Here is a 57,671-nt window from a genome sequence, read left to right as displayed (position 1 = left end):
GGCGTCGACCTGTACGTGGGCGGTGCCGAGCACGCGGTGCTGCACCTGCTGTACGCCCGCTTCTGGTCGAAGATGCTGTTCGACCTGGGGCACATCTCGTCCTCCGAGCCGTTCCACAAGCTGTTCAACCAGGGCATGATCCAGGCCTACGTGTACCGCGACAGCCGCGGCTTCCCGGTCCAGGCGACCGAGGTCGAGGAGCGCGACGGCCAGTACTTCTTCGAGGGCGAGCCGGTCAAGCGCGAGCTGGGCAAGATGGGCAAGTCCCTGAAGAACGCCGTCACTCCGGACGAGATCTGCGAGGAGTACGGCGCGGACACCCTGCGCCTGTACGAGATGGCGATGGGCCCGCTGGACGTCTCGCGCCCGTGGGACACGCGCGCGGTGGTCGGCCAGTACCGCCTGCTGCAGCGCATGTGGCGTCTGATCGTCGACGAGTCGACCGGTGAGGTCACGGTCGCGGACGTCGCGGAGTCCGACATCGCCGAGGGCACGCTGCGCGCCCTGCACAAGGCGATCGACGGCGTGCGCCAGGACCTGGACGGCATGCGGTTCAACACCGCCATCGCCAAGATCACCGAGCTGAACAACTACCTGACCAAGGAGGGCGGCACGCTGCCGCGCTCGGTCGCCGAGCGCCTGGTGCTGCTGATCGCTCCGCTGGCCCCCCACGTCGGCGAGGAGCTGTGGCGCAAGCTGGGCCACACCGACTCGGTCGTCCACCAGGACTTCCCCGTCGCCGACCCGGCGTACGTCGTCGACGAGACCGTGACCTGCGTCGTGCAGATCAAGGGCAAGGTCAGGGCGCGCCTGGAGGTCTCCCCGTCGATCTCGGACGAGGAGCTGGAGAAGGTGGCCCTGGGGGACGAGAGGGTGCTGGCCGCGATGGACGGCGCCGGGATCCGCAAGGTCATCGTGCGGGCGCCGAAGCTGGTGAACATCGTTCCGGCGTAGCGCCCGGCGCGAGGCACGCGAGGCACGCGAGGGGGCATGAGGGTAGTCCCCTACGGGCAGGTTGGGGGTTCCGTTGGAACCCTCGGCCTGCCCTTTGCGTTTACCGTTGAAGAGTCGGTGCGGAACTCGCCGCAGGACCTGGGAGGAGCGTCATGGAAGCCGTGGGCGTGATCGTGGCGCTGCTCGTATTGCTGTTCGTGGTCTTTGGTGCGTACATGACGGTGAAGGCGGTCGGCGCCGCCAAGCGTGGCGTGGACCGCACGATCTCGCAGGCGCGCCGTTCGGTGGAGGACACGACGCTGCGCGCCAGGAGCTTCGCCCAGGTGGGCGCGGCCGGCGAACTGGCCCAGTTGCGGCTCAAGTTGCGCACGTCGATGCGGGCCACACAGGAGGCCCTGCAGGCGGGCGTGGTCGAAGACGCCTCGCTGAAGGAGTCCCTGGGGCTCTTCGAGCGGCTCAGCACGCATGGGCACGAGCTGGACGACGACCTCCGGCGCCTTGAGCGCGACCCCGACAAGACGTCCCTGGCCGCGCGGCTCCCCGCGCTGCGGGAGCGTACGGAGCAGATCACCAAGTCGGCGGACTCGCTGCGGTGGGCGGTGCGCGACCGGTCCCACCGGTTCGCCGACGACGACCTGGACTCGCTGAGCTCGCAGATCGACCTGGAGACGGGCGCGCTGCGGCACTGGACGAAGGAGCCCTCGCCCACGCAGACGCCCGCCGCGTGGCCCGAGCCGGAGCAGGCGGCGGACGCGGGCAAGGGTGCCGAGCAGACGTGGACGGAGCCGTCGGAGCAGGCGGAACAGGCGAAGCGGTCCTCATCGCCGGCGGAGGAGTCGGCGCGGCCGGCCATCACGCCGCCGACGCCGCGGCCCGTCTACTCCTGGGAGAAGCAGACCAGGCCCGAGAGCACGACGTGACCGCGGGGGCGACTGCGCGGGCGACTGCGCGGGCGACCTGGCACGGCCGGGAGCGCGGCTGGCAGACTGACCCGCGAGGGGTCGGGCTGCCGCCGTCGGGCCCAGGCAGGTAATCTCCACCGCATGTCCCGTCATGTCGCGATCGTCACGGATTCAACGGCCTATCTGCCGCAGCGGACGATGGAGCGGCACGGCATCACGTCGGTACCTCTGACCGTGGTCATCGGCGACCAGGCGCTCGAAGAGGGCACCGAGATCTCCGCCCGCTCCCTGGCCCTGGCGCTGCAGAAACGGCGTTCCGTGACCACATCGCGGCCGAGCCCGGAAGTCTTCGCGGAGACCTATCGCAAGGTCGCCGAGTCGGGCGCGACGGCCATCGTCTCGCTGCATCTGTCCGCCGAGTTCTCGGGCACGTACGACGCGGCGGTCCTCGCCGCGAAGGACGCGCCGGTGCCTGTGCGGGTGGTGGACACCGGGATGGTCGCGATGGCCCTCGGCTTCTGCGCGCTCGCGGCGGCGGAGGCCGCGGAGTCGGGCGGCTCGGTGGACGAGGCGGTGACGGCGGCGGAGAAACGGGCCGCGAACACGTCCGCGTACTTCTACGTCGACACACTGGACTATCTGCGCCGTGGCGGCCGGATCGGCGCCGCACAGGCCCTGTTGGGCTCGGCGCTGGCCGTGAAGCCCCTGCTTCAGCTGGACGGCGGGCGCATCGAGATGCTGGAGAAGGTGCGGACGGCGTCCAAGGCGATCGCCCGGCTCGAGGAGATCGTGGTCGAGCGGGCCGGGTCGAACCGCGTCGACATCGCGGTGCATCACCTGGCGGCCCCGGAACGGGCATCCACCCTCGCGGACCGCCTCAGGGACCGGGTACCAGGCCTCGCGGAGCTGCATGTGAGCGAGGTCGGCGCGGTGATCGGGGCGCATACGGGGCCGGGGTTGTTGGGGGCTGTGGTTTCGCCCTGGTGAGGGGCGTTGAGTGGGTGTGGGTGACGGAGTTATCCACAACTCCCGGGTAATCCACGGGAATTGACCAAGATCAACTTAATTGTGCCGCGGTGCCTAGCGTCGTTGGCATGACACTTCGATCACTTTCACGGAAACCTGCCGCGACGAGCGGACCAGGGCGAGCCCCCGCGTCCGACGGCCGCGCGCGATACCGCCACGCCCGCAGGAGGGCGGCCCGGCGCAGACATGCCTCGGCGGAAGCGCAGGCGTTGCGGCGGCGCGCGGAGTCACTCTTCACTGCCGGGCCTGAAGGGGCCGGTGATGGAGGGGGATTGAGGTCGGGCGCGCCGCCGGATGTACCGCTGGGGGCGGGGTCCGGGCTAGGGCTTGAGCTTGGGCCGGTCCGGGAGCAGGGGCCGCAGGAGCGGGAGCGGGAGCGATCTGAGGCTGTGCGGCGGTCGCAGGCTGGGCCCGAGCCCGAGCCGGAGCCGGAGCCGGAGCCGGAGCCGGAGCCGGAGCCGGAGCCGGAGCCCGAGTCGAGGCGGGGTCCGGGGGACCCGGCTCTGCCTCAGCCGCAGGCCGCCCCGCAGTCGCAGAGGCAGGCCCTGCGGTGGCGCCAGCCGGTGCTGGAGGCCGCGGGGCAGCAGCCGGAGCCGGAACCGCTGCCTCAGCCGCGTGTTACGCGAAGCTCGCGGCCGGCACCGCAGGCAGGGAGGAAGCCTGGTTCGGGGGCGTGGCCGGAGCCGGAGGCCGTGACGGTGCCGCAGGTCGTACGGCAGCCGCAGGCGGAGGGTGTGACGGTGCCGCAGTTGGAGCGGCAGGCGCGGTCGGTGTCGCTGGCGGAGGGCGTCGCCGTGCCGCAGGTCCGGGTGCAGGGGGTGCGGCAGCGGGAGTCAGTGGCGGGGTCTCAGGCTCCTCCGCAGCCGCAGCCGCAGCCGCAGCCGCAGCCGCAGCCTGTGGATGGTGGTGGGGTGGGGGCGCCCTTGCGGGGGCGGGTGGGGCTTGTTGTGCGGGAGCGGTTGCCGTTGTGGCTGCAGCTGCGCTGCGGCCTTGAGCGGCGGAGTCTGGTCGCGCTCCTGGTGGTCCTCGTCCTCGCGGCGGTCTTCGCCACCCAGCACTTCTGGGCAGGGCGGACACAGCCGGTGCGGGCACCGGACGTGGTCGGCGCGGCGCCCGATCGGAACGCGGAGCCGTCTCCGTCGCCGGGAGCCGCGCCTGCTCCAGAGGGCAGGGGCCGGTCGGCGGCCGGCGGGATCGTCGTGGACGTCAGCGGCAAGGTCCGCAGCCCCGGAATCCTGCGGATGCCCGCGGGTTCCAGAGTCGCCGACGCACTGAAGGCCGCGGGTGGAGTCCGCCCCGGCACGGACACGGACGGCCTGAACCGTGCCCGTCTGCTCATCGACGGCGAACAGGTGGTGGTGGGCGCTCCGGTGACGGCAGCACCGGCAGCACCGGCAGCACCGGCAGCACCGGCAGCTCCCGCCGGACCTGGCGCGGGGGCGGCCGCGGGGTCGACGGGCGCGAGCCCAGCCGCCCCGGTCGGCCTCAACACAGCCACCGCCGAGCAGCTCGACGAACTGCCGGGCGTCGGCCCCGTGCTGGCCCAGCACATCATCGACTACCGCACGGAACACGGCGGCTTCCGCTCGGTGGACGAACTGCGCGAGGTCAATGGAATCGGCGACAAACGCTATGCCGACCTGCAGAATCTCGTGCGGCCATGAGGGCGGTGAGCCGGGCGGCCGTCGCGCCGGGGACCCCAGCGGCCCCGGGCCACCCCACCGTTCACGCCCCGCCCGGGCATCGGCCGGGGGACTCCCACCCTCGCCTTGAGGGCCCGCTGGACCTGCGCCTCGTGCCGCCCGCCCTCGCGGCGTGGGGGACCGCGGCCGTGGCGCTGGATGCTCCGCCTCGGTGGGTGATCGCAGCCGTGGTGGCCTGCGTGGCGGTGGCGAGCGCCCTGTTGGTGGCCTGGACGGTGCGGGGGCGACCGGAGGGTGAAGGACGGCGGAGTGCGACAGAGCCGGCCGACGGCTCAAGGCGACGGCAGCCCTGGCGGCGGGTCTCGGTGGCGGCTGTCCTCCTCTGTGCCGCGGCGGGCGCTACCTCCGCGGCACTGCATGGGACAGACCTGCACCGGGGCCCAGTCCCTGGCCTGGCGAGGCAATATGCAGAAGCGGAGGTCGAGTTGGAGGTCACCTCCGACCCCCGGCTGACCCGGCCCCGTGTGACGGGGGCCCACGCCCTGCCGCCCTCCGTCATGTTGGATGCGGAGATCGTCCGGGTCACGTCGACGGATGGGAGTACCTCCGTGACCCGCACCCCGGCCCTGGTCTTCGCCGGGAGCGCCAGCGGGGATGAGGACGAGGGGGATTCCGCCGGTCCCTGGCCCAGGGCCCGTTGGCTCTCGCTCCTGCCCTCCACCAGGCTTCGTGTCCAGGCGCGCCTCGCGCCACCCTTGCCGCGGGGCGACCGCGTCGCTGCGGTGCTTCGGGTGTCCGGAGAGCCGGCGCCGCGGGTGATCGAGGCGCCGTCAGGACCGCAGCGTCTGGCGGGACGGTTGCGGGGCGGGTTGCGGGAGGCCACGGACGGATTGCCGCCCGACGCCCGGGCACTGTTGCCGGGGCTGGTGGTCGGGGACACCTCGCGCGTGCCGCCCGAGCTGGAAGAGGCCTTCAAGGTGACCGACCTGACGCACCTCCTGGCGGTGAGCGGAGCCAACCTCACGATCGTCCTCGCCCTGCTCATCGGCCCGCCCAGCCTCGCCCAGCGCGCTGAACGACGTGGAATCGCCCCACGGTTGGGGATCTCGCTGCGGGCGACGGCGTTGATCGGTGGCGCCCTCACCCTCGGCTTCGTCATCGTCTGCCGGCCGGACCCGAGCGTGCTGCGGGCCGCGGCCTGCGGGCTGATCGCACTGCTGGCCATCGGCACCGGGCGGCGCCGGTCGCTGATCCCGGCCCTGGCCGCCGCCGTACTGCTGCTGGTCCTGTACGACCCGTGGCTTGCCCGGAGCCCCGGCTTTCTGCTCTCCGTCCTCGCCACCGGAGCCCTGCTCACCCTCGCCCCGAGGTGGAGCGCGGCCCTGCAAGGACGCCGGGTTCCTCCGCGCCTGGCCGAGGCGTTGGCCGCCGCGGCTGCCGCGCAGGCGGTGTGCGCTCCGGTCGTCGCCGTCATCGCGGCACGGGTGAGCCTGGTGGCGGTGCCCTGCAACCTCCTCGCGGAGGTGGCCGTCGCGCCTGCCACGGTCCTCGGCTTCGCCACGCTGGCGACGGCGCCGTTGGCGATGCCGGTCGCCAAGGCCTTGGCTTGGGGCGCGAGTTGGCCGGCCGGGTGGATCGCGGACATCGCCCGCACGGGCGCGGCTCTGCCCGGCAGTGGGGTCGACTGGCCCGGCGGTTGGCACGGCGGTCTGCTGCTCGCCCTCGCCACGGTCGGCGTGGTGCTGGTCGGCCGCAGGCTCGTCAGGCACCCCTGGCTCAGCGTGGCCTGCGCCCTGCTGCTCCTCCTGGCGATCGTCCAACCTCCGCCCCTCACCCGGGTGATCGCGGGCTGGCCGCCGCCGGGCTGGCGGTTCGCGATGTGTGACGTGGGCCAGGGGGACGCCACTGTGCTCGCCGCCGGTGACGGGGCGGGGGTGGTCGTCGACGCGGGGCCCGACCCGGTGCTCGTGGACCGCTGTCTGCGTTCGCTCGGCGTGACCCGTGTGCCTCTGGTGCTGTTGACGCATTTCCATGCCGATCATGTGGCGGGCCTGCCGGGCGTACTGCGGGGGCGTTCGGTCGGGGCGATCCAGACGACGGGGTATCAAGAGCCTTCCGAGCAGGCGCGGTTCGTACGGGAGCAGGCGGCCGCCCACGGGATCCAGGTGAGCCACGCCGTGGCGGGGGAGCGGCGGCGTGCGGGTGGCGGCGCCCTCGACTGGCGGGTGCTCTGGCCCACGGCGGACGGTTCGGGCCCGGCGCCGACTCCCGATGGCCCGAACGACGCCAGCGTCACCCTGCTCGTCCGGGCCAAGGGGGTGACCCTGCTCCTGCTCGGTGATCTCGAACCGCCCGCCCAGCGAGCCCTGGCGCGCACCCCGGCGGTGGCGGCGCTGCCACCCGTGGACGTGCTCAAGGTCGCCCACCACGGCTCGGCCTATCAGGACCCCGGGCTCCTGCGGCGGGCCTCGCCTCGCCTCGCTCTCATCTCTTGCGGACGGGACAACTCATACGGACACCCGGCACCCCGCACGGTCGCGGCGTTGAGGGCTGGGGGAGCGGAGGTGCTGCGGACGGATACGAACGGCGCGATCGCGGTCATCGGGCCGACCGGCGGTTCAGTGACCGAGCCGTCAGACGGAGCGGCGCCGACTTTGGAGGTGGCCACCGCCAAAACGCCACTCGGGGTGACCAATTCGGCTACTCGCGACAGTTCAAGTGCTAACGCAGGATTCCAGTGAAGTGGGTTCGTGTTGCATCGAATGCCGCAACGGTGATCGAATGCCTCTTCGTGACAGGAGTTGTCAAGGTGCGCGGGGGTGTGTCGCATATGTTCGGCCGTTGGCTGGGAAACCGTACGAACCGAGCCGGCCGGACGAACCGAGCCGGGCAAGCAGAACAAGTTAGGCAGGCAGGACAAGTCGGGCAGGCAGGGCGAGCCGGGCAGGCAGGACAGGCAGGACGGACAGGATCGGCAGGACGGACAGGACGGACAGGACGAGTGGGTCGGGCAGTACGAGCCGGGCGGGTCGGGGGACCCCTTTCCGCGGTGGCGGTTCCGCCCAGTGCGGGAGTGCTCAGCTGCCGGGTGCTCGACCCCGTCAACGAGCCCGTGCGGCACGCGGAGTTCGCGGTCAGTGACGCCATGGGGCGCAAGGTCGTCGGTGGGGGACTTGATCCGTTCGGTTCGTTCGTCGCGACCGTTCCGGCCGGTGACTACCGCTTGGCGGTCTCGGCGGAAGGGTTCACTCCGTACCGGGCGAACGCCACGGTAGGGGAGAGCGCGCACGCCTCGCTCGGTGACGTCATGCTCCAGATAGCCACGCCCCCGGCGCTGCCCGAGCCCGGTGACTGGGAGATCGATCCCCTGCACTCCTCGGTCGCCTTCACCGCGCGGCACATCGGACTTGCCCGTATTCACGGGCGGTTCAACAGCTTCGCGGGAGCCATACGGCTGGGGGAGCGCATGGAGGACTCCGCGATGCACGTCGTGATCGACGCCGCCTCCATCGACACCGCGGTGAAGATGCGCGACGACCACCTGCGGTCCGGGGACTTCCTCGACGTGGAGCGTTTCCCGACGATGGAGTTCTACAGCGACCGCTTCGTGCACAAGGGCGGTAGCCGCTGGGCGATCACGGGCGGTCTGACGCTGCACGGGGTGACGCGCACGGTGACGCTGGAGACGGAGTACCTCGGGGTGGGGCGCGGCCTTGAGGGGGAGACCCGTGTGGCCTGCCGCGCCTCGACCGAGCTGCATCGCGACGACTTCACGATCAACTGGCAGACGATGCTCGCCCGTGGCATCGCGGCGATCGGACCCAGCATCTCGATCGACCTCGACATCCAGGTCCTGCCCAAGAGCTGACGCCGGGCCCTCGCGGGGGGCCTAGGGAGCTTCGAGCCAGCCCTCGTGCTCAGCCGCCAGTTCGTCCAGCGCCGTGCGGTCCAGGCGCCGCTCGGGGTCTTCGACCACGACCAGCCACTGCGCGTCCTCGGCGTCGTCCTCGCCGGCCAGGGCGTCACGGACGAGTTGGGGCTGCTCGCGCACGCCGAAACGGTCGGGGAGTTCTTCGGCCACTTCCTCCGCGGCATCGCGGTCGGGCAGCACCAGGACATGTCGTACGTCGGTCACCTGGCCATTCTCCGGTACGGGGGGAGCCGCCCGGAAACCGGCCGTACGGGGTGGGCTGTCAGTGCCGCGTGGGATGCTTGACCGCGATGGCCAGGAAGACAGATACCGCCGACCCGCTCGCTCCCCTCACGCTCGCCGTGGGCCAGGAGGACCTCCTCCTCGACCGCGCCGTGCGGCAGGTGGTCGCGGCCGCCCGTGCGTCCGACGCCGACACGGACGTGCGCGACCTCACCTCCGACCAGGTGCAGCCCGGCACGCTCGCCGAGCTGACCAGTCCCTCGCTCTTCGCCGAGCGCAAGGTCGTGGTCGTACGCAACGCGCAGGATCTGTCGGCCGACACCATCAAGGACGTGAAGGCGTATCTCGCGTCGCCGGCCGAGGAGATCACCCTCGTCCTGCTGCACGCGGGCGGCGCCAAGGGCAAGGGACTGCTCGACGCGGCCCGCAAGGCGGGGGCTCGTGAGGTCGCCTGCCCCAAGATGACCAAGGCCTCGGACCGGCTCTCGTTCGTACGGAGCGAGTTCCGCGGCCTGGGCCGTTCGGCCACGCCCGAGGCGTGCCAGGCCCTGGTCGACTCGATCGGCAGCGATCTGCGGGAGCTCGCTTCGGCGGTGTCCCAGCTGGTGGCGGACGTCGAGGGCACGATCGACGAGGCCGTCGTCGGCCGCTATTACACGGGCCGGGCCGAGGCCTCCAGTTTCACCGTGGCCGACCGTGCGGTGGAGGGGCGGGCCGCCGAGGCGCTCGAAGCGTTGCGGTGGTCTTTGTCGACCGGGGTCGCCCCCGTCCTGATCACCAGTGCGTTGGCACAGGCCGTGCGGGCCATCGGGAAGCTGTCCTCTGCGAGGGGCGGGCGGCCGGCGGATCTTGCCCGGGAGCTGGGTATGCCGCCCTGGAAGGTGGACCGGGTCCGCCAGCAGATGCGGGGGTGGACTCCCGACGGGGTGGCGGCGGCTCTGACCGCTGTCGCGGCGGCCGATGCCGGGGTCAAGGGCGGAGGCGACGACCCCGAGTACGCCCTGGAGAAGGCCGTCGTCGCCGTCGCCCGTGCGGCGAGGTCGCGGCGCTGAGCTTGAGCCGTTCACACCCGCCGGTTCGTAATCCGCGGATAGCCCGTGGTTGCTCGCGCAGTTCCCCGCGCCCCTGAGGAAGCGTCCGCCGGTGTTCGTGTGCGGGTAGTCCGTGGTTGCTCGCGCCGTTCCCCGCGCCCCTAGAGGTACGTCCGCTGGTGTTCGTGTGCGGGTAGTCCGTGGTTGCTCGCGCCGTTCCCCGCGCCCCTTACGCCCCCGCCCCTTACGCCCCCGCCCCGGACACAGCAATGCCCCCGGAGTGGGCCGGGGGCATTGTCGCAGCGTGGCGTACTGCGTGGTCTGTCCGCGATTCGAGGTAGAGGGCTCGAATTACCCTCGCGGTGAGGATTGATCAGCGCCCCGGCGAGCCGGGGCAAGGGTTTCAGCCCTGGAGGGTCGCGACCTTCGAAGCAAGCGCCGACTTCTTGTTGGCGGCCTGGTTCTTGTGGATGACGCCCTTGGAGACGGCCTTGTCGAGCTGGCGCGAAGCCTCGCGCGTCGCCTCGACGGCCTTCTGGGTGTCACCAGCGGCAACGGCCTCGCGAGCCCTGCGGATCGCGGTCTTCAGGGAAGACTTGACCGCCTTGTTGCGCTGACGCGCCTTCTCGTTGGTCTTGATCCGCTTGATCTGGGACTTGATGTTCGCCACGAAAGAGCCTTTTCAGGTTCAGGTTCTGCAGAGGTACTGCAGATGAGTTTCTTTGACACGTGCCTCAGTACCGAGAGGGCAAGGAGACACAGCTGCCCAGATTACCAGCCGCCCTCCGAGCGGCCCAATCCGGGCCCGCCCCCCACCCGGACCGGCCCACACCAGGCCCAGTGCCTCACCCATGGGACCATGGAACCTACGTATAGATCCGACCCGAGGCGACAGGCGCCTCAAGAGACAGGACCCTGCGTGCCCGCGACCCCTAAAAATGTGCCCGAGCCGAGCCGTACCGACCCGGCTCTGATCCGTAATTTCTGCATCATCGCGCACATCGACCACGGCAAGTCCACGCTCGCCGACCGGATGCTCCAGCTGACCGGTGTGGTCGAGCAGCGCCAGATGCGCGCCCAGTACCTCGACCGCATGGACATCGAGCGTGAGCGCGGCATCACGATCAAGTCCCAGGCGGTGCGTCTGCCCTGGGCCCCCACGGAGGGCCCGGGCGCCGCGCAGACCAAGACCCACATCCTCAACATGATCGACACCCCGGGTCACGTGGACTTCACGTACGAGGTGTCCCGCTCGCTCGCGGCCTGTGAGGGCACGGTCCTCCTCGTGGACGCGGCGCAGGGCATCGAGGCGCAGACTCTCGCCAACCTCTACCTGGCGATGGAGAACGACCTCAAGATCGTCCCGGTGCTCAACAAGATCGACCTGCCGGCCGCCCAGCCGGAGAAGTTCTCCGAGGAGCTCGCGAACCTCATCGGCTGCGAGCCCGACGACGTGCTGAAGGTCTCCGCGAAGACCGGCATGGGCGTCGAGGCGCTGCTCGACAAGGTCGTCGCCGAGGTTCCGCCGCCGGTCGGCGTCGCCGACGCGCCCGCGCGAGCGATGATCTTCGACTCGGTGTACGACTCGTACCGAGGCGTCGTGACGTACGTACGAGTCGTCGACGGCCAGCTCAACAAGCGTGAGCGGATCCGGATGATGTCCACCGGTGCCACGCACGAGCTGCTCGAGATCGGTGTGTCGTCCCCCGAGATGACCTCGGCCGACGGCATCGGCGTCGGCGAGGTGGGCTACATCATCACCGGCGTGAAGGATGTCCGTCAGTCCAAGGTCGGTGACACGATCACCTCCCTGCACAAGGGCGCGACCGAGGCCCTCGGCGGCTACAAGGACCCGAAGCCGATGGTCTTCTCGGGTCTCTATCCGCTGGACGGCTCGGAGTACCCGGACCTGCGCGAGGCCCTCGACAAGCTGCAGCTCAACGACGCCGCGCTCGTCTACGAGCCCGAGACGTCCGCCGCGCTCGGCTTCGGCTTCCGTGTCGGCTTCCTGGGGCTCCTTCACCTCGACGTGATCCGTGAGCGGCTCGAGCGCGAGTTCGGACTCGACCTCATCGCCACCGCTCCGAACGTGGTCTACCGCGTGGTGATGGAGGACGGCACCGAGCACACGGTCACCAACCCGAGTGAGTTCCCCGAGGGCAAGATCGACGAGGTCTTCGAGCCCGTCGTGCGCGCCACGCTCCTCGCGCCCAGCGAGTTCATCGGCTCGATCATGGAGCTGTGCCAGAACCGGCGCGGCACCCTGCTCGGCATGGACTACCTCTCCGAGGACCGTGTGGAGATCCGCTACACGCTCCCCCTCGCCGAGATCGTCTTCGACTTCTTCGACCAGCTGAAGTCCAAGACGCGCGGTTATGCCTCGCTGGACTACGAGCCCACCGGCGAGCAGTCCGCCCAGCTCGTCAAGGTCGACATCCTGCTGCACGGCGACAAGGTCGACGCCTTCTCGGCCGTCACGCACAAGGACGCGGCGTACGCGTACGGGGTGCGCCTGGTCGCCAAGCTGCGCGAGCTCATCCCGCGCCAGGCCTTCGAGATTCCCGTCCAGGCCGCGATCGGCTCCCGGGTCATCGCCCGCGAGACCATCCGCGCCATCCGCAAGGACGTCCTCGCCAAGTGCTACGGCGGTGACATCTCGCGTAAGCGCAAGCTGCTCGAGAAGCAGAAGGAGGGCAAGAAGCGCATGAAGATGGTCGGCTCCGTCGAGGTGCCGCAGGAAGCCTTCATCGCGGTGCTCTCCAGTGACGACAGCGGTCCTGGCAAGGCGAAGAAGTAGTCACGGCCTCAGCTGCCGCCCCGTCCGGCGCGGGCGTCACACAGGCATCTCAGCGGGTCCGTCGCGCTTTGCGCGGCGGACCCGTTCTTGTATGAAGTGACAGGCAGAAGCCCCTTACGCGCCAGGCTTCCGCGCTCTACTCTGATCACTGCTCGTAGGTTACTCGCAAGTTAAACAAGACCCTCGCACGTTGAACAAGCCCAGCAGCCGCCAGCCAGTCGCCGCATTGTCGCGGGTCCGGAGGATGTCGTGAGCGACACACAGACCTTGATCGAGAACCGTCCGCCGTCCGTGGCCCATCTCTTCCTGGAGCGCGTGGCGGCCACGCCCGACGCCGAGGCCTACCGCTATCCGGTGTCAGCAGCTTCGGGCGAGGGCCCCGACGAGTGGAAGTCGCTGAGCTGGGCACAGGCCGCCGAGCGCGTCTACGCCATCGCGGCGGGCCTGATCGAGCTCGGCCTCGCGCCCGAGGACCGGGTGGCGCTCGCCTCGTCCACGCGGGTCGAGTGGATCATCGCCGACCTCGGCATCCTCTGCGCGGGCGCGGCCACCACCACGGTGTATCCGCAGACCAACGCCGAGGAGGCCACTTACATCCTGGCCGACTCCGACAGCCGGGTCCTGATCGCCGAGAACGCCGAGCAGCTCGCCAAGGCGCGCGAGAAGCGCGCCGAGCTGCCGAAGCTCCGGCACGTCGTGGTGATCGACGCCGAGGGCGCGGGCCCCGCCGACGGCGACCCCGACGGCTGGGTGCTCACCCTCGCCGACCTGGAGGCGCGCGGCGCCGCCCATCTGGAGAAGAACCCGGAGGCGGTCAAGGAGCGCATCGCGGCGATCACCAAGGACCAGCTCGCTACGATCATCTACACCTCCGGCACCACCGGCCGCCCCAAGGGCGTGCGCCTGCCGCAGGACAACTGGTCCTACATGGCGAAGGCGATCGCGGCGACCGGCCTGCTCGGCCCGGACGACGTGCAGTACCTGTGGCTGCCGCTCGCGCACGTCTTCGGCAAGGTCCTGACCTCGGGCCAGATCGAGCTCGGGCACGTCACAGCGGTCGACGGCCGCGTCGACAAGATCATCGAGAACCTTCCGGTGGTGCAGCCGACGTACATGGCCGCCGTGCCGCGCATCTTCGAGAAGGTCTACAACGGGGTCGCGGCCAAGGCCAGGGCCGGCGGCGGCGCCAAGTACAAGATCTTCCTGTGGGCCGCCGAGGTCGCCCGCGAGTACGCGAAGGTCAGCCAGGACAACTTCCGCAGGACCGGCAACGCGTCGGTGCCCTTCGGGCTGCGCGCCAAGCACAAGGCCGCCGACGCGCTCGTCTACTCCAAGCTGCGCGAGGCCTTCGGTGGCCGTCTGCGCGCCGCCGTCTCCGGGTCGGCCGCCCTCGCGCCCGACATCGGCTACTTCTTCGCAGGCGCGGGCATCCACATCCTGGAGGGTTACGGTCTGACGGAGTCCTCCGCGGCCTCCTTCGTCAACCCCGGCGAGGCCTACCGCACCGGCACCGTCGGCAAGCCGCTGCCCGGCACCGAGGTCCGGATCGCGGACGACGGCGAGATCCTGCTGCGCGGCCCCGGCATCATGGAGGGCTACCACGGCCTCCCCGACAAGACGGCCGAGGTCCTGGAGTCCGACGGGTGGTTCCACACCGGGGACATCGGCGAGCTGTCCGCTGACGGCTATCTGCGGATCACCGACCGCAAGAAGGACCTGATCAAGACCTCCGGCGGCAAGTACATCGCGCCCGCCGAGGTCGAGGGCCAGTTCAAGGCCGTCTGCCCCTACGTCTCCAACATCCTGGTGCACGGCGCCGACAAGAACTTCTGCACCGCTCTGATCGCGCTCGACGAGCCGTCCATCCTGGCCTGGGCCAAGGACAACGGCCTCGACGGCAAGAGCTACGCCGACGTGGTCGCCGCCCCGGCGACGGTCGAGCTCGTCGAGGGCTATGTGAAGGAGCTCAACGAAGGCCTCCAGCGCTGGCAGACCGTCAAGAAGTTCAAGCTGCTGCCCCGCGATCTGGACATCGAGCACGGCGAGCTGACGCCCAGTCTGAAGCTGAAGCGACCGGTCGTCGAGCGCGAGTACCAGCACCTGATCGACGAGATGTACGCGGGTTCGCGCGAGGCCTGAGCCTCGACTGCCGTGCGCGGGCGGGGTGATGCCTGACCCATGGGTCAGGCATCACCCCGCCCGCGCCGCATCTCCTTCACCAGCTCCTCCATGTGCGTCACGTGGTGGCGCAGTTCCAGGACGTCCTTGAGGCTGCTGGCGGCCATGTGCGTCTCGATCGCCGAGAGGCGGGCCGCCAGCTCGTCGAACTGCTGCTGCTCGCGCGCCAGGATCTTCTCCAACTGCCGGTTCTTGCGGTGCAGTTCGAGGAATACGGTGACCTTGGCGCGCAGCACCCAGGGGTCGAACGGCTTGGTGAGATAGTCCGCGGCGCCCGTCGCATAGCCCCGGAAGGCGTAGCCCGCGTCGTTGTCGGTGCCCGTCAGGAAGATGATGGGCACGTCCTTGGTCTGGTCGAGTCGTTTGATGTTCGACGCGGTCTCGAAGCCGTCCATCCCCGGCATGCGTACGTCCAGGAGGATCACGGCGAAACGTTGGCGCAGAAGCGCCTTCATCGCCTCCTCGCCCGAACGGGCGCGCACCAGTGGTTCGTTGAGTGACCCCAGGACGGCTTCGAGCGCCATCAGGTTGTCCTCCATGTCATCGACAAGAAGGATGCTCGATCGGTTGTCGGTCATGACCTCTGTGCTCATGGACAGTGCCTCACTCGGTCGTCGGCGGAACGGCGGCCTCCCCGTGAGCGCCTGCCGGTTCCGGAGCAACGGTTGTATCTGTGGTGGCGGGAGCGTCCGGCTCTGTCCTGTCGGCGGCCTCGGGTGCCAGAAGCGCGCAGGCGACGGTGAGCAGCTGGTCCACATCCACGGGTTTGGGAACGTAGTCGTTGGCACCCTGCTCGATGGCCTTCTCGCGGTCTCCGGGCATCGCCTTGGCGGTCAGCGCGATGATGGGCAGGCCGGTCCAGCGCGGGGTGCGGCGGATCGCGGCGATGGTTTCGTAGCCGTCCATCTCCGGCATCATGATGTCCATCAGGATGAGGTCGGTGTCGGGGTTGCGCTCCAGGGTCTCGATGCCTTCGCGGCCGTTCTCCGCGTAGAGGACGGGCATGCCGACACGGCTCAGTACGTGGGTGAGCGCGAAGACGTTGCGGATGTCGTCGTCCACGATCAGGACGCGGCGCCCACGCAGTATGCGGCCGGCCGGGCCCTCCCGGTACTCCTCCAGCTTGGTCGGCGTCGGCCAGCTGTCGTTCTGTTCATGGAAGGTGTGCGGGGACATGGTGACCCGCTCGTCGTGCGGCTCGGGGGTGGTGAGCGACCTGGTCGCCGCGTACGCCGCGGCGGCGGGCCCGTGGCCGGGGTGCACCACGGGGACGTAGAGCGTGAAGGTGGAACCCTTGCCCGGACTGCTCTCCGCGGTGATACGGCCGCCGAGGAGCCCGGCGATCTCGCGGCTGATGGAGAGGCCGAGGCCGGTGCCGCCGTACTTGCGGTTGGTGGTGCCGTCGGCCTGCTGGAACGCCTCGAAGATGGCCGGGAGCTGGTCGGCGGGGATGCCGATGCCGGTGTCCGTGACGGCGAAGCAGAGCCGGTCGCCGCCGTCGTGGAGCCGCCGGTCGCCGGTGTTCTTGACGCGGCTCACGCGCAGCTCGACCCGGCCGCTCGCGGTGAACTTGACCGCGTTCGACAGGAGGTTGCGCAGGATCTGCTGGAGCCGCTGCTCGTCCGAGAACATCTCCCGCGGCACGTCCTCGCCGACCGACACCTCGAACGCGAGCCCGCGGTCCAGGGTGAGCGGGCGGAACGTCGCGTGGACGTAGTCGAGGACCTTGACGAGGGGGAGCTTCTTGGGGCGTACGTCCATCCTGCCCGCCTCGATCTTCGACAAGTCGAGGATGTCGTTGATGAGTTGGAGGAGGTCGGAGCCCGAGCGGTGGATCGTGGTCGCGAACTGCACTTCCTGGTCGGAGAGATGACTGTCGGGGTTGTCGGAGAGCAGCCGGGCCAGGATGAGCAGGGAGTTCAGCGGCGTGCGCAGCTCGTGCGACATGTTCGCGAGGAACTCCGACTTGTACTGGGACGACGTGGCCAGGAGTGCCGCCTTCTCCTCCAGCTCGGCGTTCGAGCGCTGCAACTCCGCCTGCTGGAGCTGGAGTTCGTCCGACCGGTCCTGGAGCTGCGTGGCGAGCCGCTGGGACTCGCTGAGCAGTGATTCCGTACGGGAGTTGGCGATGATCGTGTTGATCGCGACGCCGATGGTGCTCACGAACTGATCGAAGAACGCCAGGTGCACGTCCGAGAAGCGGGAGAACGTGGCCAGTTCGATGACGCCGAGCAGCTTGTCCTCGAAGAGGATGGGGATGATCACCAGGCTGGCCGGGGCGGAGTCCCCAAGGCCCGAGGTGATCTTGATGTAGTCGGGCGGCACCTCGTCGACGAGGATCCGCTTCTTCTCCAGGGCGGCCTGGCGCACCAGGCCGTGCGCGGGCATCGCGCCCGTGTCGACGACCGAGCCCTGCGCGGAGCCGTACCCGGCGATGAAGGCGAGCCCCTTGACCGGCGGAGTCTGCAGCGTCGTGGCGTCCCCGGCCTCCGGGTCGGCCAGGAAGAACGCGCCGTACTGCGCGTTCACGAGCGGGGTCAGTTCGCGCAGGATCAGGTCCGCGACCTCCATCAGGTCACGGTGGCCCTGCATCAGCCCCGCGAGACGGGCCAGGTTCGACTCCAGCCAGTCCTTGGCGCGGGTGGTCTCGCGGAGGTTGGAGACCATGACGTTGATGTTGTTCTTGAGCTCGGAGACCTCGCCGCGGGTCTCGACGGTGATGGAACGGGTCATGTCGCCCTGGGCCACGGCGGATGCGACCTCGGCGATCGCGCGGACCTGGGTGGTGAGGTTCAGGGCGAGTTCGTTCACGTTCGTCGTCAGGCGTTTCCACGTGCCGTAGACGCCCTCGACCCTTGCCTGGCCGCCCAGTTGGCCCTCGGAGCCGACCTCGCGGGCCACGCGGGTGACCTCGGAGGAGAAGGATGACAGCGTGTCCACCATGGTGTTGATGGTGGTCTTCAGCTCCAGGATCTCGCCGCGCGCGTCCACGTCGATCTTCTTGGAGAGATCACCCTGCGCCACCGCCGTCGCGACCTGCGCGATGTTGCGGACCTGGCCGGTGAGGTTGTCGGCCATGTAGTTGACGTTGTCGGTGAGGTCCTTCCATACGCCCGATACGCCGAGCACCTGGGCCCGCCCGCCGAGCCGGCCGTCCGTGCCGACCTCGCGGGCCACGCGGGTCACCTCGTCCGCGAAGGCGCGCAGCTGCTCCACCATCGTGTTGACGGTGTCCTTCAGCTCCAGGATCTCGCCGCGCGCCGTCACCGTGATCATCTTGGACAGGTCGCCGTTGGCGACGGCCGTGGTGACCTGGGCGATGTTCCGCACCTGGGAGGTGAGGTTCAGCGCCATGAAGTTGACGTTGTCGGTGAGGTCCTTCCATACGCCGGAGACGCCGCGCACCTGGGCCTGTCCGCCGAGGTTGCCCTCGGTGCCGACCTCGCGGGCGACGCGGGTGACCTCGTCGGCGAACGCGGAGAGCTGGTCGACCATCGTGTTGATGGTCGACTTCAGCTCCAGGATCTCGCCCTTCGCCTCCACCGTGATCTTCTTGCCGAGATCGCCCTGGGCGACCGCCGTCGACACGAGGGCGATGTTGCGCACCTGAGAGGTGAGGTTGTCCGCCATGAAGTTGACGTTGTCGGTGAGGTCCTTCCAGACCCCGGACACGCCGCGCACCTGAGCGCGACCGCCCAGATTGCCCTCCGTGCCGACCTCGCGGGCCACGCGGGTGACCTCGTCGGCGAACGCGGAGAGCTGGTCCACCATCGTGTTCACCGTCGACTTCAGCTCCAGGATCTCGCCCCGGGCGTCCACGGTGATCTTCTGGCTCAGGTCGCCGTTGGCGACGGCCGTGGTCACCTGGGCGATGTTGCGCACCTGGGAGGTGAGGTTCGACGCCATGAAGTTGACGTTGTCCGTGAGGTCCTTCCAGACCCCCGACACACCACGGGCCTGCGCCCGGCCGCCCAACTGCCCCTCGGTGCCGACCTCGCGGGCGACACGCGTCACCTCCGCCGCGAACGCGGAGAGCTGTTCGACCATCGTATTGACGGTCAGCTTCAGTTCGAGCAGCTCGCCCGTCGCCTCGACCGTGACCGTCCGCGTCAGGTCGCCCTGCGCCACCGCCGTCGTCACCAGGGCGATGTCACGCACCTGAGCGGTGAGCCGGGCGGCCATCGTGTTGACGGCCTCCGTCACGTCACGCCAACTCCCGGACAGACCACGCACCTTGGCGCGACCGCCGAGCCGCCCCTCCGTGCCGACCTCACGGGCGACACGGGTGACCTCGCCCGTGAAGAGCGACAGCTGGTCGACCATCGTGTTCACCGCACGGCCCAGGCGCCGCAGGTCTCCCCGCAGCTCGCGGGAGCCGTCGTGCAGGTCCACGCGCTGGGTGAGGTCACCGCCCGCGACGGCGTTCAGTACGCGCGTCGCGTTGGCCGCCGGGGCGACCAGGGAGTCGAGCAGGGAGTTCACGTCTGCCACGCGCGTGGCCCAGCTGCCCTGTCCCGGGCTCGCGGTGAACCGCTCGTCGAGATGGCCGTGCCGGATGATCTCCCGCCGTACGCGCGCGAGTTCACCGTCGAAGTGGAGAGAGCGGTCGAGCATTTCGTTGAACACCGTGTGCAGGTCGGCGACCAGGCCGTGGCCACTCACCGTGACCTTGGTGAAGTCACCGTCGCGCGCCGCCCGCATGGCGGACAGGAGGACGCGCAGATCGGATGCCGCTTCCGGGGCGGTCTCCGGAATGATTTCTGGTGCCGTGTCCGGATCGTTCCCGGCGTGCGGCGGAGGTATCGGAGCTGGTTCCGGTGCCGGAATCCGGCCGTAACCGAGCGCGGGCATAGCACTGTTCTCACTCATAGCGGCCCACTTCAGTAACTCGGTGCTTATGGGCGTGGCCAGTCTGTCACTCTGTCCGTGTCGCCTGAGGCGTATTCGACCGAACTGCTCAGGAGCCGAAACGTGGGGGCCATTCCGATGCAACGGGAGACCACTTTCCGTGCGTCCGCCCAGCCGGGGCACCAGCCCGGCCCGCCGGCGGTGGTGTGCACGTCCCTGCCCGGAAACCCGCTGGCGCCCGCCGCCGCACGCAAGTTCGTACGCGCGGCGCTCGCCGACTGGATCGAGCTCTCGGTGCCCGCGGCCGCGGGTGTCACCGACCGCCTCGCGGACGACGCGGTGCTGCTGGTCAGCGAACTCGTCACGAACGCCGTCGTGCACGCGGGCACGACGGTCGAGCTCCTGTGCCGGCTCGACGAGGCCGGCCTGGGGGAGAGCTCCGACAGCCTGGTCATCGAGGTCTCCGACCACCACCCCGCCCGCGCCGTCCGCAGCGAACCCACGCCCCAGCCGCCCGGCACACCCGAGTACGGCCGAGGACTCCAGCTCGTCGCAACTCTGTCCGACTCCTGGGGCATCACCTACCGCACCGGCACCAAGGCAGTCTGGGCCCGCCTCCCGGTCGGCGGCGTCCAGGCCGTCCACGAGATCGAGTCGTACGCGAGTGAGCAGGCCGTGCAGCGAGGGCTGCGCACCGCCGAGATCCTCGCGCCGCTGCCGAAGCGGATCACGCACGACACGGAGTGGGTCAACCGCGGCGCGCTCACCTTCCTCGCCGAGGCGTCCGACCTGCTCGCCGGACAGTTCGACGAGGACCTCGTGGCCGCCCTCGCCGGGCAGCTGCTCGTGCCGCGGCTCGCCGACTGGTGCGCGGTATGGCTCGACGACGAACCGGAGGTCGCGCCGCGCGGCACCGTGAGCGGGAGCGCGGGCTCCCGGCTCGCCCGCGTCTGGCACACCAGCGAACAGCGGATAGAAGAACTGCGCCGCAGCCTGGAGAAGGACCCGCCCCGGCTCCCCGAATCGGTGGGCTCCGGCCCCGTCCCCGTGCCGTGGCCCGCCGAGGCACCGGCGGAAGAGGCGAGCGGCACGGCCCTGGCGTACCGCCTGACGGCGGGCGGCCGCGTGCTTGGCACGCTCATCATCGGGCGGGCCGGGATGGTGCGCTTCGCCGACGAAGTCACGGGCCTCATCGAGGACTTCAGCCGCCGCGTCGCGCTGGCCATCAGCGCGGCGCGCCGCTATCAGCGCCAGGCCACCATCAGCCAGGTCCTGCAGCGCGGCCTCCTTCCGAGCTCCGTCGCGGACATCCCCGGAGTGCACAGCGGAGTCGTGTACGAGCCGCGGGACAAGGGCGGTCCCGGCGGAGACTTCTACGACGTGTTCCAGGCGGGCAAGGGCCGCTGGTGCTTCGCGCTCGGCGACGTACAGGGCAAGGGCGTCGAGGCGGCCGTCGTGATCGGCCTCGCCCGGCCGTGGCTGCGGCTGCTCGCCCGCGAGGGGTACGAGGTCGCGGAAGTGCTCGACCGCCTCAACCAGCTCCTCCTCGACGATGCGACGGAGGCGGCGGACGCGGCCGCGGCGGTGGTCGCGGTGGCGGGCGGCCAAGGCGTGCCGACCGACGGGGCCACCTCCCGCTTCCTCTCCCTCCTCTACGGCGAGCTGGTGCCCTTGGACGACGGCGGCGTCCGCTGCACGGTGGCGAGCGCGGGCCACCCGCTGCCCCTCCTCCTCTCCCCGGACGGGACGGTCCGGGCGGCGGCCACGCCCCAGCTGCTGCTCGGGGTCGTCGACGACGCGACGTATGCGAGCGAGACCTTCGAGCTGCGCACGGGAGACACGCTGCTCTGCGTCACGGACGGGGTGACGGAGCGCCGCACGGGACAACTGATGTTCGACGACGGCGACGGCCTCGCAACGGCGCTCGCGAGCTGCGCGGGGATGGACGCGGCTCTGGTGGCCGAACGGATCAAGAGGCTGGTGCACGAATTTTCCGAGCGGCCGCCGGATGACGATCTGGCGGTGCTGGTGTTGCAGGCGCAGTAGCGGCGTCGGCTCGGTCTTCGGGTTCCTCCGCGGTGCGGGACAATCGAAGGTATGCCTTCCGCACTGCCCGATGGTGAGCCCATGCCCGAGGACGGGGCCCTGCCCGCGTCCGCCCTCACGGGTGCGGGGACGCGTCCGCTCGGCTTCTACCTCCACGTCCCGTACTGCGCCACGCGCTGCGGCTACTGCGACTTCAACACCTACACCGCCACCGAGCTGCGCGGCTCCGGCGGAGTGCTCGCCTCACGCGACAACTACGCGGACACCTTGATCGACGAGGTACGGATGGCGCGGAAGGTCCTCGGGGACGACCCGCGCCCGGTACAGACCGTCTTCGTCGGGGGCGGTACGCCGACGCTGCTCGCCGCGGCCGACCTGGTCCGCATGCTGGGGGCCGTACGGGAGGAGTTCGGGCTCGCGGACGACGCGGAGATCACCACCGAGGCGAACCCCGAGTCCGTCGACCCGGCCTACCTGAGCGAGCTGCGGGCCGGAGGCTTCAACCGCGTCTCCTTCGGGATGCAGAGCGCCAAGCAGCACGTACTGAAGGTGCTCGACCGCACGCACACCCCCGGGCGGCCCGAGGCCTGCGTGGCGGAGGCGCGCGCCGCGGGCTTCGAGCACGTCAACCTCGACCTCATCTACGGGACGCCGGGCGAGACGGACCACGACTGGCGGGCCACGCTCGACGCGGCGATCGGGGCCGGACCCGACCACGTCAGCGCCTACGCCCTGATCGTCGAGGAGGGCACGCAGCTGGCGCGGCGGATCCGGCGTGGCGAGGTGCCGATGACGGACGACGACGTGCACGCGGACCGGTATCTGATCGCCGACGAGGTGCTGGGGGGTGCCGGGTTCTCCTGGTACGAGGTGTCGAACTGGGCCACGTCCGACGCGGGGCGGTGCCTGCACAACGAGCTGTACTGGCGTGGGGCCGACTGGTGGGGGGCCGGGCCGGGGGCCCACAGCCACGTGGGGGGTGTGCGGTGGTGGAACGTCAAGCATCCCGGGGCGTACGCGGGAGCTCTTGCCGCGGGGCGCTCGCCTGGGGCTGGGCGGGAGATTCTTGCCGCTGAGGATCGGCGGGTGGAGCGGATTCTGCTGGAGCTGCGGCTGCTTGAGGGGTGTCCGTTGTCGTTGCTGCGGCCTGCGGGGCTTGCGGCTGCGGGGCGGGCCCTCTCGGACGGCCTCCTTCAGGCGGGGCCCTACGAGGAGGGGCGGGCCGTGCTTACCCTGCGGGGGCGGTTGCTGGCGGATGCGGTGGTGCGGGACCTGGTGGACTGAGGTTCGGGCGGTCCCTGCGGGGCCTTCCCCAATCCCGCCCCTTCCCGAAACTGGGGCTCCGCCCCAGACCCCGGTCCTCAAACGCCGGACGGGCTGAAACAGGCAACTGCGGGGCAATCGGGCGGGTGGGCGGGAAAGATCCGCCGCGCAGCGGCGGGCTAGGAATCAGCCGCCGTGACGAAGTCGATCAGTTCCTCCACGCGGCCCAGCAGCGCCGGTTCAAGATCCCGGTAGCTGCGTACCGAGCCCAGGATCCGTTGCCAGGCCGCGCCAGTGTGGGGCGGCCAGCCCAAGGCCTCGCAGACGCCCGTCTTCCAGTCGAGCCCCCTCGGCACGCGGGGCCACGCAGCGATCCCCACCGAGGACGGCTTCACCGCCTCCCACACGTCGATGTAGGGGTGCCCCACCACCAGCGCCGACGGAGAACTCACCGCCGCCGCGATCCTTGACTCCTTGGAGCCGGGCACCAAGTGGTCCACCAGGACGCCCAGACGCGCGTCAGGGCCGGGGGCGAACTCCTCGACGATCGCGGGGAGGTCGTCGATGCCCTCCAGGTACTCGACGACCACACCCTCGATCCGCAGGTCGTCGCCCCACACCCGCTCGACCAGCTCCGCGTCGTGCCGCCCCTCGACGTAGATCCGCCCGGCACGGGCGACCCGGGCCCGCGCCCCCGGCACGGCCACCGAGCCCGAGGCGGTACGTGTGGGACGTACAGGCGAGGTGGAGGAAGCGGCAGTCGACGGGCGGACCAGCGTCACCGTCCGGCCCTCCAGGGCGAAGCCGCCCGGCGTCATCGGGAAGACGCGGTGCTTGCCGAAGCGGTCCTCCAGGGTCACCGTCGGACCCTCCGCCGTCTTCTCGCAGCGGATCACCGCCCCGCAGAAGCCGGTGCTCAGCTCCTCCACCACGAGGTCCGCATCCGCTGCGACCTCCGGCACGGGCTTCGGCTTCTTCCACGGCGGCGTGAGGTCTGCGGAGTACTGGCGCATTCGCACGACGATAAGAGAAGTGGCGTACGACCGGCTACGACACGCCGAAGCGGGCCGCCAGTGTGGCGCGTTGCGCACGGACAAAAGCCGCATCGACCACCGCACCGTGCCCCGGCACGTACAGCGCGTCCTCCCCGCCCAGGGAGAGGAGCCGGTCGAGCGCCGCCGGCCATCGCTTCGGGACCGCGTCCGTCCCCGCCTGCGGTTCGCCCGACTCCTCGACCAGGTCTCCGCAGAAGACGATCTCCGGAGAGCTGTCCGTGCCGGGGACCAGGACCGCCAGGTCGTGGCCCGAGTGCCCCGGGCCGACGTTCGCGAGCAGCACCTGCACCCCGCCGCCCAGGTCGAGCGTCCACTCCCCGCACACCAGGTGGTGCGGGTGGACGAGCAGATCGGCGGCCTCCGCGGCCGCGTCCGGGTCGACGCCCTGCCGCACGGCATCGTGGCGCAGTTCGTCGCGGCCCCTCGCGAGGAGAGCGTCGAGGCCGACCGCGCCGTACACCTCCACGCCCGCGAACGCCGCGGCGCCAAGGACATGGTCGAAGTGCGGGTGCGTCAGAGCGAGGTGCGTGACCCGGCGGCCCCCGCCGAGGATGTCGCGCGCCTGGGTGCGCAACTGTGCCCCCTCGCGCAGGGTCGCCCCCGCCTCGATCATCAGCGCCGATTCGCCGCCGACGACAAGGCCCGCCGTGCAGTCCCACACCGGGAGGCGCCGCCGTCCCACATGCGGCGCGAGCCGCTCCCAGCCCGCCTCGTCCCAAGCCAGTGCCACGTCCATGAGTCGACGCTAGCCCCGCACGGGCGCCTTGGCAGCCGCCGCCTCGCCTGCCGGACCGACACAGGAGGTCCGGCCCTTGCCGGGGTCGTACCTCGCGGCCGTACACTGGGCGCGGTACAGGCTGGCACTCGCCCGCGGGGAGTGCCAGGCACAGCCGCAGGGCAGACAGGTTTCAGGGCAAAACGGTGGAGGTGTGCGCGGATGCTGAATGAACGCAGGCTCGAGGTGCTGCGCGCCATCGTCCACGACTACGTCGGCACCGAGGAGCCCGTCGGCTCCAAGGCGCTCACCGAGCGGCACAGCCTCGGGGTCTCCCCGGCCACGGTCCGCAACGACATGGCGGCGCTGGAGGAGGAAGGGTTCATCGCCCAGCCCCACACGAGCGCGGGCCGCATCCCGACCGACAAGGGGTACCGCCTCTTCGTCGACAAGCTCGCGGGCGTCAAGCCGATGGCGGCGCCGGAGCGCAGGGCCATCCAGAACTTCCTCGACGGCGCCGTCGACCTCGACGACGTCGTGGCGCGCACGGTGCGGCTGCTCGCGCAGCTGACCCGGCAGGTCGCGGTCGTGCAGTATCCGTCCCTCACCCGCTCGACGGTGCGGCACGTGGAGCTGCTCTCGCTGGCTCCCGCCCGCCTGATGCTCGTACTGATCACGGACACGGGCCGGGTCGAGCAGCGCATGATCGACTGTCCCGCACCGTTCGGCGAGACCTCGCTCGCGGATCTGCGGGCGCGGCTCAACAGCCGGGTCGCGGGCCGCCGCTTCGCGGATGTGCCGCAGCTGGTGCAGGACATGACGGAGTCCTTCGACGCGGAGGACCGGGGCACGGTGGCGACGGTGCTCTCCACCCTCCTCGAAACCCTCGTCGAGGAGACCGAGGAGCGGCTGATGATCGGCGGAACGGCCAATCTCACCCGCTTCGGACATGACTTTCCCCTCACCATCAGGCCCGTCCTGGAGGCTCTTGAGGAGCAGGTCGTCCTGCTCAAGTTGCTTGGCGAGGCCACGGATTCGGGCATGACCGTACGGATCGGTCACGAGAACGCCCATGAGGGACTCAGCTCCACTTCCGTGGTCTCCGTCGGCTACGGTTCGGGCAGCGAGGCAGTAGCCAAACTCGGCGTGGTCGGCCCGACCCGCATGGACTATCCGGGAACGATGGGAGCAGTACGCGCAGTGGCACGTTACGTCGGACAGATCCTGGCGGAGTCGTAAGTGGCCACGGACTACTACGCCGTACTAGGCGTGCGCCGCGACGCTTCCCAGGACGAGATCAAGAAGGCCTTCCGGAGGCTTGCGCGAGAGCTTCACCCGGACGTGAATCCGGATCCGAAGACTCAGGAGCGCTTCAAGGAGATCAACGCCGCGTACGAGGTGTTGTCGGACCCGCAGAAGAAGCAGGTCTACGACCTCGGCGGCGACCCGCTGTCCCAGCAGGGCGCAGGCGGGGGCGCGGGCGGTTTCGGGGCCGGTGGCTTCGGCAACTTCTCGGACATCATGGACGCGTTCTTCGGGACGGCGTCGCAGCGCGGCCCCCGGTCGCGCACGCGCCGTGGCCAGGACGCCATGATCCGGCTCGAGATCGACCTGGACGAGGCGGCCTTCGGGACCACCAAGGACATACAGGTCGACACGGCGGTCGTCTGTACGAGCTGCAGCGGTGAAGGTGCCGCGCCGGGGACATCCGCTCAAACGTGTGACATGTGCCGCGGTCGCGGCGAGGTGTCGCAGGTCACGCGGTCCTTCCTCGGTCAGGTCATGACGTCGCGGCCGTGCCCGCAGTGCCAGGGCTTCGGCACGGTCGTGCCCACTCCGTGCCCCGAGTGCGCCGGCGACGGCCGCATCCGGTCGCGGCGGACGCTCACCGTGAAGATCCCCGCCGGTGTCGACAACGGCACGCGGATCCAGCTCGCGGGCGAGGGCGAGGTCGGCCCCGGCGGCGGCCCCGCCGGCGACCTGTACGTGGAGATCCACGAGCTGCCGCACGCCGTGTTCCAGCGGCGCGGGGACGATCTGCACTGCACGGTCACCATCCCGATGACGGCCGCGGCTCTGGGCACCAAGGTGCCCCTGGAGACGCTGGACGGCCTGGAAGAGGTCGACATCCGGCCGGGCACGCAGTCCGGTCAGTCGGTGCCGCTGCACGGCAGGGGCATCACGCACCTGCGGGGCGGCGGTCGCGGAGACCTCATCGTGCACGTCGAGGTCCTCACGCCGAGCAAGCTGGACGCGGAGCAGGAGCGGGTCCTTCGGGAGCTGGCGGTGCTGCGGGGCGAGGAGCGGCCCACGGGGCAGTTCCAGCCGGGGCAGCAGGGCTTGTTCTCACGCCTCAAGGACGCGTTCAACGGTCGCTGAGATTTCGGTGCTCCGGTGCCGGAGGGTTTGCCCTCCGGCGCCGGAGCATTGCCGATTTCTGCGGGGTGCCGGGTGGGTGGGCGGGAAAGTCTGTAGCCCGCCGCAGGCGCCCGCGGGCAAGGCGCAAGGGGCGATTCGGCCGCCCGCCCAGGGCATGGCACGATGCGTTCATGTCCTCCGCACTGACCGATCTCTGCCGCCTTCCGATCGTGCAGGCCCCCATGGCGGGCGGCGCTTCGTGCCCCCAGCTCGCCGCGGCCGTGTCCGAGGCCGGGGGGCTCGGATATCTCGCCGCCGGGTACAAAACCGCCGACGGGATGTACCAGGAGATCAAACAGCTGCGGGGGCTCACGAGCCGCCCGTTCGGCGTGAATCTGTTCATGCCGCAGCCCGAGTACGCCGACGCCGCCGCCGTCGACGTCTACCGCAACCAGCTCGCCGGTGAGGCCGCCTGGTACGAGACGCAGCTCGGCGATCCGGACAGCGGACGCGACGACGGCTACGACGCCAAGCTCGCGATCCTCGTCGAGGACCCGGTGCCGCTGGTGTCGTTCACCTTCGGCTGCCCCACCCGCGACGTCTTCGACGCCTTCGCGCGGGTCGGCACCATCACCGTCGCCACCGTCACCTCGCCCGAAGAGGCGCAGACCGCCCAGTGGTCGGGCGCCGACGCCGTGTGTGTGCAGGGCATCGAGGCCGGTGGCCACCAGGGCACGCACCGCGACAACCCCGAGACGGACGGCGCCGGAATCGGCCTTCTCTCGCTCATCGCGCAGGTGCGCGACACCGTGCAGATCCCCGTCGTCGCGGCCGGCGGTCTGATGCGCGGCTCGCAGATCGCCGCGGTGCTCGCGGCAGGCGCGGACGCCGCGCAGCTCGGCACGGCCTTCCTGGTCTGCCCCGAGTCGGGCGCGAACGTCCTGCACAAGCAGGCCATGACCAACCCGCTGTTCACCCGGACCGAACTGACCCGCGCCTTCTCAGGACGCCCCGCGCGGGGCCTGGTCAACCGCTTCATGCGCGAGCACGGCCCTTACGCCCCCGCCGCCTACCCCCAGATCCACCACCTCACCAGCGGCCTGCGCAAGGCCGCGGCCAAGGCCGGTGACGCGCAGGGCATGGCGCTGTGGGCGGGGCAGGGCCACCGCATGGCGCGGGAGCTTCCCGCGGGGCAGCTCGTGGAGGTCCTCGCGGCCGAACTGGCCGCGGCGAAGGACGTGTTGGCGGCCGGGGGGCAGCAGGGGACCCACCCCGGGAGCCAGGCGTGACCGCGCCCGTCTTCGTCGTCGAGACCTTCGAGACCTTCGAGACCTTCGAGAACACGGCCGCGGGCGGCGAGGGGCGCTACGTACTCGACGGTCCCGAAGGACGCCATGCCGTCTCCGTGAAGCGGCTGCACGCCGGTGAGGACGTCGTCCTGACCGACGGGGCCGGGCGCTGGGCCGAGTGCGTGGTCCTGGACACCGAGGGCAAGGACCGGCTGATCCTGCGGATGGACTCCGTACAGGAAGAGGCGCCGCAGGAGCCCCGGATCACCGTCGTACAGGCGCTGCCCAAGGGGGATCGCGGTGAACTCGCCGTCGAGACCATGACGGAGACCGGCGTCGACGCGATCGTGCCCTGGTCCGCGTCGCGCTGCATCACACAGTGGAAGGGCGAGCGCGGCCTCAAGGCGCTCGGCAAGTGGCGTGCCACGGCGCGCGAGGCGGGCAAGCAGTCGCGCCGGGTGCGCTTCCCCGAGGTCGCGGAGGCCGCGTCGACCAAGCAGGTGGCGGCGCTGCTCGCCTCCGCCGACCTCGCCGCGGTCCTGCACGAGGAGGGCAGCGAACCGCTGGCCACAGCCGACCTCCCGACGGCCGGGCACATCGTCCTCGTGGTCGGCCCCGAGGGCGGCGTATCCCCGGACGAACTGGCGTCCTTCGCGGACGCGGGCGCGAAGCCGTACCGCCTGGGGCGCAGCGTGTTGCGTACGTCGACCGCGGGGACGGCGGCGGCCGCACTGCTCCTGGGACGCACGGGCCGCTGGTCCTGAACCCGCCGGGGCGGAACCCGGGGGAGTGGACGCAAAGGGGTCTACCGTCACGCGGCTAGTAGTGGCACTCTGCCGCCTATGGGGGCATTGAGGCGCTTACGTGATCGTGCGGTGGACGTACGCGGACGGCGCCGGCGGGTGCTGTACGCCGTCGGGTTCGCGGGGGCGGCGGTGATCGGGGTCACCGCGTGCGACCCGGTCGATGGAGGCATGAACACCGCGGCCGTCGCGATCACCACCGACGAAATGGCGACCAAGGAGCTGGAGCGGCAGCACCTCGACGTGCTGTGGATCAGCTGTAACGCCCGCTACAAGGACCGGGTCACACCGTCCAGCGGCTCTCCGGACCGCGACACCGCCGTCACCGTCGACTGCCAGGGGCAGGCCAGGAACGGAAAGGGTTCGGACAACACCAGCGAGGTCACCGTCAAGGGCTCGGTGTGGTCCGTCGTCGACGGACACTGCGTACGCGGGAACCTCACCGCCAAGGTCGACGGCAAGGAGTGGTTCCGCGTGGACGTACTCGGCGACTGCGCCGGAGGCGACGAACCGGAGCAGCCCGAGGATCCGGACCAGCCGGATGAGCCCGACCAGCCGCCCGCGGCGACCGTCACGGTGACCGCCACGCCCGACCCGCCGCCGCAGCAGCCCGATCCGACGTGCTCATGCAGGGGCAAGTGATCCAAAACCCTGCCCGGCTCCGCCGAGGCTGCCTAGGCTGGCTGCGTGACACTGACTGGACACCCCGCGTATCTCCGGTTTCCGCATCTGCGCGGCGAGTTGGTCGCCTTCACCGCCGAGGACGACGTCTGGGTCGCGCCCCTCGACGGTGGCCGGGCATGGCGCGTCAGCGCCGACAACATGCCGGTGAACCACCCCCGCATCTCCCAGGACGGGACGACCATCGCGTGGACGTCCACGCGTGACGGCTCCCCCGAGGTGCATGTCGCTCCCGTCGACGGCGGGTCGTCCAAGCGCCTCACGTATTGGGGCAGTTCACGGACGTCCGTGCGCGGCTGGACCCCGGACGGGCGGGTTCTCGCCGTCAGCACGTCCGGCCAGGCCTCGCTGCGCCGCAGCTGGGCGCGGGCCGTACCGCTGGACGGCGGGCCCGCGGACACGCTGCCGTACGGAGTCGTGGGGGACGTCGCGTACGGCCCACGGGAGGGCCAACTCCTCCTGCTCTCCGCGCCGATGGGGCGCGAGGCCGCCTGGTGGAAGCGGTACCGCGGCGGCACGGCGGGCAAGCTCTGGATCCGGCGCGGCGGTGCCGGGGACGGCGGTACCGGCGACGAGGGCGGCGACGACCGCTTCGTACGCGTCCATGAAGAGCTCGACGGGAACATCGAGTACCCGCTGTGGGTGGGGGAGCGTATCGCCTTCCTCTCCGATCACGAAGGCGTCGGCGCCGTCTACTCCTCGCTGCCCGACGGCTCCGATCTGCGCCGGCACACCGGCGTCGACAGCTTCTACGCCCGGCACGCCGCCACCGACGGCACCCGCGTCGTGTACGCGTCCGCGGGTGAACTCTGGCTCCTTGACGACCTGGTGGACGCCGAGCCGCGCCGCGTCGACGTCCGCCTCGGCGGCCAGCGCACCGACCTCCAGCCGTTCCCCGTGAGCGCCGCGCGCTGGTTCGGCGCCGCCGCTCCCGACCACACGGGACGCGGCAGCGCCGTCTCCGTGCGCGGCGGCGTGCACTGGGTGACCCACCGCGAGGGGCCCGCCCGCGCGCTCGCCGCCGAGCACGGAGTGCGCGCACGGCTGCCGCGCACGTTCCGCGTCGACGGCGAGGAACACGTCGTGTGGGTGACGGACGCGGAGGGCGACGACGCGCTCCAGTTCGCGCCCGCCACGGGCCTCGCGCCGGGTGCCACGCCCCGCAGGATCGCCGCCGGGCAGCTGGGCCGGGTGCTCGGCCTCGCCATGGCACCCGACGGCAGCCGGGCCGCCGTCGCCTCGCACGACGGGCGGGTGCTGCTCGTCGAGCGGGAGAGCGGGGAGGTGCGCGAGGTCGACCGCGGGGAGGACGGGGACGCCACCGGGCTCGTCTTCTCGCCGGACTCGGCCTGGCTGGCGTGGTCGCATCCGGGGCCGCGTCCGCTGCGCCAGCTGAAGCTGGCCAACACGGCCGACCTCTCGGTGTCCGACGCGACTCCGCTGCGGTTCCGTGACTACGCGCCCGCGTTCACGCTTGACGGCAAGCATCTGGCGTTCCTGTCCGCGCGGGCCTTCGACCCTGTCTACGACGAGCACGTCTTCGACCTCGCCTTCGTAGGAGGTTCGCGGCCGTACTTGATCACGCTGGCCGCCACCACACCCTCACCCTTCGGGCCGCAGCGGCACGGGCGGCCCTTCGAGGCGCCCGACAAGGACGAGACCCCGGACAGCGAGGGCTCGCCCGTCACCCGCATCGACCTCGACGGCCTGGCCGACCGCATCGTGCCGTTCCCGGTCGAGGCCGCCCGTTACTCGACCCTGAGGGCCGCCAAGGACGGCGTCCTGTGGCTGCGGCACCCCGTGCGGGGCGTCCTCGGCGCGTCCCGCGCCACGCCGACGGACCCCGACCCGCAGACCGAGCTCGAGCGCTACGACCTCGTACAGCAGCGCATCGAGGAACTGGCGTCGGACGCCGACCACTTCGCCGTCAGCGGGGACGGCAAGCGGGTGCTGCTGTGGGCCGACGGAAAGCTGAAGGTCGTGCCGAGCGACCGTCGGGCCTCCGGTGACGAGAGCTCCGACTCGAACATCACCGTCGACCTCACGCGGGTCCGGCAGACGGTCGATCCGGCTGCGGAGTGGCGCCAGATGTACGACGAGGCCGGGCGCCTCATGCGGGACAACTTCTGGCGGCCCGACCTGGGCGGGGTCGACTGGGACGGCGTCCTCGACCGGTACCGTCCGGTGCTCGACCGGGTGGCCACGCACGACGACCTCGTCGACCTGCTGTGGGAGGTCGCCGGGGAACTCGGCACCTCGCACGCGTACGTCATGGGGGGCGGGGCCTGGGGAAGTTCGGCGGTGCGGCAGGGGCTGCTCGGCGCGGATGTCTCGCGGGGCGAGGACGGGGCGTGGCGGATCGACCGGATCCTCCCCTCCGAGACGTCGGACCCGGCCGCCCAGTCGCCGCTCGCCGCGCCGGGGGTGGCGGTGCGGGCGGGAGACGCGCTCCTTGCGGTGGCGGGCCGGCCGGTCGATCCGGTGGCGGGACCCGGACCCTTGCTGGTGGGTACGGCGGGGAAGCCGGTGGAGCTCACGGTGTCGCCCGCGGGCGGGGGCGATCCACGGCACGCGGTGGTGATCCCGGTCGACGACGAGGAGCCGTTGCGGTACCACGCGTGGGTCGTCGACCGGCGTGCGTACGTCCACGAGCGGTCAGGCGGGCGGCTCGGCTACCTCCACGTGCCGGACATGCAGGCTCCCGGCTGGGCGCAGATCCACCGGGACCTGCGGGTGGAGGTGGCCAGGGACGGTCTCGTGGTGGACGTACGGGAGAACCGGGGCGGGCACACGTCCCAACTGGTGGTCGAGAAACTGGCCCGGAAGATCGTGGGCTGGGACCTGCCGCGGGGCACACGGCCGTTCAGCTACCCGGCGGACGCGCCACGCGGACCCGTCGTCGCTGTCGCCAACGAATTCTCCGGTTCCGACGGGGACATCGTGAACGCGGCGATCAAGGCGTTGGGGATCGGTCCCGTGGTGGGCACGCGGACGTGGGGCGGCGTGATCGGCATCGACAGCAGGTACCGCCTGGTCGACGGGACGCTGGTGACGCAGCCGAAGTACGCGTTCTGGCTGGAGGGATACGGCTGGGGCGTCGAGAACTACGGGGTGGACCCGGACGTCGAGGTGGTGACGACACCGGAGGACTACGCGGCAGGCAGGGACCCCCAGTTGGACGAGGCGATCCGCCTGGCGCTGGCGGCCCTGGAGACGACCCCACCGAAGACGGCACCGGAGCTGCCGGGGTCGTGAGGCGTCCTCGCTGTCGTCCGGTGGCTGCGGGGCTGCTTCGGCCCCGGAGCGCTCGCGACTGCGGCCAATCGATGGTCGCTGCGGGGCAATCGGGTGGGCGGGCGGGTGGGCGGGAAAGCTTGTTCGGTAGGGGGCCGGCCGCCGGGGGCCAAGGGAGGGGGCCAGGCGTGGGCGCAGCCCGGATAGCATGCGGGGGGCCAGTACAACCAGCTAGGACCGGAGGCGCCCCATGGCGGGAGAACCGCAGGCTGACTGCCTGTTCTGCAAGATCGTCGCGGGCGAGGTGCCCGCGACCCTCGTGAAGGAGACGGACACGACCGTCGCCTTCCGGGACATCAACCCGCAGGCCCCCAGCCACGTCCTGATCATCCCCAAGGCGCACTACCCCGACGCCGCCGCCCTCGCCGCCGCCGAACCCACCATCGCCGCCGACGTCCTCCGCGAGGCCGGCGAGGTCGCCGCCGAGGAGAAGGCGGAGAGCTATCGCATCGTCTTCAACACCGGCACCGGCGCGGGACAGACCGTCTTCCACGCGCACGCCCACGTCCTCGGCGGACGCGGCCTGCAGTGGCCTCCGGGATAACGGGATAACGAGACAACGGGATAACTCGCCTTGTCCGCACGCGAATTGGTGGTCCTCGGCACCGCCAGCCAAGTCCCCACCCGGCACCGCAACCACAACGGCTACGTCCTGCTCTGGGACGGGCAGGGCATCCTCTTCGACCCCGGCGAGGGCACGCAGCGGCAGATGCTGCGTGCCGGGGTCGCCGCGCACGACCTGCACCGGATCTGCGTCACGCATTTCCATGGTGATCACTCGCTCGGGCTGCCCGGCGTCATCCAGCGGATCAACCTGGACCGGGTCCCGCATGACGTGACCGTGCACTTCCCGCGCTCCGGTCAGGCCTTCTTCGACCGGCTGCGGTACGCCACCGCCTATCGCGAGACCGTCCCCCTCGTCGAGCAACCCGTCGCAGGCGACGGCCGGTTGGCGCTCACCCCCTCGTTCGCGCTCGACGCCGTCAAGCTCTCGCACCCCGTCGAGTCCTTCGGCTACCGCATCACCGAGCCCGACGGGAGGCGCATACTCCCGGAGCTGCTCGCCGCGCGCGGCATCGCGGGCCCCGACGTCGGACGCCTGCAGCGGGAAGGCGTGCTGCGCGGCGTCGCGCTCGAAGAGGTGAGCTCGGTACGGCGGGGGCAGAAGTTCGCCTTCGTGATGGACACCCGGCTCTGCGACGGCGTCCACGCCCTTGCCGACGGCTGCGACATGCTCGTCATCGAGTCCACCTTCCTGGACGCGGACGAACAACTTGCCCTCGACCACGGGCACTTGACCGCAGGGCAGGCCGCCCGGGTCGCCGTGGACTGCGGCGTGCGGCATCTCGTACTGACCCACTTCAGCCAGCGTTACCCCGACCCCGGCGTATTCGAGCAACAGGCCCGGGACGCGGGGTTCGACGGTGAACTCACCGTCGCACAAGACCTGTTGCGTGTACCTCTGCCCAAACGAACCACCTGAGTGAGCCGCCGTCATGCCCCTTCCCAAAGCCGAACTCCACCTCCACATCGAGGGGACGCTCGAACCCGAGCTGGCCTTCTCCCTCGCCGCCCGCAACGGCGTCACCCTCCCGTACGCGGACACCGAAGAGCTCCGCAAGGCCTACCTCTTCGATGATCTGCAGTCCTTCCTCGATCTGTACTACGGGCTCATGGCCGTGCTGCGGACCGAGGAAGACTTCGAGGAGCTCGCCGACGCCTATCTGGCGCGGGCTGCCCGGCAGGGCGTGCGGCACGCCGAGATCTTCTTCGACCCGCAGGCCCACATGGCCCGCGGCGTCGCCATCGGGACGGTGATCGAAGGGCTCGGACGCGCCCTCGACCGCAGCGCCGAGCGGCACGGCATCTCGACCCGGCTCATCATGTGCTTCCTGAGGGACCAGTCCGCCGAATCGGCCCTGGAGACCCTGGAGGCCGCGCGGCCCCATCTCCACCGCATCGTCGGCGTCGGACTCGACTCCGCCGAGGTCGGCCACCCGCCCGCCAAGTTCCGCGAGGTGTACGAGGCGGCTGCCGCGCTCGGTCTGCGCCGGGTCGCGCACGCGGGCGAGGAGGGCCCGCCCGCGTACATCACGGAGGCCCTGGACATCCTGGGCGTCGAGCGCATCGACCACGGGCTGCGGTGCATGGAGGACCCGCAGCTGGTGGAACGCCTGGTGCGGGACCGGGTGCCGCTCACCCTCTGCCCGCTGTCCAACGTCCGGCTGCGCGCCATCGACGTACTCGAAGAGCACCCCCTCGCGCGGATGATGGACGCCGGGCTGCTGTGCACGGTCAACTCCGACGACCCCGCGTACTTCGGCGGCTACGTCGACGACACCTTCCACGCCGTACGGGAAGCCCTGTCCCTCGACCAGGAGCGGCTGCGGGAACTCGCGCGGAACTCGTTCGAGGCGTCCTTCCTCGACGGGAGCGCGGAGGAAGAGGCACTGCGGGCTCGGTACATCGCCGAGGTCGCGGATTATTCGTTCGACTGATCGCCGCCGGGGCGGTCTTCAACAAGACCGCGCGGCGTCCGTCCGTTACGGTCCCTGCATGGTCGTACCTCTCAAACCCAGCATCGACCCGCTCAAGGCAGCCCGCAGAGCAGGCGATCCGCCCTGCGACGTCTTCCTCACCGGCACGGTCTTCCTCGACATCATCTTCACCGGGCTCGACTCCGCGCCCGTACGCGGCACCGAGTCCTGGGCGCGCGGGATGGGCTCGAGCCCCGGCGGCGTCGCCAACATGGCGACCGCCCTTGCCCGGCTCGGCCTGCGCACCTCGCTCGCGGCGGCCTTCGGGGACGACCACTACGGGGAGTACTGCTGGGACGCGCTCGAACAGGGCGAGGGCATCGACCTCGCGACGTCACGCACCGTCCCCGGCTGGCACTCACCGGTGACCGTGTCCATGGCGTACGAGGGCGAGCGGACCATGGTCAGCCACGGCCACCAGCCGCCGCCCGACGCCGATTGTCCGGACGGCGGCGCCCCGACATGCCCGCCACGCGCGCGTGCCGCCGTCGCCTCCCTGACGCCCGGCACGCGCGCGCCGTGGATCGCCGGGGCCGCGCGCTCGGGCACGCGGATCTTCGCCGACGTCGGCTGGGACGACACCGGGCGCTGGGACCTCGCGGGACTCCCGGACCTGGCGCACTGCGAGGCGTTCCTGCCGAACGCGGAGGAAGCCATGCGGTACACCCGTACGCAGTGCCCCCGGGCCGCCGCGCGGGCACTGACCGAGCACGTGCCGCTCGCCGTGGTGACGCTGGGTGCCGAAGGGGCGTACGCGGTGGACGGCAGGACCGGCGAGACCGCCGAGGTCCCGGCCATCGCGGTCGAGGCGCTCGACCCCACGGGCGCCGGTGACGTCTTCGTGGCGGGCTTCGTGACCGGCACCCTCGCCGGGTGGCCGCTCGCCGACCGGCTCGCCTTCGCGGGGCTCACGGCGGCGCTCTCGGTGCAGGAGTTCGGGGGCTCCCTCTCGGCGCCGGGCTGGGCGGAGGTCGCCACGTGGTGGCGGACCGTGCGGGAGGTCGACGACCAGGACCCGGTGGCGCTGCACCGGTACGGGTTCCTGGAGGGCCTGCTTCCGGAGGCCACGCGCCCGTGGCCGCTGCGGCGTGCCGTGCCCACGATCGGGTTCCGGTCGGCGTAGCCGGAGCAGTCGCCGGGGCTGTCGCGCGCGACAGGAGTGGAAAAGCCCTACGGCGGTGACAGTGGTGCGTCGTACCCTTGGCAGTGCAAGGCTGTCGAGCGGCCACCAAGCCCCGCATGAGGAGGATGAGCAGGCCTAAGTGCCGGCCCATGACTCAGACACCCACAGCTCGTACCCCTGCCCAGGGTCAGGCCCGAGCACACTTCACCGTTCCGGCGAACCACCCGATGGTGACGGTGCTCGGCTCCGGAGACGCCCTGTTGCGCGTGATCGAGAAGGCCTTCCCGGCGGCCGACATCCATGTCCGGGGCAATGAGATCAGCGCTGTCGGTGACGCCCATGAAGTCACCCTCATCCAGCGCCTGTTCGACGAGATGATGCTGGTGCTCCGCACCGGTCAGCCGATGACGGAGGACGCAGTGGAACGCTCGATCGCCATGCTCAGGGCGGACGAGGCAGGAGAGGGCGACGGCACGGAGACCCCGGCCGAGGTCCTCACGCAGAACATCCTCTCGTCCCGCGGCCGCACGATCCGCCCCAAGACGCTCAACCAGAAGCGGTACGTCGACGCGATCGACAAGAACACCATCGTCTTCGGCATCGGCCCCGCGGGCACCGGCAAGACCTACCTCGCCATGGCCAAGGCCGTGCAGGCCCTCCAGGCCAAGCAGGTCAACCGCATCATCCTGACCCGCCCCGCCGTCGAGGCGGGCGAGCGCCTCGGCTTCCTGCCGGGCACGCTCTACGAGAAGATCGACCCGTACCTGCGCCCGCTGTACGACGCGCTGCACGACATGCTCGACCCGGACTCGATTCCTCGGCTGATGGCGGCGGGGACTATTGAGGTGGCGCCGCTGGCGTACATGCGCGGTCGCACGCTCAATGACGCCTTCATCATTCTCGACGAGGCGCAGAACACCAGCGTCGAGCAGATGAAGATGTTCCTCACCCGTCTCGGCTTCGAGTCGAAGATCGTGATCACGGGCGACGTCACCCAGGTCGACCTGCCGAACGGCACCAAGTCCGGTCTGCGGCAGGTCCAGGACATCCTGGAGGGCATCGACGACGTGCACTTCTCGCGGCTCACGTCCCACGATGTCGTACGGCACAAGCTCGTCGGCCGTATCGTCGACGCGTACGAGAAGTACGACGACAGCCAGCAGAACCTGAAACAGCAGAACCAGAAACACGGGAAGTAGCGAAGCCAGCGCCATGTCGATCGACGTCAACAACGAATCCGGAACCGAGGTCGACGAGCAGGCGATCCTCGACATCGCCCGCTACGCCCTCGCGCGGATGCGCATCCACCCGCTCTCCGAGCTCTCGGTGATCGTCGTGGACGAGGACGCCATGGAGCAGCTCCACATCCAGTGGATGGACCTGCCGGGACCGACGGACGTCATGTCCTTCCCCATGGACGAGCTGCGCCCGCCGGCCAAGGACGAGGAGGAGCCCCCGCAGGGCCTCCTCGGCGACATCGTGCTCTGCCCCGAGGTCGCCATCAAGCAGGGCAAGGAAGCGCCCACGGAGCACTCCATGGACGAGGAGCTCCAGCTGCTCACCGTCCATGGGGTGCTGCACCTGCTCGGGTACGACCACGAGGAGCCGGACGAGAAGGCCGAGATGTTCGGTCTTCAGGCGGCCATCGTCGACGGCTGGCGTGCCGAGAACGGCCTGACCGGGCCGTCTCCGGCGCCCACCGTCTCCTGAGGCCATGAGCTTCCAGTTGATCGCGGGCGCCGTCGCCCTGGTCGTCGTCGCCTGGCTCGCGGCCTGCGCCGAGGCGGGCATCGCCCGCGTCTCCAGCTTCCGGGCGGAGGAGGCGGTCCGCTCCGGGCGGCGCGGCAGCGCGAAGCTCGCGCAGGTCGCCGCCGACCCCACCCGCTATCTGAACGTGGCGCTGCTCGTGCGCGTCGCGTGTGAGATGGCTGCCGCCTCCCTGGTGACGTACGCCTGCCTGAACGAATTCCCCGAGACCTGGGAGGCGCTCGCCATCGCCATCGCGGTGATGGTCCTCGTCTCGTACGTGGCCGTGGGCGTCTCGCCGCGCACCATCGGCCGCCAGCACCCGCTCAACGCCGCGACCGCCGCCGCGTACGTCCTGCTGCCGCTGGCCCGCATCATGGGCCCCATCCCGCCGCTCCTGATCCTCATCGGCAACGCCCTCACGCCCGGCAAGGGCTTTAGGCGCGGCCCGTTCGCCTCCGAGGCCGAGCTGCGCGCGATGGTCGACCTGGCCGAGAAGGAATCGCTCATCGAGGACGACGAGCGCCGCATGGTGCACTCCGTCTTCGAGCTCGGCGACACCCTCGTACGCGAAGTCATGGTGCCCCGGACGGACTTGGTCGCCATCGAGCGCTTCAAGACCATCCGGCAGGCCCTCACGCTCGCGCTGCGGTCCGGTTTCTCGCGCATCCCGGTGACGGGTGAGAGCGAGGACGACGTCGTCGGCATGGTCTATCTCAAGGACCTGGCCCGCAAGACGCACATCAACCGCGACAGCGAGTCGGACCTGGTGTCGACGGCGATGCGCCCGGCGACGTTCGTGCCCGACACGAAGAACGCGGGCGACCTGCTGCGCGAGATGCAGCAGGAGCGCAACCACGTCGCCGTCGTCATCGACGAGTACGGCGGCACGGCCGGGATCGTCACCATCGAGGACATCCTCGAGGAGATCGTCGGCGAGATCACCGACGAGTACGACCGTGAACTGCCGCCCGTCGAAGAGCTCGACGACGGCTGCTACCGCGTCACCGCGCGCCTCGACATCGGTGACCTCGGCGAGCTCTTCGGGCTCGACGAGTTCGACGACGAGGACGTCGAGACGGTCGGCGGTCTGCTCGCCAAGGCCCTCGGCCGGGTGCCGATCGCCGGGGCGTCGGCGCTCGTGCCGCTGCCGGACGGCCGCGAGCTGCGGCTCACCGCGGAATCCGCCGCAGGGCGGCGGAACAAGATCGTGACGGTGCTCGTGGAGCCGGTCGCGCCGGCGGGCGCGGAGAAGGAGGCGTCGGGGTGACCCCGCAGGAGCTGCGTGCGTTCTGCCTGTCGTTCAACGACGTGGCGGAGGAGTTTCCGTTCGGGCCCGAGGCCTCGGTGTTCAAGGTCGCGGGCAAGATGTTCGCGCTGAGCTCGCTGGACGCGACGCCGCTGAGCGTGAACCTCAAGTGCGACCCGGACATGGCGGTCCAGCTGCGGGCCGCGCACCCGGAGATCGTGCCCGGCTGGCACATGAACAAGCGGCACTGGAACACCGTGACGGTGGACGCCGAACTCCCGGACGCGATGGTCCGGGAGCTGGTCGAGGACTCGTACGACCTGGTGGTGGCCGGGCTCCCGAAGGCTGTGCGGCTGCGTCTCGACCGGCCCTAGGCGTTACGCCGGGTTCGCAGGCCCGTCGCCACCAGGGCCGCCGTCACGAGGACCACCGCCGCGTCGATCAGGAGCACCGTTCGCGTGCCCGCCAGGAGATCCGTGTCCGTGGTCGCGAGGACCCCCAGGAGCGGGATGCCGATCGTGATGCCCACCTGCTGGGTGGACGTCACCAGGCCCGTGGCCAGGCCCTGTTCCTCGTCCGGAACACCCGACGTGACCGTCACGCCGTACGAGATGATCGCGCCCAGGTGGAACATGCTCGCCACCGAGACGCCCGCCGTCGCGAGCCAGACCGACCAGGTGCCCTCGTCGATGCCGAGCAGCGTCGCGATGAACAGGCCCTGGCCGAGCAGCGAGACGACGAGGGTACGGCGTGCTCCGAAGCGGCTGATGACCTTCGGCGCGCAGATCCCGGAGACCACGGAGAGCACGCCCTGCACGCCGAAGACGAGACCCGTCTGGAAGGCGGAGAGCTTCAGGACCTCCTGGAGGTACAGGGTGAGGGCGAAGATGACCGCCGACATCATCGAGAAGGTGACGAGACCGCCCAGATTGCCCCACGCCACCGTGCGGCGCCGCAGCATCGGCAGCGAGACGAGCGGGGACGCGGCGCGTGACTCGACGTAGCCGAAGGCGGCGAGCAGCAGCACACCGGCTGCCAGCGTGACGATGACGTCCGCGCCGCCGAAGCCGCGCTCGGCCGCCGTGGAGAGCGCGTAGATCAGGGCGAGCAGACCGCCGGTGACGGTGACCGCGCCGGGGATGTCGAGGCGGGGGCGCTCCGGGGTGCGGGACTCGGGCAGGAGGCCCGGCGCGAGCGGCAGCACGATCAGCGCGAAGAGGGTCAGCAGGCCCATCGTGGAGCGCCAGCCGAGCGTGTCGGTGAGTACGCCGCCGAGGACCATGCCGATCGTGAAGCCGAGCGAGAGCAGCGTGCCGGAGATGCCAAGTGCCCGGTCACGCTGCGGGCCCTCGGGGAAGGTCGTCGTCAGCAGGGACATGCCGGTCGGCACGATGGCCGCCGCGCCCACGCCCTGCAGCGCGCGTCCGGCGAGGAAGGACGCCGGGTCCCAGGCGAACGTCGCCAGGAGCGAGGCGAGGCCGAAGAGCGCCAAGCCGCCGATGAACAGCTTGCGGCGGCCGAAGAGGTCGCCGGTGCGGCCGAACAGCAGCAGGAAGCCACCGGAGGGAAGGGCGAACGCGGTCACCGCCCACTGCAACGCGGACTGGCTCATGCCCAGGTCGGCGCCGAGCACGGGCAGCGCCACGTTCAGCACGGAGAAGTCGAGCGCGACCATGAACTGGGCGGCGCAGAGCACGAAGAGGACGAGCTTGTCGCGGGAGGAGAGCTTGGGGGCCGCGGGTGCGGGGGTGGGTGTGGGTGTGGGTGTCGTGGTGGACGGGGGAGTGGTGGTGTCGATCGCCATGGCAATGAGCTTCGGGCGTCCGGAATAGTCGTGGGGAGCGGGAACTTATGCTGGTGGTCGTACCACCAGGCAGGGGGAGCTGCGCATGACGGGGACGAACGAGGCGGCGGCGGTGCGGTCCCGGGACGAGGCCAAGGCACGGCGACTCGGCGAACTGCGCGAGTTCCTGATGAGCCGCCGCGCCCGGGTCAGCCCCGCGGAGGCTGGCCTTCCGGACGGCGGGGCGCGGCGGCGTACGCCGGGTCTTCGCCGCGAGGAGGTCGCCGTGCTCGCCGGGGTCGGCGCGTCCTGGTACCAGTGGCTTGAGCAGGGCCGCGACATCTCGGTGTCGCCGCAGGTCCTTGACTCCGTGGGGCGCGTCCTGAAGCTGTCGAGCGCGGAGCGGCGGCACTTGTACGTCCTTGCCGGTCTCAATCCGCCCGCCCCCGAGGTCGAGCAGGCCGACCGGGACATGTGCGAGGGGATGCAGCGCCTGATCGACACGTGGATGCCGTACCCGGCGCACATCATGGACCGCTACTACAACTGCGTCATGTACAACGACGCGGCAGGGATGGTCTTCGGGATGCGCCCCGAGATCACCCAGAACTGCATCGTGGACTTCTTCACGGACCCCATCTACCGCTCCCGGAGCGTGAGTTGGCGGACGAACGCGGAGAACGTGGTCGCGCAGTTCCGCGCGTCGTGCTCGGAGACCCCGGACGACGAGGGGTTCCAGGCGGTCCTCGCCGAGCTGCGGGAATCGGCGGGCGAGGAGTTCACCGAGCTCTGGGAGCGGCGGGACGTGCGGCCCGCGGGGCAGGTCCACAAGGAGCTGACGCATCCGCTGGTGGGGGCGTTGCACGTGGAGTCGACGGCGTTGCGGGTGCCGGCGCGGCCCGACCTGACGATCGTGCTGCACACGCCGCTTCCGGAGGCGGAGACCGCGGCGAAACTGGAGTGGCTCGCGTCGCCCGAGGGGCGGCGGGGGTCGATGTACCCGGTGGCCGGTTAAGGCCCTGTCCGCGGTCCTCCGTATGCTCGGTTCATGACCGAGAGTGCTGCGCTTGACGCTGAGGACCGGAAGATCGTTACGCTGGCTCGTTCGGCGCGGGCGCGGAACGGGGTGCCTGAGGGGGCCGCTGTGCGGGACGAGACGGGGCGGACGTATGTCGCCGGGACCGTCGCGCTTGCCTCCCTTCAGCTCTCCGCGCTTCGGACTGCCGTCGCCATGGCGGTTGCTTCTGGGGCGGAGTCTTTGGAGGCGGCGGCAGTCGTTTCGGCCGAGGAGGCGCTGTCCTCGGAGGACCTTGCCGCTGTGGCGGATCTTGGCGGGCCCGGGACGCCGGTTTTCCTTGCGGGGCCTGATGGGGAGGTCCGGGTGCGGGTCCAGGCGAACTGAACTTTCCCCAACCCCGCCCCTTCCCGAAAACCCGCTCTGGCGCGGGAGCCTTGGTTGCCGTCATCACCGGCTCCGCCGAGTTCGTCCTCAAACGCCGGACGGGCTGGAAATCCAGCCCTCCGGCGTTCGAGGAGCGGGGTCTGGGGCATAGCCCCAGGGGTCACACCGCGTCCGGGCCCCGCTCACCCGTCCGTACCCGCACCACCGTCTCCACCGGGACCGCCCAGACCTTGCCGTCGCCGATCTTGCCCGTTGCCGCCGCGCGTACGATCGCGTCGATGACCGGGTCGAGGTCGGGGTCCTCGACGACGACCTCCACCCGCACCTTCGGGACCAGGTCCACCTGGTACTCCGCACCCCGGTACACCTCCGTGTGCCCCCGCTGGCGCCCGTACCCGCTCGCCTCGGTGACCGTGAGGCCCTGTACGCCCAGTTCCTGGAGCGCGGTCTTCACCTCGTCCAGGCGGAACGGCTTGATGACCGCGGTAACGAGCTTCATGCGACGGTGCTCCCCTTCATCGGGCTGACCAGGACGCCGTGATCGTAGGCGGTCTCCGCGTGGTGCGTCTGGTCGAGGCCCGTCAGCTCGTCATCGGCGGTCGCGCGAAAGCCCATCGCCTTGTCGATCGCCTTGCCGATGCCGTACGTCACCAGGAACGTGTACGCCGCCACCGCGAGCACCGCCACCGTCTGCTTGCCCAACTGGGCGAGCCCGCCCCCGTAGAAGAGCCCCTCCGCGCCGTCCGTCATCGTGGCCGTCGCGAACAGGCCGATCAGGAGCGTGCCGACCACGCCGCCGACCAGGTGGACGCCCACGACGTCAAGCGAGTCGTCGTAGTCGAAGCGGAACTTCCACGCCACGGCGTACGAGCAGACCACGCCCGCCGCGAGGCCGACCACCGCGGCCCCCAGGATGCCGACCACCCCGCACGACGGCGTGATCGCCACCAGGCCCGCCACCGCGCCCGAAGCGGCGCCGAAGGTGGTGGGGTGGCCGTCGCGCTTCTGCTCCACGAAGAGCCAGCCCAGCAGGCCCGTGCAGCCGGCGAGGAGCGTGTTCAGGAGGGAGGCCGCCGCGAGGCCGTTCGCGCCGAGGGCCGAGCCGCCGTTGAAGCCGAGCCAGCCGAACCAGAGCAGGCCCGCGCCCATCAGGACCATCGGCAGGTTGTGCGGACGCATCGCGTCCTTCTTGAAGCCGAGCCGCGGGCCGAGTACCAGGCACAGGGCGAGGCCCGACGCGCCCGACGCGATCTCGACGACCAGGCCGCCCGCGAAGTCCAGCGCGCCGAGGGACGAGGAGATCCAGCCGTCCGGGCCCCAGACCCAGTGCGCCACGGGAACGTATACGAGCAGTGCCCAGACCGGCACGAAGACCAGCCAGGCCGCGAACTTCGCGCGGTCCGCGATCGCGCCGCTGATCAGCGCCGTGGTGAGGATCGCGAAAGTGAGCTGGAAGGTGGTGAAGAGGAGGGTCGGGACCGTGCCGGTGAGGGTCTGCGGGCCGATGCCCGCCATCCCGAAGTGGTCGACGCCGCCGATCAGGCCCGCGAACGCGTCCTCGCCGAACGCGAGCGAGTAGCCGGCGAGCAGCCACACCACCGTGACCAGGGCGATCGAGACGAAGGACATCAAGAGCATGTTGAGGACGCTCTTCGTGCGGACCATGCCGCCGTAGAAGAGGGCGAGGCCCGGCGTCATCAGCAGGACGAGGGCGGTGGCCGCGAGCAGCCAGGCCGTGTCGCCGGTGTCGGGTCCCTTGGCCGCGGCCAAGGTGGTGGTCAGGGACTGCACGGGGAATCTCTCCTCCGGGTGGGGGCAGAGGGAGAGCGTCACCGTCCCGCGTTTCGGGACGGGCACCCGGGCGTTTCCGCCGTGTTTCGTGTTGCGCGGGGGTTTCCGCAAGCTCACCGATGCCGCATCCGAGCCTCAACGGCGCCTCGGCGGTACTGCGGCCCTCCGGCGATCAGGGAGAATGGGCGCCATGAGCGTTCGTACCGAGTCATCCGAGCCGTCCGCGGCCCCCCACCGCGCCGGCTTCGCCTGCTTCGTGGGCCGCCCCAATGCGGGCAAGTCCACCCTTACGAATGCTCTGGTCGGCCAGAAGGTGGCGATCACCGCGAACCAGCCGCAGACCACGCGGCACACGGTGCGCGGCATCGTGCACCGGCCGGACGCCCAGCTGATCCTGGTGGACACCCCCGGGCTCCACAAGCCGCGCACGCTGCTCGGCGAGCGGCTCAACGACGTCGTGCGCACGACGTGGGCCGAGGTCGACGTCATCGGGTTCTGTCTGCCCGCGAACGAGAAGCTCGGCCCCGGCGACCGGTTCATCGCCAAGGAACTGGCCACCATCAAGAAGACGCCGAAGATCGCGGTCGTGACGAAGACCGACCTCGTCGACAGCAAGACGCTCGCCGAGCAGCTCATCGCCATCGACCAGCTCGGCAAGGAGCTCGGCTTCGAGTGGGCGCAGATCGTGCCGGTGTCGGCGGTCGGCGACAAGCAGGTCAAGCTGCTCGCGGACCTGATCGTCCCGATGCTCCCGGAGAGCCCGCCGCTCTACCCCGAGGGCGACCTCACGGACGAGCCCGAGCAGGTCATGGTCGCCGAGCTGATCCGTGAGGCCGCCCTTGAGGGCGTGCGGGACGAGCTGCCGCACTCCATCGCCGTCGTGGTGGAGGAGATGCTGCCGCGCAAGGACCGCCCCGCGGACAAGCCGATGCTCGACATCCACGCGAACGTCTACATCGAGCGCCCCAGCCAGAAGGGCATCATCATCGGCCCGAAGGGCAAGCGCCTCAAGGAGGTCGGGATCAAGTCCCGCCAGCAGATCGAGGCACTCCTCGGGACCCCCGTCTTCCTGGACCTGCACGTCAAGGTCGCCAAGGACTGGCAGCGCGACCCCAAGCAGTTGCGCAAGCTTGGCTTTTGAGCGGGGTGTACGTGGCTCGGCAGATCACCGGCTCCGCCGAGTTCGTCCTCAATCGCCGGACGGGCTCAACCCGTCTCACTCGACGCCCTTGATCCGGCATACCAGCAGCGCCCCCGCCAACCCGATCACAGCCGCCACCAGATACAGCACCCGGTAGCCGCCCAAGTGCGTCACGATCGGGGCCGCCAGGGCGGGGGCTGCTACCTGTGGGAGTGAGTTGGCGATGTTGATGACGCCCATGTCCTTGCCGCGGTCCATCGCCTTCGGCAGTACGTCCGTCATCAGCGCGAAGTCCACCGACGTGAAGACGCCGAAGCCGACGCCGAGCACCGCCGCCGCGACGATCGCCCCCGGCCATGTCTGCCAGCCGGACAGCAGGGCCGTCGCCACCGCCATCAGGACGCCGGACCAGAGCACGAACGGCTTGCGGCGGCCCACGCGGTCCGACCAGACGCCGCCGACGACAACCGTCGCGAGCAGCGTCAGGCCGTTCACCGCCGTGAGGATCAGGACGCCCTCGTCCGGGTCGGAGTAGTCCAGGCGGTCCCGCAGGTAGTAGAGGAGATAGAGCAGGACCAGGGCGTTGCTGAGGTTGATCAGGAAGCGGGTCAGCCAGGCCCATCCCAGGTCCGGGTAGCGGCGCGGGCTCAGCCAGAAGGCCGCGGCGAACGACCGCCACGCGAACGGCGGCCTGTCCCGCGGCGCGAGGCGCAGGTCCCGGTGGCGCAGGACGTACGGCAGAACCCCCGCCAGCGTGAACACCGCGCACGCCGCGTACCCCGCGCCCACACCCCCGGCCACCGTCGCCAGGCCCGTCCCCACCACCACACCCAGGAGCTGCGCCGCCCCGAGCCAGCCGCCCACCGCGCCCCGCTGGAGCCGCGGCACCCGGTCGGGCACGGCCGCCGTGACCGCTGCGAACGCGGCGTTCAGCGTGAGCTGGACCAGGCACCAGCCCGCCGCCATCCACCACACGGACCCGGCGGCCGAAAGCAGCAGGAGCGCCGCCGCGCCGCCCGCCGTGCCCGCCACGATCCACGGCGTGCGCCGCCCGAAGCGCGAAACCGTCCGGTCCGAAAGCGCGCCGAAGAGCGGGTTCGACGCGAGGGACACCACGGCCCCCGCGCCCGCCACCCACGCGAGGACCGTCTCCTTCGACGTACCGGCCGGCGCGAGGTCCTCCGCCTGGAGGGCGAGCAGGATCTGCAGCGGGCCGTACCAGCCCACCCAGATCGCCCCGTTGGCGAGCGAGAGCGCGGTCGTCCAGCTCCGCCCGACCCGTTCGGTCGGCTCCCGCAGCGCCTCAACCTGGCCTTCTCTCATGCCCGTTGCGCCCGCAGCGCCTCACGCAGCCATGCGTACGACGCCTTCGGAGTGCGCTCCAGGGTGGAGTAGTCGACGTGCACGAGACCGAAGCGCTGCCGGTAGCCCTCCGCCCACTCGAAGTTGTCCATCAGGGACCAGACGAAGTAGCCGCGTACGTCCACGCCCTCCTCCAACGCCCGGTGCAGCGCGCGGAGATGGCCGTCCAGGTAGTCGATCCTCCGCTGGTCGTCGATTCCCTCGTACGAGCAGCCGTTCTCGGTGATCACCAGCGGCGGCAGGCGGTCGCCGTACCGGTCGCGGAAGCCGGTGAGGAGCTCGGTGAGCGACTCCGGGACCACCGGCCAGCCGAAGTCCGTCACGGGGTGACCCTGCAACTCCCGGGGCGAGAAGGGTAGTTCCGGCGGCAGTGTCAGACCCGAGAACTCCGTGGAGGCGGGGAGCGGGGCGCCCACCTTCGTCGGCTGGTAGAAGTTGATCCCGTACCAGTCGACCGGCTCGGCGATGACCTTCAGGTCCGCCTCGATGTCGCCACCCGGCATCAACTCCCCGATGCCGTCCGGATATCGGCCGAGGATGAGCGGGTCCGCGAACAGGCGGTTGAGGAGCACGTCGTAGAAGTCCGCCGCCTCCGTGTCCTCGGCCGAGGGTGACGCGGGCCAGGTGGGGCCGTGCGAGTTGGCGATGCCGATGTCCGTGACGCCCGCCGCGCGCAGCGCCCGTACCGCGAGGCCATGGGCGAGGAGCTGGTGGTGCGCCACCGGCAGTGCGTCGAACATGAGCTGCTCGCCGGGCGCGTGCTGGCCGAGCGCGTGACCGAGGAGGGTGTGTTCGGCGGGTTCGTTGAGGGTGATCCACTTCTTGGCCCGGTCTCCGATGCGGGCGGCCACCACGGCCGCGTACTCGGCGAAACGCTCGGCCGTGTCCCGCCGCAGCCAGCCGCCCTCATCGGCGAGCGCGAGAGGGGTGTCCCAGTGGAAGAGCGTCGGGACGGGGCCCACGCCCGCCGCGCACAGCTCGTCGACAAGACGGTCGTAGAAGTCCAGGCCCTTGGTGCTCACCTCGCCCGCCCCGCCCGGCAGGACGCGCGGCCACGACACCGAGAAGCGGTAGGCACCCACCCCCAACTCCCGGATGAGCGCGACGTCTTCGCGGTAGCGGTGGTAGTGGTCGCAGGCGACGGCGGCGTCCGTGCCGTCCTTCACTCTGCCCGGCACGGCGGTGAACGCGTCCCAGACCGAGGGGCCGCGTTCGTCGACGGCGCCCTCGATCTGGTGAGCCGATGTGGACACCCCCCACAGGAATTCGCGGGGGAACTGAGGTAGTGGTTCGCGCGCAGGGGTCGCATCGCTCGCTGCCATGGGCGCGATCTTCCGTACGGCTGCGTACGGAAGTCAATGGGCGTGCCTCAGAAAACGTGAACACCGCTCAGGTTTTTACGAGCCCTCCTTTTACGAGCCCTCCTTGAGAACACGCGTGATCAGCCTCCGCTGCGAATCCGTCAGGCGTGGATCCGAGCAGTACACCGTGTGGCCGTCCACGGTGAGCTGATAGCTGAAGCCGTCAGGCACCCCTATCGGCGGCGTGCTCCGGCCCTCGGCCATGGCCTCTTGGGCCAGGGCCTGCCACTCGGGGGCATCGGGCAGACCAGAGGTGTCGACCTCGGCGTGCCGCTCGATGCCCGCGAATCCTCCCGTGCGCTTCACCTGGATACGCATGGAACCTGTCTACTCCATGGGGAGGCCGGTTGGTAGGTCAGTTGGTCGGCACGCCGACCTGGGACCACGCCTTGACGACGGCTCCGTGCTCCTCGCCCTCCCCGTACTTGTCGCGCGCCGCGGCCACCGTCAGCTTCGCGAAGTCCGCGAAGCACGCGTCCTGCGCCAGCTCGCCGCCGGTCAGGACGGCGTACCAGATCTGACCCGCCCGCTCCCACGCGCTGCCGCCGAGCGCCTCGGCGAGCAGGTAGAAGGCGTGGTTGGGGATGCCGGAGTTGATGTGCACGCCGCCGTTGTCGCGGCCCGTGCGGACGTAATGGTCCATGTCGGCGGGCTGCGGGTCCTTGCCGAGCACATCGTCGTCGTACGCCGTGCCGGGCGCCTTCATGGAGCGCAGCGCCTTGCCCGTCACGCGCGGGGCGAGCAGCCCGGCGCCGATCAGCCAGTCGGCCTCGGAGACGGTCTGGCCGAGCGTGTACTGCTTGATCAGCGAGCCGAAGACGTCGGCGAACGACTCGTTCAGGGCGCCCGGCTGGCCGAAGTACGTGAGGTTCGCCGTGTACTGGACGACGCCGTGCGTCAGCTCGTGGCCGATGACGTCCACCGGGATGGTGAAGTCGAGGAAGATCTCGCCGTCACCGTCGCCGAACACCATCTGCTCGCCGTTCCAGAATGCGTTCCCGTACTTCTCGCCGTAGTGGACCGTCGCGTTCATCGGCAGGCCGCTGCCGTCGATGGAGTTGCGCTGGTACGACTTCAGGAACAGCTCGAACGTCGCGCCGAGGCCCGCGTACGCGCGGTTGACGGTCGCGTCCTTGCCGGGCTTGTCGCCCTCGCCGCGGACCTTGCGGCCCGGCAGCTCGGTCTTGTGCTTCGCGTCGTAGATCGTGCGGTGCGGCTTGCTCTCCGCGGCTTCCTTGGGCAGCGAGACGGACGGGGCGCCGATGACCGTGGTCAGCCGGCGGTGGGTGCGCTCGATGGAGTCCCGTTCCAGGGTGCGGCGGGCGGGCCCTGCGAGCGTGGCGTCGTCACTCTGGGCCAGAGTGTCGAGCACGTGGGGCGGAATGATGGTGCAGAAGACAGGCTCGAAGCCTGGGTTGGTGGCCATGGCGTGCAATGTGGCACTGGGTCATGCCGCTGTCACTACCTGCAACCATGATTAGTGAAATAGAGGTATTGATCACCTCTTACCCGTTACCTGATGGCGATCCCGCATACTGATACGCACCCGCGCACACAGCGCGGCTCGGCTAGGCTGCGGAGCATCATGCGTTACGGGCTGCTTCTCCTTAGCTGCCGCGGCGAGGGCCTGTAGTCGAGGCCGACCCCCTCCCCGCGGAGTTCGGTGTTGCTCGCGAAGCGACCGTCGGCCGTCCTTAAGGACACTCCCGAGGAGCCCCCGCATCATGGCGATCAAGCCCAATCTGCAGCGCGCCACTTCCATGCCGGTCCATAAGTACGGCCAGTACGACCAGGTCGACATCCGCGACCGTACGTGGCCGGACAACCGCATCACGGTCGCTCCCCGCTGGCTCTCCACGGACCTGCGTGACGGCAACCAAGCGCTGATCGACCCGATGTCCCCGGCCCGCAAGCGCGAGATGTTCGACCTGCTGGTTCGCATGGGCTACAAGGAGATCGAGGTCGGCTTCCCCTCCTCGGGCCAGACCGACTTCGATTTCGTACGGTCGATCATCGAGGACGGCGCGATCCCGGACGACGTCACGATCTCCGTCCTGACCCAGGCCCGCGAAGAGCTGATCTCCCGCACCGTCGAGTCCCTGGTCGGTGCCAAGCGCGCCACCGTCCACCTGTACAACGCGACCGCGCCCGTCTGGCGCGAGGTCGTCTTCCGTGGCTCGAAGGACGCGGTCAAGCAGATCGCCGTCGACGGCACGCGCCTGGTCATGGAGTACGCCGAGAAGCTGCTGGGCCCCGAGACGATTTTCGGCTACCAGTACAGCCCCGAGATCTTCACGGACACCGAGCTGGACTTCGCCCTGGAGGTCTGCGAGGCCGTCTGTGACGTGTGGCAGCCCGAAGAGGGCCGCGAGATCATCCTCAACCTGCCCGCCACGGTGGAGCGTTCGACGCCCTCCACCCACGCGGACCGCTTCGAGTGGATGTCGCGCAACCTGACCCGGCGCGAACACGTCTGCCTGTCCGTCCACCCGCACAACGACCGCGGCACCGCCGTCGCCGCCGCCGAACTGGCCATCATGGCCGGCGCCGACCGCATCGAGGGCTGCCTGTTCGGGCAGGGCGAGCGCACCGGCAACGTCGACCTGGTCACCCTGGGCATGAACCTCTTCTCGCAGGGCGTGGACCCGCAGATCGACTTCTCCGACATCGACGAGATCCGCCGCACCGCCGAGTACTGCAACCAGATGGAGATCCACCCCCGCCACCCGTACGCGGGCGACCTCGTCTACACCGCCTTCTCCGGCTCCCACCAGGACGCCATCAAGAAGGGCTTCGAGGCGATGGGCGTCCGGGCCGAGCAGCAGGGCAAGACAGTCGACGACATCGAGTGGGCCGTCCCGTACCTGCCCATCGACCCCAAGGACGTCGGCCGCTCGTACGAGGCCGTCATCCGCGTCAACTCGCAGTCCGGCAAGGGCGGCATCGCCTACGTCCTGCAGAACGACCACAAGCTGGACCTGCCGCGCCGCATGCAGGTCGAGTTCTCCAAGATCATCCAGACGAAGACCGACACCGAGGGCGGCGAGGTCACACCGGACGCGATCTGGGGCATCTTCCAGGACGAGTACCTGCCCAACCCCGCCAACCCGTGGGGCCGCATCCAGGTCAAGAACGGCCAGACCACCACGGACAAGGACGGCACGGACACCCTCACCGTCGAGGCGACGGTCGACGGCGCCGACACCGTCCTGACCGGCACCGGCAACGGTCCGATCTCGGCCTTCTTCAACGCGCTGCAGGGCATCGGCATCGACGTACGCCTCCTGGACTACCAGGAGCACACGATGAGCGAAGGAGCCTCCGCGCAGGCCGCGTCGTACATCGAGTGCGCCATCGGCGACAAGGTCCTGTGGGGCATCGGCATCGACGCGAACACGACGCGTGCGTCGCTCAAGGCCGCGGTCTCCGCGGTGAACCGCGCGGCTCGCTGACACAACAGCTGACACACCACGCTGACACACCACCCCATCGGCCCCCGAGGTTTTCCTCGGGGGCCGATCAGGGTGCGGTACCGGCCATCTCTCGTACAAGGTGCTGACGTCACATCAACAATGTGGCTAACATCACGCCCAACGCGGCAATGTTGCCGGGGCGTTACGGAGGTGCGTGGTGCTGCCAGATCGGGGACGGAACGGCCGGGAATCCCGCATCATCGCCACGCCCGTTTCGCGTGGGCGGGTCCTGCGCAGGCGCCTGATCGGCGTGCACACGGCCTGGTCCACCGTCGGGGACGGCGAGTTCTTCTGCCCCGGCTGCGGCGGTGACCGCAACTACCGTCGCCGCACCGGCCGTCGCCGCTTCGTCCTGCTCGGCGTCCCCGTCCTGCCGCGCGGCACCGCGGGCCCCATCGTCGAGTGCGCCGCCTGCGGTGACCACTTCGGTACGGACGTTCTCGGCCATCCCACGACCACACGGCTCTCGGCCATGGTGCGCGACGCCGTGCACACCATCGTCCTCGCCATCCTCGCCGCCGGCGGCACCTCGTCGCGCTCCACGCTCGACGCGGCCGTCGCCGCGCTGCGCGGCGCCGGGTTCGACGACTGCCGCGAGGAACAGCTCGTCGCGCTCGTCGACGCCCTCGCCGCCGACACCGGCCGCGCGACCGTCCCGGACTGCGGGCCCGGCCTGGCCATAGAACTCCACGAGGCGCTCGGCCCGCTGGCCCCGCACCTCGCCCCCGCCGGACGCGAGGCGCTGCTGCTCCAGGGCGCGCGGATCGCCCTCGCCGACGGCCCGTACACCCCCGCCGAGCGCGAAGTGCTCGCCACCGCCGGCGGCGCCCTGACCATCGGCGCGGACGAGGTGACGCGGCTGATGGTGGCGGCACGCACGACGCACTTCTGACGCCCCCCGGAGCGCCCGCCTCCGTACTCCCACGGGAGTAGCGCCGCGCCTTCGCCTCCCTACGCCGTACGCCCCAACTCGCCCTCGCGCCCGACGGATCGCACGACACCCTCCGGAAGGGTTGGCACCGAACCTGCCAACCTGCCGGAAGGAGGCCCGTCATGCGGGCCGAACAGACCACCGCACGACGGCGACGAGCCGTGCCCTGGGTGTTCCTCGCCCTGTGGATCGGCGTCATCGCGCTCGCCGGGCCCTTCGCGTCCAAGCTGTCCGACGCCCAGCAGGACCGCGTCGTCGACTACCTCCCCGCCAGCGCCGACTCCACCGAAGTGGCCAAGATCCAGGACCAGTTGCCCGGCGGCGAGGCCACCGAGCTGGTGCTCGTCTACCACCGTGACGGCGGCCTGACCGCGGCCGACCGCGAGACGGCGGCCGCCCAGATCGCAGAGATCGGCCAGGCCCACAAGCTGACGTCCGACCCGCGCGCCGTACCGTCCAAGGACGGCACCACACTGATGTACCCCGTGGCGAGCACCGAGCCGGGACAGGACGAGAAGGCAAGGGACGCGCTCGTCGACGACATACGCGAAGCCGCCCACGGAGAAGGCGGGCTGAGCGTCGACGTGGGCGGCTCGGGGGCGCTCGACACCGACGCGGGCAAAGTCTACGAATCGCTCGGCGGGCCGCTGCTCTACACCACCGCCGGTGTCGTCGCGCTGCTCCTGATCCTCATCTACCGCAGCCCGTTCCTGTGGCTCGTGCCGCTCGCCGTCGCCGGGGTCGCGGACTACCTCGCCATGGGCATCGCGTACGGACTGCACGAAGGCTTCGGGACGTCCGTCACCGGCCAGAGCAGCGGCGTGATGACGATCCTCGTGTTCGGCGCGGGCACCGACTACGCGCTGCTCATCGTCGCCCGCTACCGCGAGGAGCTGCGCAGGATCGAGCGGCCCTACGACGCGATGACCGCCGCCCTGAAAGGGTGCGGGCCCGCCGTGCTCGCCTCCTCGGGGACCGTCGCGGTGGGCCTCCTGTGCCTCCTCGCCGCCGACCTCAACAGCAGCCGCGGCATGGGCCCGCTGGGCACGGTCGGAGTGCTGTGCGCACTCGCCGCGATGCTGACGCTGCTCCCCGCCATTCTCGTCCTCCTGGGGCGGCGCGTGTTCTGGCCGCTCGTGCCCGCCTTCGGCAGCGAACCCAAGCAGCGGCGCAACCTCTTCTCCATGATGGGGAGTTCGGCCGGCCGCAGGCCCCTCACCGTGCTCACGGGCGGCGCCGTGCTGCTCGGCGCCCTCGCCCTGGGGGCGCTGAACCTGCCGGGCGCGCTGAAGCAGGAGGACTCCTTCACCAAGACACCCGACTCCGTCACCGCCATGGAGACCCTCGCCAAGGCCTACCCCGAACGCGGCACCCAGCCCATCACCGTGATGGCTCCCGCGGACCGTGCCACCGAGGCCCTCGCCGACATCAAGGACACGAAGGGCGTGGACAGCGCCGAGAAAGGACGCACGGCGAAGGGCTGGACGGAGATCTCCGTGATCGCGACGTCCGCGCCCGAGTCGGCGGGGGAGACCGCCACGATCAAGGCACTGCGGGCCGACCTGGAGGGCTCGTACGTAGGCGGATCCAGCGCCCAGCAACTCGACCTGAAGGACACGAACGACCGCGACCGCCTGATCATCGTGCCGCTGGTCCTCGCGGCGGTCCTGCTGATCCTGGTGGCCTTGCTGCGGTCCCTCGTCGCGCCGCTGCTGCTGCTCGTCGCGGTGGTCGCGGTGTGGGGAGCGACCCTGGGCATCGCGGGCCTGGTCTTCGAGCCGCTCTTCGGCTTCGAGGGCACGGACCCCGGGCTCGGCCTGCTGTCCTTCGTCTTCCTCGTCGCGCTGGGCGTCGACTACGGCATCTTCCTGATGCACCGCATGCGCGAGGAGGCCCTCGCCGGGGCCGAACCGGGGGCCGCCGCGCTGACCGCACTGCGGACGACAGGCGGCGTCATCGCGTCGGCGGGCCTGGTCCTCGCGGCGACGTTCGCGGTGCTCACCAACATGCCGCTGGTGCAACTGGTCGAGCTCGGCTTCGTCATCGCGGTGGGTGTTCTGCTGGACACGTTCCTCGTGCGGACGTATCTCGTCACGAGCGCGAGTGTGGCCCTTGGACGGAAGATGTGGTGGCCGGGCGCCCTGTCGCGGCCCACGCCCGCCGCCGGGCCGGTGCCGGAACCCCAACGGGTGCCCGCACCCTGACCGTTGACCGCTTCAGGACGCCCCTTCCCTGCCGGAGGGGCGTCCTCGTACGGGAGGATGGAGCAGTGGGGAGACAACCGCAGGTCCAGGTCCGGCAGAGCTCGCCGGCGCCGCGTGGAGTGCTGGCCTTCACCGGGGCCGTGCCCGGCACGCCGCGTGCCGTGCGGGACGACGCGGTGTTCGCGGTGGGGCTCGCGGTACTGGCCGCCCTGCTCGCGGCCTTCGTCGCGGACGGGCGGCGGCCGGACGCCCTCGGGTGGGCCCTCCTCCTGGGCGCCCACCTCCCCCTCGTATGGCGGCGGAGCCGTCCCCTGCCCGTGCTGCTGGCCGTCGCGTCGTGCGTCGCGCCCTACCACGCCATGGACTACACGCACACGGCCGCGGTCCCGGTCGGCATGGTCGCCCTCTACACCGTCGCCGTGTCCGGTCGCCCGCGCCGCGCCCTGCTCACCGGGATCGTCGTCGTCGGCGTCATGCTGACGGTCAAGGCGGGCGGAACCCCGCACGAGGTGCCCGAGGTACTGAGGATCGCCGGGTGGATCGTCGCCGTGCTGCTGCTCGGCGTGTACGTCCGCATCCACCGCCAGTACGTCACCTCCGTACTGGAGCGCGCCGAGCGGGCGGAGCGTACGCGCGAGGAGGAGGCGCGGCGGCGGGTCGCCGAGGAGAGGCTGCGGGTCGCCCGTGACCTGCACGACCTGCTCGCGCACAGCATCACCCTGGTCGGCGTCCAGACGTCCGTCGCGGCACATGTCCTCGCCGCCGACCCGGAGCGGCTCGACCGGGCGGCGGTGGCCAGAGCCCTCGACGACATCGCCGACACCTGCCGGTCGGCCCGCGGCGAACTCCGCGCCACCCTTGAGGTGTTGAGGGCGGGCACCGCCGAGGAGACGCGGGGCCCGCTGCCGGGCCTCGACGGACTCGCCGATCTGGCGGAGGCGGCGCGGACGTCCGGGGCGGAGGTCGACCTGGCGGTACGGGACGTCGAGGCGCCGCCCGCCGTGGGCGCGGCCGCCTACCGGATCGTGCAGGAGGCGCTGACCAACGCGGTACGGCACGGCGGCCCCGGGCTCACCATCCGGGTGGGGATACGCGAGGCGGATGCGGCGCTGCGGGTGACGGTGGTGGACGACGGGGCGGCCGTCGACGACGGGGTGGCCGCCCAGGAGCCCTCGCACACCCCAGGGTTCGGCCTCGTGGGGATGCGGGAGCGGGCCCGGAGCGTGGGCGGCACGTTGGAGGCGGGGCCCCGGGAGGGTGGGGGGTTCGAGGTGTCGGCCGTGCTGCCAATGGTTCCTGTCGGCCTGGGCCTGGGAGGGCTTCGATGACGATTCGTGTGCTGCTCGCCGATGACCAGACGCTGGTACGGGCCGCGTTCGCGATGCTCGTCGAGTCCGCGCCGGACATGGAGGTGGTGGGGCAGGCGGGAACGGGGCGGGCGGCGGTCGAGCTCGCCCGCTCGGAGCGGGCGGATCTCATCGTGATGGACATCCGGATGCCGGACCTGGACGGGATCGAGGCGACGCGGCTCCTCGCGGAGGACGAGGATCTGGCCGGGGTGAAGGTGCTGATGCTGACGACTTATGACACGGACGAGCATGTCGTCGACGCGCTTCGGGCCGGGGCGTCCGGGTTTCTGGTCAAGGACACGAAGCCGGGGGAGTTGCTGGAGGCGATCCGTACGGTGGCCTCGGGGGAGTCCCTGCTTTCGCCGGGCCCGACTTCTCGGCTGATCGCACGGGTGCTGCGGGCGCCGGCTGAGGTTGCTCTGCCGGATGCGCTGTCCGGTCAGTTGAGCGAGCGGGAGCGTCAGGTTCTCGCGCTGGTCGCGCGGGGCCTCAACAACGGAGAGATCGCTGACCAGTTGGGGCTGAGCCCGCTGACCGCGAAGACGCACGTCAGCCGGATCATGGGGAAGCTCGGGGCGAGGGACCGTGCGCAGCTGGTGATCGTGGCGTACGAGTCGGGGTTGGTGCGGCCGGGGTAGGGGCGTTTCCTTTCCCCAACCCCGCCCCTTCCCGAAAACCCGCTCGGCGCGGGGGCCTTGGTTGCCGTCATCACCGGCTTCGCCGAGTTCGTCCTCAAACGCCGGACGGGCTAGGTATTTCAGCCCCTCCGGCGTTTGAGGAGCGGGGTCTGGGGCGGAGCCCCAGTTTCGGGAAGGGGCGGGATTGGGGAAAGCCCCGCAGGGACCGCTCCTACAACAACCCCGCCCCCGCCAAGAACTTCCCCACCCGCTCAACCTCCCCGGAAGACAACGGAACCTGCGGCTCCGCAGTAGCGGGGCAGGCGATCAAGCCCCGTAGGTGCAGCGCCGCCTTGAAGGCGCCCAGCGCGGACGAGCTACCCCCCATCCGACCGCCGTCCCCGACCCGCACCATCCCGAAAAGCCCGCACAACCGCTCCTGCTCCACCCGAGCCCGCCCCCAGTCCCCCTCCCGGCAGTACCGGTACAACCGCGCATACCCCCCGGGGTCCACGTTCCCCAGCCCCGGAACCACCCCATCCGCCCCCATCGCAAGCGCCGCATCC

The 57,671-nt window shown here is 70.6% G+C and carries 47 protein-coding genes (2 of these 47 only partly in view); 33 read left to right on the top strand and 14 right to left on the bottom strand.

What is annotated here, in order from left to right; translation table 11 throughout:
* From leuS to E5671_RS17980, 6 genes are all read left to right on the top strand, one after another.
* Nucleotides 1–954 carry the 3' end of a leucine--tRNA ligase gene (gene leuS, locus E5671_RS18005; RefSeq protein WP_160504987.1) on the top strand. Its footprint begins 1,959 nt before the window's first position, so only the last 954 of its 2,913 coding nucleotides appear in the window; its start codon lies beyond the left edge, outside the window; the stop codon is at nt 952–954.
* 152 nt (nt 955–1,106) lie between these two features.
* The gene (locus E5671_RS18000) at nt 1,107–1,874 is read left to right on the top strand and encodes a hypothetical protein (protein ID WP_160504986.1); all 768 of its coding nucleotides are present in this window, start codon (nt 1,107–1,109) and stop codon (nt 1,872–1,874) included.
* A 123-nt stretch (nt 1,875–1,997) separates the two neighbouring features.
* The gene (locus tag E5671_RS17995; RefSeq protein WP_160504985.1) at nt 1,998–2,843 is read left to right on the top strand and encodes a DegV family protein; all 846 of its coding nucleotides are present in this window, start codon (nt 1,998–2,000) and stop codon (nt 2,841–2,843) included.
* Nucleotides 2,844–3,574: 731 nt separating this feature from the next.
* Entirely contained in the window at nt 3,575–4,546 is a 972-nt protein-coding gene (locus E5671_RS17990; RefSeq protein ID WP_336605780.1) for a ComEA family DNA-binding protein, read from the top strand.
* On the top strand, nt 4,543–7,266 hold the full coding sequence (locus tag E5671_RS17985) for a ComEC/Rec2 family competence protein (protein WP_160504984.1): 2,724 nt from the start codon (nt 4,543–4,545) through the stop codon (nt 7,264–7,266). Before E5671_RS17990 ends, E5671_RS17985 begins: the two co-directional genes overlap by 4 nt.
* A 308-nt stretch (nt 7,267–7,574) precedes the next feature.
* Complete coding sequence (locus E5671_RS17980) at nt 7,575–8,393, top strand: YceI family protein (RefSeq protein WP_443032649.1); 819 nt, start codon at nt 7,575–7,577, stop codon at nt 8,391–8,393.
* A 21-nt stretch (nt 8,394–8,414) separates the two neighbouring features.
* Here E5671_RS17980 and E5671_RS17975 read toward each other — a convergent pair whose 3' ends face one another.
* A complete protein-coding gene (locus E5671_RS17975; RefSeq protein WP_160504983.1) occupies nt 8,415–8,660 on the bottom strand; it encodes a hypothetical protein in 246 nt (81 codons plus the stop codon).
* An 86-nt stretch (nt 8,661–8,746) separates the two neighbouring features.
* On the opposite strand from E5671_RS17975, the gene holA reads away from it, so the two are divergent.
* Nucleotides 8,747–9,730 (top strand): DNA polymerase III subunit delta, encoded by a 984-nt coding sequence (gene holA, locus E5671_RS17970; protein WP_160504982.1) that lies wholly within the window; start codon nt 8,747–8,749, stop codon nt 9,728–9,730.
* Between the two features lie 382 nt (nt 9,731–10,112).
* Here the strand turns inward: holA and rpsT are convergent, their stop codons facing one another.
* Nucleotides 10,113–10,379 carry a 30S ribosomal protein S20 gene (gene rpsT, locus E5671_RS17965; protein WP_160504981.1) on the bottom strand — a complete coding sequence of 89 codons (267 nt, stop codon included), beginning with the start codon at nt 10,377–10,379 and terminating at the stop codon, nt 10,113–10,115.
* Between the two features lie 249 nt (nt 10,380–10,628).
* Between rpsT and lepA the strand changes: the two genes are divergently transcribed.
* Together lepA and E5671_RS17955 are read left to right on the top strand one after the other, a co-directional pair.
* The gene (gene lepA, locus E5671_RS17960) at nt 10,629–12,506 is read left to right on the top strand and encodes a translation elongation factor 4 (RefSeq protein WP_160504980.1); all 1,878 of its coding nucleotides are present in this window, start codon (nt 10,629–10,631) and stop codon (nt 12,504–12,506) included.
* Between the two features lie 249 nt (nt 12,507–12,755).
* Nucleotides 12,756–14,645: an AMP-binding protein gene (locus tag E5671_RS17955; protein ID WP_160504979.1), complete on the top strand. Its 1,890-nt coding sequence runs from the start codon at nt 12,756–12,758 to the stop codon at nt 14,643–14,645.
* Nucleotides 14,646–14,689: 44 nt separating this feature from the next.
* Here the strand turns inward: E5671_RS17955 and E5671_RS17950 are convergent, their stop codons facing one another.
* Both E5671_RS17950 and E5671_RS17945 read right to left on the bottom strand, forming a co-directional pair.
* Entirely contained in the window at nt 14,690–15,277 is a 588-nt protein-coding gene (locus E5671_RS17950) for a response regulator (protein ID WP_160504978.1), read from the bottom strand.
* Between the two features lie 10 nt (nt 15,278–15,287).
* The gene (locus E5671_RS17945) at nt 15,288–19,385 is read right to left on the bottom strand and encodes a HAMP domain-containing protein (protein WP_160510262.1); all 4,098 of its coding nucleotides are present in this window, start codon (nt 19,383–19,385) and stop codon (nt 15,288–15,290) included.
* A 270-nt stretch (nt 19,386–19,655) separates the two neighbouring features.
* Here E5671_RS17945 and E5671_RS17940 point away from each other — a divergent pair, with 270 nt between their 5' ends.
* Together E5671_RS17940 and hemW are read left to right on the top strand one after the other, a co-directional pair.
* Entirely contained in the window at nt 19,656–21,578 is a 1,923-nt protein-coding gene (locus E5671_RS17940) for an ATP-binding SpoIIE family protein phosphatase (RefSeq protein ID WP_336605778.1), read from the top strand.
* A 51-nt stretch (nt 21,579–21,629) separates the two neighbouring features.
* Nucleotides 21,630–22,862 (top strand): radical SAM family heme chaperone HemW, encoded by a 1,233-nt coding sequence (hemW, locus tag E5671_RS17935; protein ID WP_160504977.1) that lies wholly within the window; start codon nt 21,630–21,632, stop codon nt 22,860–22,862.
* Nucleotides 22,863–23,020: 158 nt separating this feature from the next.
* On the opposite strand, the gene E5671_RS17930 is transcribed toward hemW, so the two are convergent.
* Nucleotides 23,021–23,854 carry a DUF3097 domain-containing protein gene (locus E5671_RS17930; RefSeq protein ID WP_160504976.1) on the bottom strand — a complete coding sequence of 278 codons (834 nt, stop codon included), beginning with the start codon at nt 23,852–23,854 and terminating at the stop codon, nt 23,021–23,023.
* A 34-nt stretch (nt 23,855–23,888) separates the two neighbouring features.
* Entirely contained in the window at nt 23,889–24,632 is a 744-nt protein-coding gene (locus E5671_RS17925) for an MBL fold metallo-hydrolase (protein WP_160504975.1), read from the bottom strand.
* Between the two features lie 201 nt (nt 24,633–24,833).
* Here E5671_RS17925 and hrcA point away from each other — a divergent pair, with 201 nt between their 5' ends.
* The 14 genes from hrcA (at nt 24,834) to E5671_RS17855 (ending at nt 40,065) form a co-directional block, all read left to right on the top strand.
* Nucleotides 24,834–25,850 carry a heat-inducible transcriptional repressor HrcA gene (gene hrcA / locus E5671_RS17920; RefSeq protein WP_160504974.1) on the top strand — a complete coding sequence of 339 codons (1,017 nt, stop codon included), beginning with the start codon at nt 24,834–24,836 and terminating at the stop codon, nt 25,848–25,850.
* A complete protein-coding gene (gene dnaJ / locus E5671_RS17915) occupies nt 25,851–26,990 on the top strand; it encodes a molecular chaperone DnaJ (protein ID WP_160504973.1) in 1,140 nt (379 codons plus the stop codon).
* A gap of 170 nt (nt 26,991–27,160) precedes the next feature.
* Nucleotides 27,161–28,258: a nitronate monooxygenase gene (locus tag E5671_RS17910; RefSeq protein ID WP_160504972.1), complete on the top strand. Its 1,098-nt coding sequence runs from the start codon at nt 27,161–27,163 to the stop codon at nt 28,256–28,258.
* Nucleotides 28,255–29,022 carry a 16S rRNA (uracil(1498)-N(3))-methyltransferase gene (locus E5671_RS17905; protein WP_160504971.1) on the top strand — a complete coding sequence of 256 codons (768 nt, stop codon included), beginning with the start codon at nt 28,255–28,257 and terminating at the stop codon, nt 29,020–29,022. The genes E5671_RS17910 and E5671_RS17905 overlap by 4 nt, the downstream gene beginning before the upstream one ends.
* A gap of 111 nt (nt 29,023–29,133) precedes the next feature.
* Entirely contained in the window at nt 29,134–29,703 is a 570-nt protein-coding gene (locus E5671_RS17900; protein WP_336605777.1) for a hypothetical protein, read from the top strand.
* A 45-nt stretch (nt 29,704–29,748) separates the two neighbouring features.
* Nucleotides 29,749–32,997, top strand: a complete 3,249-nt coding sequence (locus tag E5671_RS17895; protein WP_443032648.1) for a S41 family peptidase — start codon at nt 29,749–29,751, stop codon at nt 32,995–32,997.
* Nucleotides 32,998–33,226: 229 nt separating this feature from the next.
* Nucleotides 33,227–33,580 (top strand): histidine triad nucleotide-binding protein, encoded by a 354-nt coding sequence (locus tag E5671_RS17890; RefSeq protein ID WP_160504970.1) that lies wholly within the window; start codon nt 33,227–33,229, stop codon nt 33,578–33,580.
* Between the two features lie 30 nt (nt 33,581–33,610).
* On the top strand, nt 33,611–34,519 hold the full coding sequence (locus tag E5671_RS17885) for a ribonuclease Z (RefSeq protein ID WP_160504969.1): 909 nt from the start codon (nt 33,611–33,613) through the stop codon (nt 34,517–34,519).
* A 13-nt stretch (nt 34,520–34,532) separates the two neighbouring features.
* Nucleotides 34,533–35,534 carry an adenosine deaminase gene (locus E5671_RS17880; protein ID WP_160504968.1) on the top strand — a complete coding sequence of 334 codons (1,002 nt, stop codon included), beginning with the start codon at nt 34,533–34,535 and terminating at the stop codon, nt 35,532–35,534.
* Between the two features lie 58 nt (nt 35,535–35,592).
* Nucleotides 35,593–36,696 (top strand): carbohydrate kinase family protein, encoded by a 1,104-nt coding sequence (locus E5671_RS17875; RefSeq protein ID WP_160504967.1) that lies wholly within the window; start codon nt 35,593–35,595, stop codon nt 36,694–36,696.
* A gap of 149 nt (nt 36,697–36,845) precedes the next feature.
* Complete coding sequence (locus E5671_RS17870) at nt 36,846–37,895, top strand: PhoH family protein (RefSeq protein ID WP_160504966.1); 1,050 nt, start codon at nt 36,846–36,848, stop codon at nt 37,893–37,895.
* A gap of 13 nt (nt 37,896–37,908) precedes the next feature.
* Entirely contained in the window at nt 37,909–38,406 is a 498-nt protein-coding gene (ybeY, locus tag E5671_RS17865; protein ID WP_160504965.1) for an rRNA maturation RNase YbeY, read from the top strand.
* 4 nt (nt 38,407–38,410) lie between these two features.
* Nucleotides 38,411–39,712, top strand: a complete 1,302-nt coding sequence (locus tag E5671_RS17860; RefSeq protein ID WP_160504964.1) for a hemolysin family protein — start codon at nt 38,411–38,413, stop codon at nt 39,710–39,712.
* Nucleotides 39,709–40,065: an MmcQ/YjbR family DNA-binding protein gene (locus E5671_RS17855; protein WP_160504963.1), complete on the top strand. Its 357-nt coding sequence runs from the start codon at nt 39,709–39,711 to the stop codon at nt 40,063–40,065. The genes E5671_RS17860 and E5671_RS17855 overlap by 4 nt, the downstream gene beginning before the upstream one ends.
* On the opposite strand, the gene E5671_RS17850 is transcribed toward E5671_RS17855, so the two are convergent.
* Complete coding sequence (locus E5671_RS17850; RefSeq protein WP_160504962.1) at nt 40,062–41,495, bottom strand: MFS transporter; 1,434 nt, start codon at nt 41,493–41,495, stop codon at nt 40,062–40,064. The two genes, E5671_RS17855 and E5671_RS17850, sit on opposite strands and share 4 nt — an antisense overlap.
* A gap of 85 nt (nt 41,496–41,580) precedes the next feature.
* Between E5671_RS17850 and E5671_RS17845 the strand changes: the two genes are divergently transcribed.
* Together E5671_RS17845 and E5671_RS17840 are read left to right on the top strand one after the other, a co-directional pair.
* Nucleotides 41,581–42,489, top strand: coding sequence for a helix-turn-helix transcriptional regulator (locus tag E5671_RS17845; RefSeq protein WP_160504961.1), 909 nt, complete (start codon nt 41,581–41,583; stop codon nt 42,487–42,489).
* A gap of 33 nt (nt 42,490–42,522) precedes the next feature.
* On the top strand, nt 42,523–42,876 hold the full coding sequence (locus E5671_RS17840; protein WP_160504960.1) for a cytidine deaminase: 354 nt from the start codon (nt 42,523–42,525) through the stop codon (nt 42,874–42,876).
* Between the two features lie 160 nt (nt 42,877–43,036).
* On the opposite strand, the gene E5671_RS17835 is transcribed toward E5671_RS17840, so the two are convergent.
* Nucleotides 43,037–43,375 (bottom strand): P-II family nitrogen regulator, encoded by a 339-nt coding sequence (locus E5671_RS17835; protein WP_160504959.1) that lies wholly within the window; start codon nt 43,373–43,375, stop codon nt 43,037–43,039.
* Entirely contained in the window at nt 43,372–44,658 is a 1,287-nt protein-coding gene (locus E5671_RS17830; RefSeq protein WP_160510258.1) for an ammonium transporter, read from the bottom strand. Before E5671_RS17830 ends, E5671_RS17835 begins: the two co-directional genes overlap by 4 nt.
* A 199-nt stretch (nt 44,659–44,857) precedes the next feature.
* On the opposite strand from E5671_RS17830, the gene era reads away from it, so the two are divergent.
* On the top strand, nt 44,858–45,808 hold the full coding sequence (gene era, locus E5671_RS17825) for a GTPase Era (protein WP_160504958.1): 951 nt from the start codon (nt 44,858–44,860) through the stop codon (nt 45,806–45,808).
* A gap of 75 nt (nt 45,809–45,883) precedes the next feature.
* Here era and E5671_RS17820 read toward each other — a convergent pair whose 3' ends face one another.
* The 4 genes from E5671_RS17820 to E5671_RS17805 all read right to left on the bottom strand — a co-directional run bounded on the left by E5671_RS17820 (nt 45,884) and on the right by E5671_RS17805 (nt 49,957).
* Nucleotides 45,884–47,131, bottom strand: a complete 1,248-nt coding sequence (locus tag E5671_RS17820) for an MFS transporter (protein ID WP_160504957.1) — start codon at nt 47,129–47,131, stop codon at nt 45,884–45,886.
* The gene (locus E5671_RS17815; protein WP_160504956.1) at nt 47,128–48,492 is read right to left on the bottom strand and encodes a GH1 family beta-glucosidase; all 1,365 of its coding nucleotides are present in this window, start codon (nt 48,490–48,492) and stop codon (nt 47,128–47,130) included. The genes E5671_RS17820 and E5671_RS17815 overlap by 4 nt, the downstream gene beginning before the upstream one ends.
* A 90-nt stretch (nt 48,493–48,582) precedes the next feature.
* Nucleotides 48,583–48,849 carry a protealysin inhibitor emfourin gene (locus E5671_RS17810; RefSeq protein ID WP_160504955.1) on the bottom strand — a complete coding sequence of 89 codons (267 nt, stop codon included), beginning with the start codon at nt 48,847–48,849 and terminating at the stop codon, nt 48,583–48,585.
* A gap of 37 nt (nt 48,850–48,886) precedes the next feature.
* On the bottom strand, nt 48,887–49,957 hold the full coding sequence (locus tag E5671_RS17805; RefSeq protein WP_160504954.1) for a M4 family metallopeptidase: 1,071 nt from the start codon (nt 49,955–49,957) through the stop codon (nt 48,887–48,889).
* 298 nt (nt 49,958–50,255) lie between these two features.
* Here E5671_RS17805 and leuA point away from each other — a divergent pair, with 298 nt between their 5' ends.
* The 5 genes from leuA to E5671_RS17775 all read left to right on the top strand — a co-directional run bounded on the left by leuA (nt 50,256) and on the right by E5671_RS17775 (nt 57,126).
* The gene (gene leuA / locus E5671_RS17795) at nt 50,256–51,983 is read left to right on the top strand and encodes a 2-isopropylmalate synthase (RefSeq protein WP_160504953.1); all 1,728 of its coding nucleotides are present in this window, start codon (nt 50,256–50,258) and stop codon (nt 51,981–51,983) included.
* 178 nt (nt 51,984–52,161) lie between these two features.
* Nucleotides 52,162–52,896 carry a TerB family tellurite resistance protein gene (locus E5671_RS17790; protein WP_160504952.1) on the top strand — a complete coding sequence of 245 codons (735 nt, stop codon included), beginning with the start codon at nt 52,162–52,164 and terminating at the stop codon, nt 52,894–52,896.
* Between the two features lie 161 nt (nt 52,897–53,057).
* On the top strand, nt 53,058–55,139 hold the full coding sequence (locus tag E5671_RS17785; protein WP_202121158.1) for an MMPL family transporter: 2,082 nt from the start codon (nt 53,058–53,060) through the stop codon (nt 55,137–55,139).
* A 65-nt stretch (nt 55,140–55,204) separates the two neighbouring features.
* Complete coding sequence (locus tag E5671_RS17780; RefSeq protein WP_443032647.1) at nt 55,205–56,467, top strand: sensor histidine kinase; 1,263 nt, start codon at nt 55,205–55,207, stop codon at nt 56,465–56,467.
* Complete coding sequence (locus E5671_RS17775) at nt 56,464–57,126, top strand: response regulator (protein ID WP_160504951.1); 663 nt, start codon at nt 56,464–56,466, stop codon at nt 57,124–57,126. The genes E5671_RS17780 and E5671_RS17775 overlap by 4 nt, the downstream gene beginning before the upstream one ends.
* A 211-nt stretch (nt 57,127–57,337) precedes the next feature.
* Here the strand turns inward: E5671_RS17775 and E5671_RS17770 are convergent, their stop codons facing one another.
* A protein-coding gene (locus tag E5671_RS17770) for a dihydrodipicolinate synthase family protein (protein WP_160504950.1) crosses the window boundary here: on the bottom strand, nt 57,338–57,671 show its 3' end. The gene runs 602 nt beyond the window's last position; the window shows 334 of its 936 coding nt (coding positions 603–936); its start codon lies off the right edge, out of view; its stop codon occupies nt 57,338–57,340.

It is taken from the genome of Streptomyces sp. BA2, assembly GCF_009769735.1.
Classification (GTDB): Bacteria; Actinomycetota; Actinomycetes; order Streptomycetales; family Streptomycetaceae; genus Streptomyces.
Note: the sequence above shows the minus strand (reverse complement) of the source record. Positions and strands in the feature narration are given on the sequence as shown.

What these genes read in the sequence shown, in the direction of transcription:
- E5671_RS18000 (WP_160504986.1), top strand. Translation starts at nt 1,107, where the DNA reads ATGGAAGCCGTGGGCGTGATCGTGGCGCTGCTCGTATTGCTGTTCGTG.
- E5671_RS17995 (WP_160504985.1), top strand. Translation starts at nt 1,998, where the DNA reads ATGTCCCGTCATGTCGCGATCGTCACGGATTCAACGGCCTATCTGCCG.
- E5671_RS17985 (WP_160504984.1), top strand. Translation starts at nt 4,543, where the DNA reads ATGAGGGCGGTGAGCCGGGCGGCCGTCGCGCCGGGGACCCCAGCGGCC.
- holA (WP_160504982.1), top strand. Translation starts at nt 8,747, where the DNA reads ATGGCCAGGAAGACAGATACCGCCGACCCGCTCGCTCCCCTCACGCTC.
- E5671_RS17950 (WP_160504978.1), bottom strand. Translation starts at nt 15,277, where the DNA reads ATGAGCACAGAGGTCATGACCGACAACCGATCGAGCATCCTTCTTGTC.
- E5671_RS17945 (WP_160510262.1), bottom strand. Translation starts at nt 19,385, where the DNA reads ATGCGGGCGGCGCGCGACGGTGACTTCACCAAGGTCACGGTGAGTGGC.
- hemW (WP_160504977.1), top strand. Translation starts at nt 21,630, where the DNA reads ATGCCTTCCGCACTGCCCGATGGTGAGCCCATGCCCGAGGACGGGGCC.
- E5671_RS17930 (WP_160504976.1), bottom strand. Translation starts at nt 23,854, where the DNA reads ATGCGCCAGTACTCCGCAGACCTCACGCCGCCGTGGAAGAAGCCGAAG.
- E5671_RS17925 (WP_160504975.1), bottom strand. Translation starts at nt 24,632, where the DNA reads ATGGACGTGGCACTGGCTTGGGACGAGGCGGGCTGGGAGCGGCTCGCG.
- hrcA (WP_160504974.1), top strand. Translation starts at nt 24,834, where the DNA reads ATGCTGAATGAACGCAGGCTCGAGGTGCTGCGCGCCATCGTCCACGAC.
- E5671_RS17910 (WP_160504972.1), top strand. Translation starts at nt 27,161, where the DNA reads ATGTCCTCCGCACTGACCGATCTCTGCCGCCTTCCGATCGTGCAGGCC.
- E5671_RS17890 (WP_160504970.1), top strand. Translation starts at nt 33,227, where the DNA reads ATGGCGGGAGAACCGCAGGCTGACTGCCTGTTCTGCAAGATCGTCGCG.
- E5671_RS17880 (WP_160504968.1), top strand. Translation starts at nt 34,533, where the DNA reads ATGCCCCTTCCCAAAGCCGAACTCCACCTCCACATCGAGGGGACGCTC.
- E5671_RS17875 (WP_160504967.1), top strand. Translation starts at nt 35,593, where the DNA reads ATGGTCGTACCTCTCAAACCCAGCATCGACCCGCTCAAGGCAGCCCGC.
- E5671_RS17870 (WP_160504966.1), top strand. Translation starts at nt 36,846, where the DNA reads ATGACTCAGACACCCACAGCTCGTACCCCTGCCCAGGGTCAGGCCCGA.
- ybeY (WP_160504965.1), top strand. Translation starts at nt 37,909, where the DNA reads ATGTCGATCGACGTCAACAACGAATCCGGAACCGAGGTCGACGAGCAG.
- E5671_RS17860 (WP_160504964.1), top strand. Translation starts at nt 38,411, where the DNA reads ATGAGCTTCCAGTTGATCGCGGGCGCCGTCGCCCTGGTCGTCGTCGCC.
- E5671_RS17850 (WP_160504962.1), bottom strand. Translation starts at nt 41,495, where the DNA reads ATGGCGATCGACACCACCACTCCCCCGTCCACCACGACACCCACACCC.
- E5671_RS17845 (WP_160504961.1), top strand. Translation starts at nt 41,581, where the DNA reads ATGACGGGGACGAACGAGGCGGCGGCGGTGCGGTCCCGGGACGAGGCC.
- E5671_RS17840 (WP_160504960.1), top strand. Translation starts at nt 42,523, where the DNA reads ATGACCGAGAGTGCTGCGCTTGACGCTGAGGACCGGAAGATCGTTACG.
- E5671_RS17835 (WP_160504959.1), bottom strand. Translation starts at nt 43,375, where the DNA reads ATGAAGCTCGTTACCGCGGTCATCAAGCCGTTCCGCCTGGACGAGGTG.
- era (WP_160504958.1), top strand. Translation starts at nt 44,858, where the DNA reads ATGAGCGTTCGTACCGAGTCATCCGAGCCGTCCGCGGCCCCCCACCGC.
- E5671_RS17820 (WP_160504957.1), bottom strand. Translation starts at nt 47,131, where the DNA reads ATGAGAGAAGGCCAGGTTGAGGCGCTGCGGGAGCCGACCGAACGGGTC.
- E5671_RS17815 (WP_160504956.1), bottom strand. Translation starts at nt 48,492, where the DNA reads ATGGCAGCGAGCGATGCGACCCCTGCGCGCGAACCACTACCTCAGTTC.
- E5671_RS17810 (WP_160504955.1), bottom strand. Translation starts at nt 48,849, where the DNA reads ATGCGTATCCAGGTGAAGCGCACGGGAGGATTCGCGGGCATCGAGCGG.
- E5671_RS17805 (WP_160504954.1), bottom strand. Translation starts at nt 49,957, where the DNA reads ATGGCCACCAACCCAGGCTTCGAGCCTGTCTTCTGCACCATCATTCCG.
- leuA (WP_160504953.1), top strand. Translation starts at nt 50,256, where the DNA reads ATGGCGATCAAGCCCAATCTGCAGCGCGCCACTTCCATGCCGGTCCAT.
- E5671_RS17785 (WP_202121158.1), top strand. Translation starts at nt 53,058, where the DNA reads ATGCGGGCCGAACAGACCACCGCACGACGGCGACGAGCCGTGCCCTGG.
- E5671_RS17775 (WP_160504951.1), top strand. Translation starts at nt 56,464, where the DNA reads ATGACGATTCGTGTGCTGCTCGCCGATGACCAGACGCTGGTACGGGCC.